The following is a 57,671-nucleotide window of genomic DNA, read 5'->3' on the forward strand; positions in this document are numbered from 1 at the left end:
GACAACTGCAGCCAGCACAGCACTTACAGGTTGTCCGGTAACAATCGTAATCAAGCCGTCCTGGGTTGTGCCGATCGCGTTTCCGCCGACTGCCGCACAAGCCATCGAACTGAAAATGACCAATGTATTGCCGCCAAGCTGGTATGCAACGCCTGCGCCGATGGCCGGTGCCAACAGCGATTTTGTCGCTGCCCCGATCGTCAAAAAGCCGTCCCAGCCGAGGAATTTCCCGAACGTTTCAAACAAAAGGCCCAGACCCAAAGTCACGAGCACAGCGTTTGCTACCCCGGCAGATGCTTTATACGCCCTATCAATGACATAATCTTTAGTTGCTTGCTTCATCTTTTCCACTCCTTGAAATATTCCGAATTAAAAGCTGTTACAATCGCCGTTTCTGTTTTAGTTTCCGTCTTCAATGATTTCCGTCAAATGCCGGCTTATCCATCTAGATTTCCGCTCCTTTTTTTATGATGTTAAAATATTACGTTAGTTTTAATTTTATTTAAAAATATTTTTTTCAAACTTTTATCTTCATTTTTATGGAGGAACTGGCAAAATTACACTATATTAATAAAATGATCATGTTAGATTTCCCTACAAAAATTTTCTTTTCAAAAAATGCCATTTTTCACGTAGCGGAATGTCCTGCGAAAAAGAGGCATGCCTTCGCATGCCCCAGCTCTACAAAAATATGTTTTTGAGGTCTGCCACATTTTCAAAAATATAATCTGCCCCGTGTTCTTCAAATTCGGCTTTTGCTTCTTTTCCGGACAAGCCGGTTAAAATGCCGGCAAATTGGGCGCCTATTTTTTGCGCAGCAAGCAGGTCTGCAAGCGAGTCCCCGACAATCAGGATTTCCTGCCCGTTTTCAAGCGGGAGGCTGCATTCCGTACAGTCGCGGGCGGGCGTGTTTTTCCCCTTTAAAGCAAGCAGGTAGGTAAAAGGGTTCGGCTTTGCAAGCGGCGTATGGCCGCCAAGCTCCTCTTCCGCCTTTAAAACGTCGTCCGCCGTTACAATATGCTCCTCATGAAACAACGGCAGCCAGCCAAGCGCCCGGAACGGCCCGTACGTTTCAAGCTGCGGCCTTCCCGTGCCGACACCAAGTTTCAGCCCTTTCTCTGCTAAAAAGGAAAACAAGGCACCGATTTTTTCCGGTTCAGCAAGCGGAATCTCCTCATCGAGAAACCCTTTTTTTCCCGTTTGCACGCTCGGCTTCCCGGTAGATGCCACAATATTTTGGTCGCCGACATACCATTCCTGAGAAGCATGCTCGCACACCGACCAGAGCGCGCCTTTTTTACCAAGCTGCGTATCTGTAAGCCCGAAGATTTCATAAGCAAGCTGATCCAACACTTTCAATAAATCCTGTTTCGTTTCAGGCCTCTTTGCAAACCAGTTTAAAAAGATGCTATAGTCGGTTTCAACCGGATAATGTGCAAGTACCTCGCGCATTTCATGAAGTGTTACATCACCGATTTCACTTGCCAGCCAGCCGCGGATCCGGCCCGCTTCCTTTTCCTTTATTTGGGAAAGCAAGTGTAAAAGCTGGCAGGTGAACGTTAAATAAATCATATCCCAGTTCGCGTTCATCCCGCGCGATTTTAAAAACCGCAGCACTTCATCATGTTGAAAAACATCAGCCCGGATGCGCCTGATTTCCTCATCTGTTAAGGTTGTTTTAAATTGTTCCGGTGCGAGCCCTAAATAATGGCCACTATGTATCAATTCCCAGACGGTTAAGCCGGATGCGTCAAAATAACGTTCCTCGCTCAGCAATACGCCGTCCACATCAAATAATACCGTTTGAATCATCTCTTCACCTCTTTCCTACATCAGTGTAACAAAGGATGCTGTTTTTTTGTATCGTTTTCTCCCTTTTCGGCCTGCACAAAGAAAAGGCGCCCCGGGGCACAGCCTAGTGACAACGCCCGGCATGCCCCGGTCTGGTGCCCGGTTCTAAAGCGAAACAACCCTATGTTTTTTTTTGCCAGCCGTAGCCAGCCGTTTGAAGTGAGAAATTTTATCCAGATCCGCATTTCCGCCGCTTACAACAATGCCGACGTGCTTTCCTGAAACGCCAGCTTTGCCGCTTAATACAGCCGCGAATGCCGCCGCTCCTGCCCCTTCGACAAACATTTTTTCGCGTTCAAGCATATAAATGATGGCAGTGGCAATGTCTTCATCGCTTACTGTCACGACATCATCCACATACTTGCTGATTAATGGAAATGTCAGCTGGCCGGTCTCTTTTACAAGAATACCGTCCGCAATGCCCGAAACATGTTCGAGCCGGCTGTTGCCCATCCCTTTAAAGCGATTATAGGCGGCAGGCGCCCCCTCGGACTGCACGCCGATGACGCGGATTTTCGGATCATAATTTTTCAGGAGACAGGCCATGCCGGCAATTAAGCCGCCGCCCCCGACCGGAATCACAACCGTATCAAGATCCGCGCATTGCTGGATCATTTCGAGAGCGATCGTTCCCTGGCCGGCCATCACTTCATAATCGTCAAACGGGTGAATAAACGTTGCCCCTGTGATTTGCTGGTCCAATACAGCTGCTTCATACGCTTCCTGAAAAGATTCGCCGGTCAGCACGACTTCCGCACCATACGCCTTTGTTGCCAATACTTTGGCAAGCGGCGTTTTTTCCGGCATATATATTTTTGCCTTCAACCCCTGTTTCGTTGCTGAAAACGCAACACCTTGCGCATGATTGCCCGCAGATGCCGCAATCACGCCGTTTTTTCTCGCATCCCCTGTTAAGTTCGTAATCTTATTCAGCGCGCCCCTGATTTTAAAAGACCCTGTGCGCTGCAGGTTTTCCATTTTAAAGTAAAGCCTTGTCCCTGCCATTTCATTGAATGTCGCCGATTCGTTCAACGGTGTCCGGTGCACGACCGGCAATAAATTTTCAAATGCTGCTACAATGTCTTTCGTTTGTAAGAAATCCCCATTGTTCTCGTCACACTCCTGCGTTTTCAGACGCTTCAAATTTTGAAATTTCATCTTCAAGCAATAATGTCAGCCCGATTTCATCCAGTCCCTTTAACAGCATATTCTTCGGATACGGATCAATGTCAAAGTGGATGGCCTTTTCTCTCGTTAATACCACTTGTTTTTCAAGATCAACCGTTAAAAAGAGCCGTTCTCTCTGTGCCTTGTCAATCAAATCACGCACTTCTTCTTCCGGCAGCTCTACGGTTAAAATCCCGTTTTTCAGACAGTTATTATGGAAAATATCAGCAAAACTTGGTGCGATAACTACTTTAAAGCCGTAATCCTGTAATGCCCAAGGCGCGTGCTCCCGTGAAGAGCCGCATCCGAAGTTGTCGCCTGCCACTAAAATCTGCGCACCATCGTATTTCGGGTCATTTAAAGGAAAATCTTCCCTTTTATTTCCGCTTTCATCGAAGCGCCAGTTGTAAAACAAGCATTCTCCGAACCCTTGGCGCTCAATCCTTTTCAAAAACTGTTTCGGAATGATCTGGTCGGTATCGACATTTTTCCGGTCCAATGGGAATACGAGCCCTGAAAAAGTTTGAAATGGCTCCATTTGCTTTTGCCCCCTCTCTTCGTATAGATGAATGAATTTTCTTCTGCTGCCTGCTGCAAAAGAAGCAGCACGGCATGCCGCCATTTAGCGGACTGGCTCAGGCTGTCCGAGCTTCCGGACATCGACAAATTTGCCGTAAATGGCGGCGGCTGCAGCCATTGCCGGGCTGACAAGATGCGTTCTGGCGCCTGTTCCTTGCCGGCCTTCGAAGTTGCGGTTCGATGTGGAGGCGCATCGTTCTCCGGCCGGGACAATATCATCATTCATGGCAAGGCACATGCTGCAGCCCGACTCGCGCCATTCAAACCCGGCTTGTGTAAATATTTTGTCCAGCCCTTCTTCTTCCGCCTGTGCTTTTACACTTTGCGACCCCGGCACAATGAGGGCCCGGACCCCTTCTCTTACATGCCGGCCCTTTACAACTTCAGCTGCAGCCCGCAAATCGGCAATCCGCGAGTTCGTGCACGAGCCGATAAACACGTGCTGGACAGGGATGTCTGTGATTTTCATCCCCGGTTCAAGGCCCATGTATTGCAACGCTTTTTCAACCGCCTGCCGTTCGCCTGGATCGTTGATTTCAGCCGGATCCGGCAATGTTTCACTGATAGGGAGGCACATGGATGGATTTGTACCCCATGTAACCTGCGGCTCAATTTCTGCTGCGTCCATTTCAAGCGTTTTGTCATAGACGGCGCCTTCGTCTGATGCCAGCGAGAGCCAGTATGCCGCTTTTTCTTCAAAATTTTCCTTCGGCGCATATTTCCTTCCGCGCAAAAAGGAAATGGTCGTTTCATCCGGGCTGATCAACCCCGCCCTGGCCCCTGCTTCAATCGACATATTGCAGACGGTCATCCGCTCTTCCATGGATAAATTGCGGATCGCTTCACCTGTGTATTCGACAATATGGCCGGTGCCGACGCCAATCCCGAATTTTGCAATGATGGCAAGGATTAAATCTTTAGCCGTCACGCCTGGCCCCAGTTTTCCGTTGATTTTGATTTGCATCGTTTTCGGGCGCTTTTGCCATAATGTTTGGGTTGCCAGCACGTGTTCTACTTCACTCGTGCCGATTCCGAAAGCAATGGCGCCGAATGCACCGTGCGTGGACGTGTGGCTGTCGCCGCATACGATCGTTTTCCCGGGCTGGGTGAGTCCCAGTTCCGGCCCGATCACATGAACAATCCCCTGGTCTGGATGGTTGATGCCGGCAAGCGGGATGCCGAATTCCTGGCAATTTTTCTCCAAAGTGGACATTTGTTTTTTCGAGACCGGGTCTTTTGAAACCCTGCCCTTTGTTGTCGCAACATTATGGTCAACGGTGGCGAATGTTAAATCCGGCCTCCGCACTTTGCGGCCATTCATCCGTAACCCCTCAAACGCCTGCGGGGACGTAACCTCATGGACAAGGTGCAGGTCAATATAGAGCAGGTTCGGTTTCCCTTCTTCGCAGTGGACCAAATGGTTTTCCCATATTTTATCGATAATCGTTTTCGGTGCCATCGTATCACTCCCATCTGCCGCTTTTCGTTTTTTTAGATCAATCTCCGTTTCGCCTCTTCCTGTGATTAAAAACTGCACTGTTTTTCCATCCCGGAAAACGTGTGGACCGCCGTAAACAGCTACTTATTTTCTGTTGAAAAATACGCTCATTGCAAAATGCGTGGACGGGCTTCACTGTTATTTAATTTTTCAATCAGTTTGTCTGTGAGCTCATGGGTGCTGACCACTTTTCCGTTTTTCACCTGCAAGTCACCTGTACAATAACCGTCTTGCAGCACATCATCCACCGCTTTTTCAATCGCCGCCGCTTCTTTCTCAAGTCCGAACGAATAACGGAGCATCAAAGCCGCCGACAGCACCATCCCGAGCGGATTGGCTTTTCCCTGCCCGGCGATATCCGGCGCTGAGCCGTGGACCGGTTCATACATGCCGAACCGGTCGGAACGGAGGCTTGCGGATGGAAGCATGCCGAGACTGCCGGTAATCACAGACGCTTCATCGCTTAAAATATCACCGAACATATTCTCAGTTACAATGACATCAAATTGGCCCGGATTTGCAATCAGCTGCATCGAGGTGGAGTCGACAAGCATATGGCTTACTTCCACATCCGGATACTTTTTCGCGGTTTCCTCCGCAATTTCGCGCCACATTCTGCTTGATTCCAGTACATTCGCCTTATCGACGGACGCCAGTTTTTTTCTTCTGATTTGCGCAAGCTGGAATGCTTTTTCAATAATTCTCTCAATCTCTTCCCTTGTATAAGCAAGCGTGTCTATCACTTCATTCCCGTCCGGCCCGCGCCTTTCACTCGGGCGCCCAAAATAGAGGCCACCCGTCAGTTCGCGGACGATAACAAGATCGACGTTTTCCACCCGTTCCCGTTTTAAAGGCGATGCATTTAAAAGCGGGGCATATGCTTTAACCGGGCGCAGGTTCGCAAACAGCCCCATTTCTTTCCGGATTCCAAGCAGGCCTTTTTCCGGGCGGAGGGAAGCCGGGTTATGATCCCATTTCGGCCCCCCTACTGCGCCAAGCAAAATGGCATCGCTCCTGCGGCAAATGTCAAGCGTTTCTTCCGGGAGGGGCGTCCCCGCTTCATCAATAGCGGCGCCCCCGATCAGCGCATTTTCAAAAACGGCTTCATGCCCGTAATTGTCCAATACGGTTTTTAAAACGCGGATCGCTGCATCCATCACTTCCGGCCCGATCCCATCACCGGGCAGTACGGCCAGTTTCATTTTCATTGTCGTTCCTCCCCGAAAATCACACCTGTACTTGTTTTCTCGATTGCTGTTCCATTGCGTGCGCCCTGTTGATTGCATTTAAAAATGATTTTGCGGAAGCTTCCAGTACGTCTTGGGCAGAACCGCGCCCGCCACATTCAAACTCCCCGAATTTCACTTTGACATATGCATCCGCAAGCGCATCCTGGCCGGAACCGACTGACTGCAGTTTATAGTCTTTCAGCTCAATCGGGCCGTCAAACAGCTTGCTGATCGTATGGTAAATCGCCTCAACGCTCCCCGATCCGGTGCTGGCTTCTTCAACAAGCGTTCCTTCCGGTGTTTTGATTCTTACTGTGGCGGTCGGAATATTCAATGTGCCGTACTGCACCTGCACACTTTCCAGTTCATAATGGGCAGCATCTGCCGCATCGGTTTGCTTTTCGGCTAAAATGGCGAACAAATCGTCATCGGTCACTTCTTTTTTCTTATCCGTCAATGCTTTGAAAGCTTTAAACGCTTCGTTCAGTTTTTCCTGCCCAAGATCAAAGCCGAGCGCTGCTGCTCTTTCTTTAAAAGCGTGGCGGCCGGAATGTTTTCCGAGCACAAGCCGGTTGCTTGAGAATCCAACCAGTTCCGGCGTAATGATTTCATATGTCGAAGCCTCTTTTAACACGCCGTCCTGATGAATGCCGGCTTCATGGGCAAAAGCATTGGCGCCGACAACCGCTTTATTGCCTGGTACAACCATCCCGGTCAGTTTGCTGACCAATTGGCTTGTGCGTTTGATTTCATCCAATTTCAAGCGGGTTTTCTTCTTGTAATAATCCTGCCTGATGTGAAGGGCGACCGCCACTTCTTCGAGGGCAACATTGCCTGCCCGTTCGCCGATGCCGTTGATCGTCCCTTCCACTTGCTGGACTCCATGTTCAATGGCTGAAAGCGTATTGGCCGTCGCCATCCCGAGATCATCATGGCAATGGGCGGATAAAATGACTTTATCAATATTCGGGACGTGTTCCTGAATATAGTCATACAGTGCACCGTATTCTTTCGGCGTCGTATAGCCGACAGTATCCGGCAGGTTGATGACATTTGCGCCGGCATGGATCACTTCTGTAATGATCCGGACGAGAAAGTCTTTATCCGACCTCGTCGCATCTTCTGCCGACCATTGCACCAGCGGGAATTTTTGCTTCGCATATTTCACGGCTTCAACAGCGATGGCTGCCACTTCATCCGGCGTTTTTCGCAATTTGTATTGCATATGAATCGGCGATGTGGCCAGAAAAATATGGATCCTTGGCTCGGCGGAATGTTTCAGTGCATCCCAGGCTGCATCAATGTCCTGTTTGTATGCCCTCGCCAGACCGGTAACGGAACTGTTTCGGACCGTTTTTGCGATTTTCTCAACCGCTTCAAAATCCCCTTTTGAAGATGCAGGAAACCCCGCCTCCATAATATCCACGCCAAGCTTTTCCAGCTGTTTGGCAATTTCGACTTTTTCCACGGTGTTGAGATTGACGCCTGCCGATTGTTCCCCGTCCCTTAATGTCGTGTCAAAAACATTAACCTTTTGCATTCACAGCCACTTCCTTTTGTTTAATCGGATTTTTGACAAAAGGCATTAAATCACGCAGTTCTTCTCCGACTTTTTCGAGCGGATGATTTTGCTCGCGTGTATTGATGGCATTGAACATTGGGCGGTTTGTCTGGTTTTCAAGCAGCCATCCTTTGGCAAATGTGCCGTTTTGGATATCTTTTAAAACCTCTTTCATGCGCTTTTTCGTATCTTCGTTCACAACGCGCGGGCCGGAGACGAAATCGCCCCATTGCGCCGTATCGGAGATGGAATAGCGCATATTTTTCAGACCTCCTTCATAGATCAAATCGACGATCAACTTCATCTCATGACACACTTCAAAATAAGCGAGTTCCGGCTGGTACCCTGCTTCCGTTAACGTTTCAAAACCGGCTTTGATTAAAGAGGTCAAACCGCCGCACAGGACAGCCTGCTCACCGAACAAATCCGTTTCGGTTTCTTCCTGGAAAGTTGTTTCCAAAACGCCGGCCCGGGCAGCCCCGATTCCTTTTGCATAAGCAAACGCCAGGTCTTTTGCTTCCCCCGTCACATCCTGGTGAACGGCAATCAGCGCAGGCACCCCGGCTCCTTCTTCAAATGTCCTTCTGACGAGATGTCCCGGGCCTTTTGGCGCTACCATAAAGACATCGACATTTTCCGGTGGGACAATCTGGGTAAAATGGATGTTGAATCCGTGGGCAAATGCGATGGCATTGCCAGGTTCGAGCCCTGCTTCCACTTCTTCTTTGTATACTTTTGTTTGCTGCTCATCCGGCAGAAGCATCATGATAACATCGGCTTCTTTTGCGGCTTCCTTCACAGGCTTAACGGAAAATCCATCCTGTTCCGCGCGGTTAAACGACCGGCCCGGCCTGACGCCGACAACTACGTCAAAACCGTTATCACGGAGGTTTTGGGCATGGGCATGGCCCTGGGAGCCGTAGCCGACAACGGCGATTTTTTTCCCTCTCAATGCTTCTTCTCTGATGTCTTTGTCAAGATAAACTTTTGCCATTTTTCATTCTCTCCTTTTAAGTTCAAGATTTTTATTTTAATAGTGAGTATGAGCTTAAATCGGTTACTTGTTTTTGCGAGCCGCGCAGAAATGCGGTCATCCCGGTACGGACCATTTCTTTAATGCCGTACGGTTTAAGCAGGTCAACGAGTGCCTCCACCTTGTCGCTGTCACCGGTTACCTGGATGGTGACAGATTCCCTGCTGACATCTATGATGGAGGCACGGAACGGTTCGACAAGCCCGCCAATTTCGCTTCTCGTCTGCGGTGTGCTCAATACTTTAATCAAGGCAAGTTCCCGCGAGACGATCGCCTGGCCTGTGATGTCCTGGACCTTGATCACATCGATCAGCTTGTTCAGCTGTTTTGTCAGCTGCTCTGCCTGCCTGTCGTCTTCGACATTGACGACAATGGTCATGCGCGAGATGCCTTCCGTTTCAGTGCGTCCGACCGTAATGCTGTCAATATTAAACTGCCGCTTTGCGAGGACGCCGGTAATTTTATTCAGCACCCCGCTCTGGTTTAAAACAGTGGCTACAACAATCCGCTTCATGGCTTCACCCCCATCATTTCATGCAGCCCCTTGCCCGGTGCGACCATCGGGAACACCGCTTCAAGCCTTTTCACGCGGCAGTCGACAACAACAGGCCCGTCATCCTCGAAAACAGTTTTCAGCACCTTGTCGAGTTCTTCATTGTTCGTTGCGCGGCAGCCTCTGATCCCGTAGCTTTCCGCAAGTTTGACAAAGTCGGGCTGCACCGGGATCGTCGAATAGGAATAGCGTTCTTCGTAGAAAGATTCCTGCCACTGCCGTACCATGCCGAGATACTGGTTATTCACAATAAATATTTTGAGCGGCAGATTTAATTCTTTTACAACGGCAAGTTCTTGTAATGTCATCTGGAAGCCGCCGTCGCCGCTGATCGAAACCACCAGTTGGTCCGGATATGCGATTTGCGCGCCGATCGCCGCCGGAAACCCGAATCCCATCGTGCCGAGCCCGCCGGATGTAATCCACTTGTGCGGCTTTTCAAACCCGTAATACTGTGCCGCCCACATCTGGTGCTGGCCGACATCCGTCGAAATGATCGCATCCCCGTTTGTGTAATGATGGATTCTTTGAATGACATGCTGCGGGGACAATTCTTCACCATCATCTTCGTACCAAAGCGGGAAATTTTCGGCGTATTCTTTTAAATGGCGGACCCATTCATCCGTGCCAGCATTTTGCAAATCTTCCGAACAAATCTTCTGCAAGGCTTCCTTTGCATCTGCCACGATCGGGATATCGGTTTTGACATTTTTGCCGATTTCAGCCGGGTCGATATCAATATGGACAACCATTGCATTCGGGGCAAAGTGGGCTAAGTTGCCTGTCAGACGGTCATCAAACCGGGCCCCGATATTAATGAGCAGATCGCATTCGCAAATGGCCATATTTGCCGCATACGTTCCATGCATGCCGCCCATGCCGAGAAAAAGCGGGTGACGGAACGGAAAACTGCCAAGGCCTAGCAGCGTGTTTACGACCGGGATCTGGCACTTTTCCGCAAACTTGAGCAAAAGATCAGACGCCTTCGCATGGAGGATTCCGGCTCCTGCCAATATGACCGGTTTTTCGGAATAAGAGACAGCTTCCACAAGCTTTTTAATCTGGAGCGGATTCGGGCTTGTATTCGGCTGGTAACCGGGCAGATATACTTCCCGGCTTTCTCCCATTTCCACCGTGCCCTGCTGGATATCTTTCGGGATATCGACCACCACCGGTCCAGGCCGGCCGGATTTTGCAATATGAAAAGCTTCTTTGACGACCCGCGGCAAATCCCGCAAATCCCTTACCTGGTAATTGTGCTTGGTAATCGGGGCCGTCATGCCGATGACATCGGCTTCCTGGAACGCGTCCGAGCCGATGACGGAAGTGCCGACCTGGCCGGTAAAGACGACGAGCGGAAGCGAATCCATCATCGCATCGGCAATCCCGGTGATCAGGTTGGTTGCCCCAGGGCCCGAAGTCGCAATGACGACACCCGGTTTTCCGCTAACGCGCGCATAACCTTCTGCCGCGTGAATGGCCCCCTGCTCATGCCGGGCCAGGATATGCCTGACCGGCTGGTTGTAGAGGGCATCGTAAATCGGTAAAACTGCACCCCCCGGATAGCCGAACATGACATCGACCCCTTCCCGCACCAATAACTGGACAAGCGCCTCAGCACCCGTACATTCTGCTGTTTTCACATTGCCATCCATTCTTGCTTTCGCACACACGATTTAACCTCCTATTCTGATTTGCGCAGGCTCCTTGATTTATCCCAATAAAAAACGCCTTTCTCTCCTTGAAAACGGCAAAAGGAACAATCGTTTTTGCCGGTTTTGCAGGGATGAAAAGGCATCTTTTCATGGTACCACCCAACTTCACGGCGTTCTCACAAACGCCGCCTCATGCAGCATTGTTTAAAAAATGCTGCTTTTGGTAACGGGTCCTCCGCTTCATGCGGCCGACCCGGCAAGTCCTAGTAGGCAGAACCGTTCAGACTTGCACTCAGAGGCGATGTCGTGACCGGGGTATTTACCGGGCTCCCAGCATCCCCGGCTCTCTGAAAAATACCTAATCCGATCACTTTGTCCCCGTCAACGTTTTTTGCGGTAATCCGATTTTCAAAACCCCGCCTGTATTCGCGGAAGTCACGAGTGCGGAATATCTTGCCAGGTAGCCGCTTGTAATTTTCGGCTCCGGCTGCACCCAATTTTGTTTTCTTCTTTGCAATTCCTCATCTGGAACATGGAGCTCAATCCTTCTGTTGATTAAATCAATCGTAATGCGGTCGCCGTTTTCAACAAGTGCGATTGGCCCGCCTTCTGCCGCTTCCGGTGAAATATGGCCGACGCAGATACCGCGGGTTGCGCCGGAAAATCTGCCGTCCGTAATCAAGGCAACGGTTTTGCCAAGCCCCCGGCCCATAATGGAGGATGTTGGCGCGAGCATTTCCGGCATGCCCGGCCCGCCTTTTGGCCCTTCATAACGGATCACAACGACATGCCCTTCACGGACAAGGCCACTGTCAATCCCTTTTTGAGCCTCTTCCTGGGACTCGAATACAATGGCCTCCCCGGTAAAGGTGTGAATATCCGGGTCGACTGCTCCCACTTTGATAACGGCGCCATCCGGGGCAATGTTGCCATACAGAATGGACAAACCGCCGACCGGGCTGTAAGGATTTTCTTTCGGCCTGATCACTTCAGGATTGCGGATCTCCGCATCTTTCACATTTTCATAAATGCTTTTGCCGGTGATCGTCAGCCGGCCAGGGTGAATCGCCCCTTCAATCTTGCAAAGTTCATGGACAATTGCGCTAATTCCGCCTGCAAGATGGACGTCGTGCATCGAGTAATCCGACGCCGGCATAATTTTCGCCAGATATGGGACTCTTTCGGCCACCTTGTTAATCCGTTCCAAATCGTAGTCAATTCCTGCTTCCCGGGCAATGGCCAGCGTATGTAGCACGGTATTGGTTGAACCGCCCATTGCCATATCAAGCGCGAAAGCATCATCAATCGCTTCTTCTGTGACAATATCACGCGGCCGGATATCGTTTTTAATACAGTTCATTAAGTGCCCGACGGCTTCCCGGATAATGCGGTGCCGTTCCTCCGACGTGGCAACGATGGTGGCGTTGCCGGGCGGCGTCAGGCCAAGCATTTCCATTAATGAATTCATCGAGTTTGCCGTAAACATGCCTGAACACGATCCGCATGTCGGGCAGGCGCTCGTTTCCAGCATTTTCAGCTCTTCATAACTGATTTTTCCGGATTTATGGGCGCCGACGCCTTCAAATACCGATGTAAGGGACAATTGTTTTCCATCCGGCGCCATACCGGCTTCCATCGGCCCCCCGGAAACAAAGACTGCCGGCACATTTGTCCTCACGGCTGCCATCAGCATGCCAGGGGTGATCTTGTCACAGTTCGGAATGTAAAAGACCCCGTCGAACCAGTGGGCGTTGATGACCGTTTCGGCACTGTCGGCAATCAGTTCGCGGCTCGGAAGCGAATACCGCATGCCGATATGCCCCATCGCTATGCCGTCATCCACCCCAATCGTATTAAATTCAAACGGGACACCGCCCGCTTCCCTGATCGCCTCTTTTACTACTTCCGCAAACTTATTGAGGTGTCTGTGCCCCGGGATAATATCAATATAGGAATTGCACACCCCGATGAAAGGCTTGTCGAAGTCTTCCGTTTTCAGCCCTGCTGCATATAAAAGGCTTCGGTGCGGGGCACGGTCGATCCCTTTTTTGATCATGTCACTTCGCATTCCATCACTCCCATTCTATTGCCTGCGGGGTATTTCTTATGCCCGGTGAAAATCCGGTTCTTTAAATATCCGCCCGAAAAAATTTTTTATATTCTTTAATTGTTGTCAATCATACGACTTTTGATTGCCGAGGTCAACCCTTTTCTGTCAACTTTTTTGACAATTTTGATTTGAAAATCTATTTGGAAACGCTTTCATTATTGATTTTATTGACTTTTCTTTTTTTCATTTTTTGAATTGCTCAGGATGGACTCCTGATTTTTTAGCTGGTTCTACTTGCTGCTCGGCCGTTCTTATTTTTAGATCACGCTTGTATTGGCCGGGTTTTGACTTATCCAAAAACGGCATCATTTTGCGGCTTCTGTCCATTTTGATCGCGGGCACGGGGTTAAAAATTTTCCGAAAGAGATGTTGACAGATGAAATGTTCAGTGATAATCTTATTTTCAAATAATATGAAAAACAAAAGTCGAGGACGGGAAGAGTAAGTTTGGATCTTGTTCCCCAGAGAGTTGGCATATTGCTGAAAGCCAATGTTCAAGGCCATTCCGAAGATCATCCCCGAGATGCAAAGCTGAAGTTTTTAGTAGGCTTTGACGGTGATTCCCCCGTTAAGAAAGGAACACGTATGTTGGTACGTTGAATGAGGTGCCGCACGTTTTTGTGCGGAATAAGGGTGGTAACGCGAGCAAACTCGTCCCTGTTTCAGGGGCGGGTTTTTTGTTTTTCTCTACATTATTGCACCGAAAGGAAGCGGACATAGGATGAAAAGAAACGAAGTATTGTTTATCGGCTTTATGTTGTTTTCCATGTTTTTCGGAGCCGGGAATTTAATTTTCCCTCCTTTTCTCGGCATTCAGTCAGGATCGTCTTACTGGCCGGCAATGGCAGGGTTTATCGTAACGGGAGTCGGGCTGCCGGTGCTCGTTATCGCCGCAGTTTCGTTTGTAGACGGCGGCATCCAGGCGATCGGGAACCGTGTCCATCCGGTCTTCAGTACGGTATTTACCGTGATTGTCTATTTATGTATCGGGCCGTTTTTGGCGATCCCGAGAAATGCAAACGTTGCTTATGAAATGGGGGTTAAACCGTTTCTTTCCGGGTCCGCCCACAGTTCGCCGGTCTCTTTATTGTTGTTCAGCGTCGTCTTTTTCCTGCTCGTCTATTTGACTAGTTTAAATCCTGACAAAATGTCAAATACGCTCGGGCGCTGGATTACACCGGTATTATTGCTGGCAATGGCCGTCCTTTGCGCAGCCGGTTTCTTCAAACTCTCCGGCCGCCCGTTTACGGCGCCGCTAGCCGGATACCAGACCGGTTCTTTCTATAAAGGTTTTATTGACGGATACTCCACGATGGATGCGCTCGCCTCCCTGGCGTTTGGCATCGTCATTTTAACAGCGGTCAAACATCGCGGCATCGCTAACCGGAAACAAATGACGGCCTATACATTAAAAGCCGGGTTGATTGCCGGCGCGATTTTGGCACTCGTCTATGTCGCACTCGGATTGATCGGCGCAAAAATGGCTTCAAGCGGCACGTTCCAAAATGGCACCGATGTCCTGACGGCAGTGTCTTCCTTGCTATTCGGGCAGGCTGGAAAAATACTGCTTGGTTTTATCTTTATGCTGGCCTGTTTTACAACCGTCGTCGGCTTAACGACAGCGTGCGGACAATATTTTTCCAATCTGGTGCCGAAATTCAGCTACCATGGTGTTGTCATTGCCGTTACCCTTACCGGCTTTACGCTGTCCAATCTCGGGCTCAATACCATTTTAAAATTTTCTGTCCCGTTTTTGGAAATGGCTTATCCGGTTACGATCATGCTCGTTGTCCTGACATTTTTCCACACGGCGTTCTGCGGCTCGAAGAAAGTATACGGCTTTGCATTGTTGTTTACAGGCGTGTTTGCTTTAATCGAAGGGCTGAAAGGATTCGGCGTCCCGCTTGGCTTTATCGGGGCATTCGCCCAAAAACTGCCGCTTGCCTCCGCCGGCCTTGAATGGGTAGTGCCAGCCCTGTGCGGAACCGCCATCGGGCTTTTATTCAGCCGGCTGGAACACCGTACAAAAGAAACACGTACCGTCCAGGCAAGGGAACAAAGCTTGTAGCGGCCCGGAAAAGCTTCGTGGGGCAGCCTGGTCTTTCCTTTCCCGCGGAACGGACCATTAGGCGATGCATTTTCCCCGGGCGGAACTTATGGGAAATTGCGGGCGCCCGGCGCAAAGCCCGTAACCGGATCCTAGACGCTTTAAGTTTTCAGCCGTAAAAAAGGCCCTGCCGCCTGAAAAAGTGCAGGGCCTTTTTGATGGTTTCTATAATATCACTATTAATACAGCTTAATTTCCTTGTTTAAATCATCATACTGAATATATTTTTTCAATGCCTGCTGTAATGTCACTTTTGTCTCTGCTTTATTTTCAAAGGAAAGGCCCCTTGTGACCATCTGCCTTACAATTTCCGGGCGCAAGCCGGTGATGACCACTTTGCATCCCATCATCGAAGTGCCGTCTATCATCTTAAAAATATGGTCGACTACATCCATCTCTACTTCTGCAATGCCGGAGAAATCCATGATCAACGTTTGGATATGCAGCCGCCCCACCTCAAGCAAAACTTTTTCTTCCAAAATATTGGTGCGGAACATGTCAATAGAACCGATTAACGGCAAAATACAGACGCTCGATGTAATTGGAATGATCGGGACGGAGAGGTTTTCCACCAATCTTTTTTGCTGGTCGATCAGCTCATCTTTATAGGTAGAATACCGGATAAAAAAGTGATTTAAAAATTGGTCAATACGGTCATTGATTTTTTTCTCCATGTCAAAAAAGTAGTCCTGGTCTACTTCAATCCCTTTTTCTTCCCCGTACTTTCTAAGGAATACCCATAATGTCCGGCGGATCGCCTGCACCCACTCCAGTTTCAGTCCGAGCGTCAAAGAATGAGTTGCCCAGGCAATCCCTTCCTGGCGGGCAAAGGCGACCAATTCCTCATCCTGCTGCTCGACGACATACGTCACAATTTTAAAAGCATTGTTCAACAAATCAATGTTCCCTATTCTTAAAATTTCATCAATTTTATCCTTAACATTTACAGCTTCATTTAATAACTTCTGTTCGAAGCTGTTTCTATTTTTTTTAAGGTATGCGATAATTTCTTCTTGTTCATTTACAATCGATCTCATTTCTCCACACCTCATCTATTATGATAAAAGGATGGCTGTTGAAGCGGCGGCCGCCCGCGTTTTTTGCGGCCTGTCCGAAGCGCAGCCAGGACAGGGAAAAATGGCCCCGCCTCTAAAAGAATACCATTCTTATACCCCATACACCAATAATTAAACATGATGCTATAAAAATAAACTGAAATTCTTGCATCTTGCCTAGGCATCAATTGGGATAAATTTTTGCAGCAGGCAACAGAGTGACAATCTCATGAATAAGGGACCATTTACCCGGGTCTTTGGACCTGAAAAAAGTGGATGTGTACAACCAACCCTTACCATGTATTTTCATCCACCTTCAAACAAAAGTGCCCGTGGACAAATTAGCACTGGCTGATTCGCATTTGTTGCGGCATGGGCGGCTATGCGCAATAAGGGTTTCCTATGGCGTTCCCCATTCGGCCAAGTTTTCCCTTTCCAACCGGCAAAAAAGCCGCTTAATTCAAAGCGGCTTAAATGGCTGTTTTCCTTTTTTCTCTTGAAACCAGTTGTGCGGTTATTTTTTTCCACGCTGCTTTTGTATCCTGAAAATCACGGTAATGCTGTCTGACGTTGCGGTGGTACTGCTCGAATTCCTCCAGCACATTCATAAAATTGTCCCGTCCGAAGTAGCGACAAACTTTCGGAAGCGTCTCTTTCAGTCGGGCGCGCACTTCCGCCATTTTTTCATCATAGTTTTCCCTGTCAGTGATATACACATAAAGCGGCTTGTACCGGATCCAGCCGACACATGCTTTGTAAAAACGTTCCACGACCTGTTTCGTATCCGCTTTAATATAGCTTAAATTGGTCGGCAGCACCCCGAGCAGCAAATGCTGGTAAGCGCCGAAACCGTCATGGAAAGTATAGGCCGGCACGCGCAACACGGTCCGGTCTGTCAGGCATGTGCCTAAGAAAGTATCCTCGCCCCGTGCATTCGGCGGATTGTAAAACGGCAGTACACGGTCCGGATCTGTTAAATTCAGCGTCAAATTCGATCCTGAAATAAATTTTGCCCTGTTGATCTCCGGCACTTCTTCCGCTTCATCCTTTACAAGCACACCTGTATCGGCATAAGTCACCCCGCCGTTTTTCATCACGCTTTTTATCGTATCCCAATTGACAATATCGTTGCTCAGCGCCTCAATGAGCGTGCGGAAATCTTTTTCTTGCAGGACGTCATTGAAAGAAATGAATGGAATCGGGGAAATGTAGCCGCAATGGTATCCGTTCGTAATATCGGCATTCCGGATATGTTCCAAATGCTTCCGGAGCACTTCCTGGCCGCCCCAGACAGCCGTTTTCCTGCTTTTTGTCACGGCAACCGGATACTCATCATCATCAAGAAAAATGAGATAATCGATGCCTCTTTTTAACGCCTCATAAACGATGATATTGCGTTTGGACGCGTATCCTTCGCCGAACAAAAGGCCTGCTTCTTTTCTGCTCATGCCCATTTGTGATACAAGTTCTTCGATTGCTTTACGCGTCTCCTTCTCCCCGATAAAATAAGCCTGGTCAATATCTTCCATGCATTCCGTTTCAATATGTACAAAGTCTTCAGGCTCTGCATTTTCGTAGTGCAAATCATAGGCAACAAACAAATGCAGCTTGATCCTGTCGCTTTCCGTCAGTTCGGATTCCTTCAGGTTATACATATACGTTTTTAAAACGTTTTTAAAACTTTTTCTTCCTGTTGCAAATCCGATGCCCACATTGATTTCCTTTGCCATCTTTTCCCTCTCCTTTTGCATTTCTATTTCCTTATACCCTGTTTGCATGCGAACCGAAACATGGCATAAATTCCCCGGCTTGCGGGTAAACTTCGATTATGTTGCGTACAATGTTTTAATTTGGATGAAAAAGTGTAAAAAGAAAAAAAGGATGTGTCAAATTTTTTCCGGAAGCAGCAGGCTTTTTCGCAGCGGCCGGGAAAAACGGGCACATGAAAAAAGGAGCAAAACAATGGCTGGGCAAATACCAAATGAAAAAACGATTGATGATACCATTGATTTGATGAAAGAAGGGTATCTCTACATTAAAAACCGGACGGACGATTACCATGCAAATTTGTTTGAAACCCGTCTGCTCGGACAAAAAGCGGTGTGCATCAGCGGCGAGGAAGCGGTCAAAATGTTTTATGACCCGGAAAAATTCAAAAGAAACGGGGCTGTGCCGAAACGGGTGCAAAAAACATTGTTTGGCGAAAATGCGATCCAGACGCTCGATGGAAAAGAACATCTCCACCGGAAAGCGCTGTTTTTATCACTGATGGGGCCGGATGCGCAGCAGCATTTGGCACAAATGGTTCGGGCAGCGTGGGAAGCGCGCATCCCCAAGTGGGAGCAAAAAGACCGTATTGTTTTGTTCGACGAGGCGAAACTGCTGCTTTGCCGCTGTGCATGCAAATGGGCCGGTGTTCCGCTTCCGGAAGAAGAAGCCGAGAAACGGGCGCAGGAATTCATCGATATGGTATACGCATTCGGAGCAGTAGGGCCACGGCACTGGAAAGGAAGGACAGCAAGAAACAGCGCGGAAGACTGGATCCGGTCGGTCATTGAAGATGTACGGGCCGGCAAAATTGAAGCAAAAGACGGTTCTCCTTTAAAAGAGATGGCGTTTTACGAAGATGCGCAAGGCCGCAGGTTCAATGCGCAAATGGCTGCCGTTGAACTGATCAATGTCATCCGTCCGGTTACCGCCATTGCCACCTTCATTACTTTCGCGGCGCTTGCCCTGTTCGAACATCCGCGCGCAAGAGACTGGGTACAGAACGGGGACAAACAACACATCGATTGGTTTACACGCGAAGTCAGGCGTTTTTACCCGTTCGGCCCGTTTTTAGGGGCAAAAGTCCGGAAAAGTTTTACTTGGAACGGCTATCCATTTGACGAAGGCCTGCTCGTCCTGCTCGATATGTACGGAACAAACCGGGATCCTGCCATTTGGGGTGACCCGGACGTTTTCCGCCCTGAACGCTTCCGCGACTGGGACGGCAGCCTGTACAACTTTATTCCGCAGGGCGGGGCAGACCCGGCAAAAGGGCACCGCTGCCCGGGCGAAGGCATCACGCAGGAAATTATCGAAGCTTCCCTTGACTTTCTTGTGAATGCCATCGACTACGATGTGCCGGCCCAGGATTTAAGCGTGCCGCTCAATAAAATGCCGACTTTGCCAGAGAGCGGATTTATTCTCCAACATGTGAAAAAGAAAACGCCTGCCGGTTGATGGCGGGCGTTTTCTTTTTTTTTAATCATCGCTTCCCAAAATGCCGAGAATTTGCAAAATGTAAATAAACAGGTTGATAAAATCAAGGTACAGGCTTAAAGCCAGAAGCGGGACCATTTCCTCGGAAATGCCATGGTGCTTCATTTGGTTAAAGTCAAAAACCACATACAGGGAAAAAACAATCGCGCCAATGAAGGAATACGCGAGCATCCCGGTTGAGGTTAACGGGCTAAAAATGCTGAATATTCCGATGAAGATCAATGCCAGCAATGCGACAAGCAATGCGGTGCTTAAAAAGCCAAGATCCCTTTTGGTAACGGCCCCAATGACACCCATCACGGCAAAAATGCCGAACGTGGAACCAAAAGCGAGCAGCACGACTTCTGCACCAGCCTGGGATGCATAATAAGCCACAATCGGATATGTCGTAATGCCGGAAATAAAGGTGAAGGCATAAACGAACATATACCCGACGCTCTTTTTCCTCCTTAACCAGAAAGCGGCAATGACCATTACAATTTCCGCGACCATCAACGGCATCATGAGCGCAGGCGGAATAAATCTTCCCGTATATAAACCCGCGGTTGCAAACAGCAGTGAAACAGCAAAGACGCCAAGCACTTTCTGGAACACAGGCCTTGATTGTACAGCCTCCATAAAACCCCTCCTTGTTTTTCTTAGTACTATTATATTTTCACATCGCCCCTGATTTCAATCTTTCCGTCCCATTTTAAAAAATAATGCGAGTGCCCTTGACAAAAATGGGCGAAACATTTAAAGTGTATTTAAACCAAATAATATTTAAAATTCTTATCCAGAGAGGTGGAGGGACTGGCCCTTTGAAGCCTCGGCAGCGGTCTTTTTTTAAAGAACTGTGCCAATTCCAGAAAGCAATTGCTTGAAGATAAGAAGAGCGGACGGTTCTATTTTGCAATCCAAACCTCTTCTTATTGCCGAAGAGGTTTTTTTTTGATGGGCCTATGCAGTTAAAAGCAATTTCTTTCTGCGCACAGCAGCTGTTTAAAAAAATATGCAGAAAGAGGGAATCATGATGACAAAAACATTAACAAAAGCGCCGTACAGAGCAGACATTGTCGGAAGTTTTTTGCGCCCGGCCCGGCTGCACGATGCGCGGGAAAAATTTGCAGCGGGCACCATTTCGGCGGAAGACTTGCGTGCAATTGAAAATGAAGAAATCCGCCGGCTTGTCGACAAACAACTTGAAGCCGGCCTTGAAGCAGTAACGGACGGGGAATTCCGGCGAAGATTCTGGCATACGGATTTCATGGAGCATTTGAACGGGGTGGAAGGGTATGTACCGAACCATGGATACCGGTTTGTTGGCATTGAAACAGAAGCTTATGACGTCCGGGTAACCGGAAAAATCTCCTTTAACCCGGACCATCCGCACATAAAAGATTTTATTGCGCTGAAAGAAATCGCCGGGGACAGGGCGATTGCGAAAATGACCATTCCAAGCCCGAATCAGTTTTTCAATGCCGGGATCCGCAATGAAGACATTTACCCGGATCTTGAAGAATACACAAATGATATTATCCAAACTTACCGGGATGCGATCAAAGCTTTTTATGATGCCGGCTGCCGCTACTTACAGCTGGATGATGTCTATCTTGCCGGCCTGTGTGCACCGAAACTGCCGTTTACAGACAGTGACCTCAAGAGGGAAAGATTGATTGATCTCGCTTTACATGTAGCTAACAGCGTACTGGAAGGTAAGCCCGATGACCTGACCATCACAACCCATCTGTGCCGCGGCAACTACCAGTCGAAATGGGCTTTTGAAGGCCCATATGATAAAATTGCCCCGAAAATCTTTGCAAACGAAAAAGTAGACGGGTTTTTCCTTGAATACGACGATGAGCGTTCCGGCGGATTTGAACCGTTAAAATACATTCCGGAAGGCGGACCGAAAGTCGTGCTTGGCATTTTTACATCGAAAAAGGGCGAACTTGAAGATAAGGAACTGATCAAAAAACGAATTCAGGAAGCATCCAGGTATGTACCGCTCGAACAGCTTTGCATCAGCACTCAGTGCGGCTTCTCCTCCACCCACCACGGCAATCTTTTAACAGAAGAACAGCAGTGGGAAAAAGTAAAATATATTGTGGATACCGCAAAGAAAATTTGGGGATAAACCGGAAAAACCCGCTGGGCAGCCAGCGGGTTTTTTATCCGTCAGGACCGTGATTCAAGCACGAATCCCTTTTTCTTTTCATACAAGCTGTTTGTTCATAATTGAAGCGCACAGCCAGCTTTAATGCGAATGCTGGGCACGACCAACACTCCGTCGAACCCCGTGTGTGCGGGCTGCTTCTTCAGCCGGTGATTTAATGAAAAGCGTAATCGCAAAAGAGATCAGGCAGAGAATCGTGATCGCATGGAATGTCGGCATAAAGCCCCCGAGAAGAGAAGCAATGACCGATCCGGATAATGCGCCGATGCCGAACCCTTGGTAAATCACTGAATAATTGGCGCTTTGATTTTTCAGACCGAAGAAGTCTGAAATAATAGCCGGAAATACGGTGACATTTCCGCCGAAACCGAAAGCAATCGCTGCAACACAGATAAAGAACAAGGCGAAATTTAAGTGGGCATAGCTTAAAACGGAAACCGCAATGGCCGTTGCAAGCAGCGTCCCTGATACCACTTTCATTCTTCCAACATGGTCTGATAAACCGCCGAGAATGAGCCGTCCGATTGTGTTAAAAACGGCAATGAGTGCAACTGCATTGCTGGCCGTCGCAACATCCAGCCCGACAAGCCTCGTGCCAATGTCTTTTACAAGGCTGATCAGATACAAACCACTCATACATGCAGTGAAGAATACAATGAATAAAAGGTAAGCTTGTTTCGTTTTGAGCATTTCTTTGATGGTAAAATCTTTTCCGGCCGGTTGTTTGGATACAGTACCGGATGTGGTTACATTTTCTGCTTCTTTCAAGAGGGAAGATCCGCCGGTGATCATGACAATCGCAATCACTCCCCAGCAAAGGAAAGCCTGTGTGACGCCAAACGAACTGAGGACGGCACCGTTTATAAACTTAAATACCAGGCTGCCAGTCCCGTACGCCCCGACGGAGATGCCTGAAACGAGGCCTTTTTTATCCGGAAACCATTTCATTAAATTGGATAAAGTCGTGATGTAAGCTGTCCCGTCAGCATAACCAACGATAAGCCCTGCCAACAGATAGAGCATCCAAAGTGTAGGTGCAAATGCACTCAAGATTAATCCTGCGCCAAGCAAAATGCCGGAAAAAGCAACCAAGCGGCGCAGACCCCATTTTGCCTGTAATTTTGTGGCAAACAACGTCGATACCGCAAGTGCCAGGCTTAAAATGGAAAATGTCGTCGATACGGCACTCAATTGCCATCCAAATTTATCAACAAGCGGCTGGTTAAACAAACTCCAAGTATAAACCGTCCCAAGCCCCATTTGCACAATCATCGTCCCCAATACAATCAGGCTGCGGTTTGCTTTTTGTTCTAACATGTCCGGTTCCTCCCGTTTCTTCTGTCCTTTTCTACAGCTCAAATTATAGTACGAAAATAAGGAGGGAACGCATTTTCGGAACGAGAATGCTTTAAAAAGGAATAAACGGTATACAAAAAGGAATGGACGGCATAGGACCAACCGCTTCCTGAAACTTTCGCGCTATATGTCCATTCAAGATGGCATATGGATAGATGCAGACATGCCAACTTTTATGCGCAAACGGTATGACCGGAAGCAAGCCATAACCGCTTTTTCAGTGCAACCCCTTGGAGGATGGCCTATCGGAAAGCAGGCATTCTAACTTTTCACGTGCGAACGGCCGCAGTGCGCAAAACAGACCATGCTAATTTTGTCACGCCCGTCCTGGAAAAACAGGAAAAGCCGGCATGCACTTTTCGTGTTCATGCCGGCCGCTTTTCACTTTCGTTTAAAAATGCATCAGCGCTTTAAACTGTTTCACATTTCTTCTGCTTACCGGAATTTCCGCATCCATCCCGTTTAAGCGGAGTAAATACGTTTGATTGAACCACGGCACAATTTCCCGGATTTTTGTTAAATTCACTAGATAAGAACGATGGCAGCGAAAGAAAAGATCCTCAGGCAAAAGAGACTGGAACTCTGATATCGCCATGGGCATTTCAAACGTTTCCTGTTGTGTATAAACAAGCGTGATTTTCTCCTGGGCGGCGCAGTAAAAAATATCGTTTGCATCCGCCACAATAATTTTCTCGCCCTTGCGCAAGTTCACCCGCTCTTTCCGGTGCAGCCCGCCGTTTCGCGGCACAGCCCCTTCTTCCCCCAGCAATGAATGCTCTCTTTTATACGCAGCCTCGAGCCTTTTCAACATGGCGGCAATTCTTTTTTCTTCATACGGTTTTAAAATATAATCAAATGCTTCTAGTTCAAAAGCCTGGACGGCGTGTTCCTTATAAGCCGTTGTAAAAATAATATACGGTTTATGCGCAAATTTGCTGATGCTGCCTGCCAGCAGCATGCCATCCAGGGAAGGAATATTAATATCGAGAAAAATCGCATCTGTTTCATGTTCCTGCAAAAATTTCAACACATCCAGCCCATCTTCAAAACAATCGGTAATTTCAATCTCACTGTACGTTTCAATCAAATACGCCAATTCTTCACGTGCCGGTATTTCGTCTTCCACTATAATGGCTTTCATATTCTCCCACCTTCGGAACCTCAAAATAAACTTCTGTTCCGGGATTCAGCCTTCTAATGACCAGACCGTTTCCATAAATCAGTTTGACACGGCGATGGACATTATAAAGGCCAATCTGTGTGACCGGCATATTATCCTGATAAACATGCTCAATCACTTCTTCCGGAATGCCTGCCCCTGTATCCGTCACACTGATGCGTACTTTATCTCCTGCCTCTTTGACGGAGATTTTTACGACTCCTGGCCCTTTTACTTTTAAAATCCCGTGGTTGATCGCATTTTCCACAAGCGGCTGGATAATTAGGCTCGGGATCAGCACGGATACGACGTCAATCTCATATTCAACCTGCAGGCGGCTGCCGAACCTCGCTTTTTCAATCTCAATATAGTCGCGTACTTGCTGCAGTTCTTTATTAATATCAATAAAATCGTCGGTCAATTCAAGATTATAACGCATAAAACCGGATAAGTTCATGATTAATTTTCTTGCTTTATCGGGATTTCTGCGGGTCGTGGAAGCAATTGCATTTAACGCATTAAACAAAAAATGCGGGTTGATTTTTGTCTGGAGCGCCTTCCACTCCGCTTTATTGGCTTCTTCTTTGATTTCTTCGATGCGCGAAATTTCCATGAGCGTCGAAATCATCTGGGCAAGGCCGATTGCCATTGTCTGCAGGGAATAGGTGATTTTGTTCGCTTTTTTATAATAAATTTTCAATGTGCCGGTGACTTCATCCCGCTCTTTTAACGGAATAATCAGCAGGCACTGGATCTGCGGGGTCTGCTGGTCTTGGATATGGTTGCGGATCGTGATTTCCCCGCTTTTGATCGCAGTTTTTGTCAGATCACTGATAATTTCATGACCGATCTGGTACCTTTCCTGCCCGAATCCGACATAAGCCAGGATTTTTTTCGTATCGGTGATGGCAACCGCATCGGCGCGAATCTCGTTTTTAATAATGGCGCAGATTTTTTCTAACGATTCTGCATTGATGGCGCGGAAATAAGGCATCGTTTTATTGGCAATATCAAGCGCCAGTTTCGCCTGTTTTGCCGCCACAAATTCCTTCTCGCCCTCCACGCTTTTAATCAGCAGAACAATCAATCCGATATTGACGTCCCCCGCGATCATCGGGAAGGCAATTTTGGACACAATATCCACACCGGTGCTGAACGGGTGGGCAAAAACAAGAATCAAAAGCATGGTTAATATTTCACAAAACATCCCGGCTGCGATCCCGACGAACCAGCGCCAGGAATTTTTCACTTTCCTGCTGATCAGGCCGGAAATGACGCCGGCTGTAATACTCGTAATCAAGCACGGGATGGATGTCACCCCGCCAATATCTATTAAATAACGGTGCAACCCGGAGACAATGCCTGTGATAATGCCAACCCACGGGCCGAACAGGATGCCGCCTGATACGATAGCAATAATCCGCACGTTGACAAGCGACCCGTCCACCTTAATGCCAGAGTAAGTCGCAAAGATTGCAAAACTGCAAAAGACGGCAGTGATAAAACTCAGTTCAAAAACAGACGGCTGCTCTTGTTGAAAAATTTCTTTAAAACGCGGAATTCGCGTGATAAAAAATAAGCAAGTTAATAAAAGGGCAGCCCTCTCAAATATTTCCAGCAACATTTCAAATGACTTTTCCACTGCGCTCCCCCCCCTCGTGAATGCCGGAAACTGCTTCTCAAGGCCGGATCTGGCGCCTATTTTCAATGTTTCCTAACAATTTGGCCGGTCTGGACCGTGAAGTTCGTGATAAAAGTCTATATAAAATGAACTTAAGTTTTTACATATAGCCCGAGCATCCATTTGTTTGAGCACTACTTTTTGCGGTAGGCAAGAGAGCGGTAATATTTTGTTCATTTTATATAGCATCTATTTTTCAATGTTTCCTAACTCCAGTTTACTAAATTCCCCGCACAGTTGGTATGAAATTTAATGGAATTTATGACGGCGGTTTTTGCAAACGCAGAAAAGGCCTGTGTTTTTGTGAAAAATGAACATAGTGCAGTCCTATGTAAAAAGCGATGATATTTTCATCGAATGTTAACGCGGGACGTTTCTAAGTTCGGGAAGGCACCCAAATTTTTGCTTTTGCTTAATGTAGAGCGCTTCTATGTTAAGGAAGCGGTCCAGTTTTTCGCCTTTCCTTAATGTAGAGCGCCTCTATGTTAAGGAAGCGGTCCAGTTTTTCGCCTTTCCTTAATGTAGAGCGCCTCTATGTTAAGGAAGCGGTCCAGTTTTTCGCCTTTCCTTAATGTAGAGCGCCTCTATGTTAAGGAAGCAGTCCGAATTTTCGCCTTTGCTTAATGTAGAGCGCCTCTATGTTAAGGAAGCTACACGAATTTTCGTCTTTCCTTAACATAGAACGCTTCTATGTTAAGGAAGCGGCACCAATTTTCGGCTTTCCTTAACGTAGAGCGCTTCTATGTTAAGGAAGCTACACGAATTTTCGTCTTTCCTTAACGTAGAGCGACTCTATGTTAAGGAAGCAGTCCGAATTTTCGCCTTTGCTTAACGTAGAGCGACTCTATGTGAAGGAAGCAGCACCAATTTTCGGCTTTCCTTCACATAGAACGCTTCTATGTGAAGCGCAATCTCCATTTTGCCAAAAGTGAGCGTGGAGGGATGATACGTGAAAATCCGCACAAAATTGGGGCCAAAAAAATGCCGGGAAAACGCTGCGAACAAGGGCTTTCCAGCGGGATGCTAAAATGCATTCAACTAAAGACTTCCCCTCCCGCAATCTTTCAACCGTTTTCCCAATCTCGTGCCAAATCCAAGCAAGCGGCGATTGCAATCTTTCAGCCGTTTTCCGGAGCGCTTCCCCCCCAATCCCGTGACAAATCATAAGCAAGCGGCGTTTCGATGATCTTTTTCACTTCAGCGGGATCGTCCGTTTTGCCCAGCGCCCACATCAGTTTCGGCACAATTGCTTCCGTATTCATATCCCCGGAAACAATTACCGGATATTGCGCGACTTTTCTTCCGACTTCATACAAATACAAATCATGCCCTTCTTCCAGGCATTGCGTCGAAATCATAACAGCAATCCCGGCATCGGTCAATTCCTTGATTTTCGGCAGCAAGTTGCGCCCTTCAAACGGCACCCCGCCGTTCCCGAAACTTTCAATGATCACCCCGCGGTAATGTTCCTTTAAAAAATCAAAGATCTCCGGCTTTGTGCCCGGGTACAATTTTAAGAGAAAGACATCCGGTGACAGACTTGTCTCAATATGAAACGGCTGCTCCGAGGGTGACGGCCTCCAATGATAGTGCACCTCGTCCCCTGTTACATAAGCAACATACGGATGATTGATGCTTTCAAACGCATCGTAGCTTTTCGTTCGCATTTTCACCGCCCTTGTGCCAATGATCACGCGCCCGTCAAACACGACAAAAACGCCGCCAATCTCCTCACAAGCAAACCGGAGGGCGTTGAAAAGATTTTTCTTCGCATCCGTCTTTTTAAAACTGATCGGCACCTGTGAACCCGTCAGTACAACCGGCTTATTCAGCCCCTGCAGCATATACGACAAGGCCGCCGATGTGTATCCCAATGTATCCGTTCCATGTGTAATCAAAAAGCCGTCATACTGTTCGTAATGTTCCGCGACTGCTTCAGCAATTTGCACCCAATGTTCCGGCTGCATGTTTGTGCTGTCGCGGTTCATTAATATCTTTGCGGTGACATCGGCAGACAAAGCAGCACGCTGAAAATATTTCAGCAAGTCTTCTCCCGAAAGCCCGGGTTTCAGCCCTTCGTCCCCCTCGACGGAAGCAATGGTCCCGCCTGTTGCCAAGAGCAAAATTTTTTTCATTTGTGCCACCTTCTTTTCTTACTGTCTCGGAAACCAATATAGGTTATTATATGTTTTTTACTGTGAACGTTCAATTTTTTGACGTCTTCAACTCATTGGGTAAAAGCCTTCTGCATCAGAATTTTAACCTGTTCTTCAAATTCAATAAAGACTCTTTGTACCCTTTAATCATCCAGCAATTATTGATATCATATCCATGGGAAGATCTCTCTCTAGATGTTCATCTAGCTGTGTACATTTAGATAATAGAGTGTCTTCCCTTTTTTCCATTCATTTGCTCCTTCGAGTAAAATTTTACACATACCCTCGCATCTCAACCATTTTTCAAACATGCCTATGCTTTTGACACGGCGGCCAAATTCAGGCAAAAACGTTATCTTCGCCTCCGGTACCATTCGCCCTTTCCAAAAGCCTTGATGGCTCATATTCTGTTAGAAATGCACGGCATCAATTGATGAGGGAGTGGGGAGTTTGAGCCCAAATTTAGAAAAGTTTGTTGACCGCCTGCCGCTCGCGGAAAAAATCCGACCGGTGCGGGAAGAGGGCGGGATCGCATATTATGAAGTCACAATGGAAGAATTTTGGCAAAAGCTGCACCGGGATTTAAGGCCGACAAGATTATGGGGGTACAACCGCAGCTTTCCCGGGCCGCTTTTTGACGTACCACACGGGAAAAAGATACGGGTGAAATGGACAAATCATTTGCCGCAAAGACATTTCCTCCCGATGGACACCACCATCTTAGACGAGATGGGAACAGACTTTCCGGAAGTGCGGACTGTTGTGCATCTTCACGGCGGGGAAACTGAACCGGACAGCGACGGCTATCCGGAAGCCTGGTTTACACGCGATTTTAACAAAACCGGGCCGGACTTTAAAAAAGAAGTGTATGAATACACAAACAGCCAGCGTCCCGCCACTTTGTGGTACCATGACCATGCGATCGGCATTACGCGCCTCAATGTGTATGCTGGTCTGGCCGGCATGTATATCATTCGCGACCCAAAAGAAAAGGCTTTCCATCTGCCATCCGGCAAGTACGAAATTCCGCTGCTTCTTACAGACCGGACTTTCAACAATGACGGATCTCTTTTTTATCCGCGCCAGCCGCAAAATCCGGGACCCGAAACACCGGATCCCTCTGTCGTGCCGTTTTTTCTCGGCGACACGATTCTTGTAAATGGTAAAGTCTGGCCCTATTTGGAAGTGGAACCGCGAAAATACCGGTTCCGGATTGTCAATGCCTCTAACACGCGGGCCTATCGGTTATACCTTGATTCCGGCCAGGCTTTTTACCAGATCGGTACGGACGGCGGGCTGCTCAGGCGGCCGGTGCAAGTTGAAAATCTGGCATTGGAACCGGCAGAACGGGCGGATTTGATCCTTGATTTTTCCGAATATGCTGGGCAGACGATTCTTTTAAAAAATGACCTCGGTCCAAATGCCGATCCGGCCGACCAAACCGGCGATGTGATGCAGTTCAGAGTTGTGCTGCCGGTTGCCGGAGAAGACACAAGCCGCATTCCGCGGTCTTTATCTTCCATCCCGGTTCCTTCCAGCCATAACGTAAGCGCCATCCGCCATTTAAAACTAACCGGTGCAACCGATTCATACGGGCGCCCGCTGTTGCTGCTGGACAAAAAAAGATGGATGGATCCGGTCACGGAAACACCAAGGCTCGGCACAACCGAAATCTGGTCGCTTGCCAATACAACGGCTTTTACCCATCCGATCCATATCCATCTTATCCAGTTTCAAATTTTGGACCGCCGCCCATTTGACTTAGATTTATATAACGAAACGGGTCAAATCGTATACACCGGCCCTGCCACCCCGCCGGAACCGAACGAACGCGGCTTTAAAGATACCGTTGCCGCACCGGGCGGGCAGATCACCCGCGTTATGATGCGGTTTTCCCCGTATGCCGGCGACTACGTGTGGCACTGCCATATTCTCGAACACGAAGACTACGATATGATGCGGCCGTTCCAAGTCATCGATCCGGATTTGCCGGCATCAGACGGCCCCCTTTTGGATTAAAGGCTGCTTTCAAACGAATGGAGACCAACACCGGCTTGTAAAACTTTAACCGAGCGGAGATTTCTAAGCTGTTTTTCAAATAAATCACACAACCTCAATCCAGCCGGCGCCGGCAATTTTGACGAAATTAAAAGTTGTTTTTCAAGTAAATCAAGCCCGAAAATCCTGGTTCCCCGGATAAATTGTCATAAAAGGCCATTTATCCGGGAGCCAAAAAAACGGCAATTAAAAAAATTGTCACATGCAAGTTTAGCCACTATCTGGTATACTAAAAACGGAAAGCGGATTCATACCGTTATTTTTTTGCCGTTTATATACTACTTGACCAGATCATTCATTTGGTCAAAAAAGGGAGGGGGTTGCAATGGCAGACAGGAAAAAACTGATTGTGGAAGCAGCTGCGAAATCTTTTTCTGAATTTGGCTACAAGGCGACCACGATGGACCATGTAGCAAGAAGGGCAGGCGTCGGCAAAGGCACGATTTATACTTTTTTCAAAAACAAAGAAGAACTGCTCCAATATATTATGGAAAGCCTGATTGCCGAAATGAAACATTCAGCCGAAGAAGCGATTGATGCGCGTTATTCTTTTCACGAAAACGTCCATCACGTGCTGTACCAATTGCTGGAGTTCCGGTTTAAGCACCAGCTCGCCATCAAATTGTACGAGGAAGTCAATCTTGGCACACCCGAAGTAGTGGATGCCCTCCACCACGTGGAAGAATCCATTCTGAACTATATCAGCCAGTACATTGGGGAGGCGGTGCAAAAGGGCGACATTTATCCATGCGATCCAAAACTAACCGCATTTATTATGTTTAAAATGTATATTGCCCTGATTTTTGACTGGGAGAAAAATCATCCTCCCCTGTCGAAAGAAGAGATTTCAAAACTGTTTGAACTGTATTTTTTTAAAGGTTTATCGGCAGAAAGCCATGTGTGCTCATGAACGCAAAGGGTGCCATCTGATGCGCTGCCCAGCCATGGAAGCAGAACGCTATGACAGCATGTTTTTTCGTTTTCTTCATTATTTTTTTACCCTAAAATGACCGGATGACCAATTTAGTCATCTATTTACGGAGGCATTCAAAATGAATGGCTATACTTTATTTGGAAAAGAACTGAAACAAATTATCCGCCAACCGAAAGTCCTGATTCCGCTCATCGCCGTCATTCTGGCGCCGATCCTGTATGCCGGCATGTTTCTCTGGGCATTTAAAGATCCGTATGCCAAAATGGACCAGCTGCCGGTTGCGGTCGTCAACCAGGACGAAGGGGCGAAAATGGATGGACAGCAGCTCACACTCGGAAAAGATCTGGTTTCGAACTTAAAGAAAAGCGACGGCTTTGATTTCCATTTTGTATCGGAACAGCGGGCAATGGACGGGCTTCGCGGCCGCCAATACTATATGGTGATCAAAATTCCGGAAAACTTCTCCAAAAGCGCCACCACTTTATTGGACAAAAATCCGGAAAAACTTCAACTTCAGTACATGCCAAATGACAGCTACAACTTCCTGTCCAGCCAAATCGGCGAAACGGCCATGCTGAAAGTAAAAGAAAAAATGGCGGACGAAATTTCAAAAACATATGCGGAATCGGTTTTTCAAACGGCCGAAAAAATGGCGGGCGGCTTTAAAACCGCAAGTACCGGGGCCGCAAAACTTAACGAGGGCGCTGTTAAACTTGATAACGGCGTCACGGTGTTAAAACAAGGGACGGGGCGGTTGCTTTCCGGAGCTGCTTCATTGCAAAATGGCAGCACAAAAGTACACAACGGGGCGCTCGCAGTAAATTCAGGCGCAGCCGCTTTAAACAAAGGAATGCCCGTTCTTCAGGCAGGCATCGTAAAAGCCGGGAACGGGGCGCAAAAATTGAATGGCGGGGCAGTCCAGCTTTATGCCGGCGCAGTTTCGTTAAACAACGGGACGGCTCAAGCCAATACCGGTGCAAAAGCTTTGAAAGCAAATCTGGAAAAGCTGGCATCCGGTTCCATTACTTTTACAAAAGGCATTTCTGACGCAGCTTCAGGCGCAGAAAAGCTGGCAGCCGGCACATCCACTTTAAGCACCGGCCTGAACCAGCTTTCGACAACGGCCAGCAATTCTTTATTGTCTGGCGCTACAAAACTGCAAAAAGGCGCAGGCGATCTTGCATCGGGAAGCAGTCAGCTCACATCAAAGATGAAAAAAGCAGAAACAGCCATTCCGGCACAGCTTTTACAAGGCACATCACGCCTCAATGCAGGCGTTACGCAAATGAAAACGGAATTGCCGAGCAAAGTCGCAAAAGGCGTTTCCACCGAGCTCAATAACGGCATCGGGCAAATCAATAGCGGGCTAACATCCGCGCAATCCCAAATCAGCAGCGCAATGGCTGCCCAAATTGCCGATTCAGTGACAGAAGAACAAATTAAACAAACAGACGAACTTGTGGAAACATTGGGGAAACAAGCAAACCTGCCCGATGCGCAAATCGCACAAATGAAGAAGGCGGCTGAAAATCGTATTCAAAGCGGGAAACAAAACGTGCGGGATAAATTGCAAGCCGAAATCAACGCAGGGTTAAGCGAGCCATTTAACCAGATAAAACAAAAAGCCCAAGCTGCGATTCCTTCTGAAGATGCGATTGCTGCAAGCATTTCAAACCAAACGAATCCGGCTTTTGACCAGCTTACAGCGGGCATTTCAGAGCTGAACGCCAATATTGAAAATGACAAGGATCCTTCGAAAGAAACAGTCAAAAGCAGCTTGCACAAACTTTACGCAGGCGCCGTGGACTTAAATAACGGGATTGCGGCTTTAAATGCCGGCGAACAGACCTATACTGCCGGTTTACAGAACCAGTTTATCCCGAATTTGAAAAAAGCAAATGACGGGGCAGTCGGCCTTCAAACAGGCGCAGAAAAACTTGCAAGCGGCCTGAAACAGATCAATAGCGGGGCGGGAACCCTTGCCACAGGCGCCGGAAAGCTGGCAGACGGTTCATCAGCGCTCGCAGAAGGCACAGGCCGGCTGCAATCCGGTTCTTCACAGCTTGTAAACGGCTCTTTTGCATTGAAAAACGGGACCGGTTCTCTCGTTTCCGGCACAAACGAGCTGCAGTCTGGTTCAGCGCGGCTCACAGCAGGCGCAGAAAAACTTGCAAACGGCACCGGACAGCTCGCATCTGGAACTGGACAGCTCACATCCGGATCCGGGCAGCTTGCATCCGGCATAAAAGAGCTGAACAGCGGTTCCGGTCGTTTGTCTGACGGGACAAAACAATTAAAGAGCGGGACGGCGGAACTGAAAAACAAACTGGGTGATGCTGCCAACACAGCAAGCAAGATCCAGGCAAATAACAAAACGTACAACATGATGGCCGATCCGGTCAACCTTCATACAACGCATTACGACAGGGTGCCGAATTACGGTACCGGCTTTACGCCGTACTTCTTATCCCTTGGGCTCTTTATCGGGGCACTGATTTTGACAATCGTCTACCCGCTCGTTGAATCGGCAGGCATCCCGAAAAACGGCATCAGCTGGTTTTTCAGCAAATTGGGCGTACTCCTGATTGTCAGCATCCTGCAATCGGTCATTGCAGATGTGATCATCCTTTCGGGTGTCGGCATTCATGTAAAAAATGTGCCATTGTTTCTATTGTTCTCGGTATTAACAAGCTTTACCTTTATGGCGCTGATTCAATTTTTGGTTACGTTTTTGCAAAACCCTGGCAGATTCCTTGCCATTGTTATCTTAATCCTGCAGCTGACGAGCAGCGCGGGGACTTTTCCATTGGAAGTCATTCCGAAATTCATCCAGTGGTTTAACCCGCTGTTGCCGATGACCTACAGCGTGCGCGGATTTAAAGCGGTGGTTTCCAGCGGAGAGTTCGACGTGATGTGGCAAAACGCCGGCATCCTACTGATTTATATCGCAGCTGCCGAAATCCTCACCCTGTTGTACTTTGTCATCCGTTACCGCCGCCAGTACGGGGCGTTGCATGAACATGCCGTAGCAAAAGAAGTTTAAAGTGACGGCCGAGCTGCGGGGGCAATTTTCCTCTGGCCGGCTCGTACCAAATTGGATGCCGAGCATGACATTTCCTCTGGCCGGCTCATAACAGATTTAACAGGCTGCCCGGTGTAATGGCCGGGCAGCCTTTCTATATAAACTGAACTTAAGTTTTTCGCGTCAAAATCCATTACGATCAGGATAAACATGGATTCTTGTAACACATAAAGAAGCAGTAAAATTGAGTTCAATTTATCTATTTCAGCCCGCACCGGTTCCGGAAGCATTCTATTGATTTTTGTAGATACCGCTGGTTTTTGGGATGCGCTTCCTTTTTTGGATAAAAGTGAAGACAGCTTGCCGTTTTTCAGATTCCTTCACGTAGAGCGCGGGAACAGTACAGGCTGCCGGTAAAGATTCCGCTTTTCATTTTTGTACTTGCCCCTCCCCCCATGCTATGCACCTGGCAGCAGCCATATTTAAGTCCAGGATAAAAAACCACAAAAACATATTTTCCATGCCAAAATTCCTGCGAATCTTATACAATAGAAGTAATACAAGCAAATGTGGTGAAACGAAATGGATCAGATCATGAAGAAAGTTGTCGAAGCGAGTTATCTGACGGCGGATTCGGCCGCCCAATACCGTGTGATTTTGCGCTTCTTTTATCGACAACATGAAAGGATGCGCGACTTTATTGCACCGGAGGAAGTGCTCGAATATCTGCGTTCGCTCCCGGCCTTCCAGGATTATGCGGAAGAACAGCTGCACCAGCAGTTGGCCCAGCTTGTGAAATGGAATAATCTGGTTGCTCGCCAGGATATGACCAATGCCAAAACAATCGAAGAATATAAGAAAAAAAGATTCCGCTACCAGTGCACACCTTACACGGTAGAAATCGAGCGGATGCTGATCCAGCTTGAAAAATTGGGAGACCAGTTCCAAGGATCGCTCGAACGTTCGCAATTTGACCGCCTACTCGCCTCTTTGGAAAAACTGGAAGAGGAACTGGAACAGCCATTGAATAAACCTGCAGCCGATTACATGCATATTTGGGATGACATTTTTCACTTTTTCGGGACCATCCGGACGAATACGGCGGATTACATCGCTTATATCAACAGCGAAAAGACGTCACAACGGATGCAGACGGAAGCCTTTCTCGTATATAAAAACCAATTTACGGCTTATTTGCGTGATTTTATCGTATCGTTGCAAAAAACTTCCCTGCAAATCAGGGGAAGACTGCGTGAACTGGATGGGCAAAGATTGGCACCGTTTTTTGAAAAACTCGTGGAACACAGGCGCCAAATTCCGCGATTGGAAGATACGGCAGCTTCCGAACAAGAATGGCTGGAAGAGTTCCACGAATACTGGGGGTCTTTGCGGCGGTGGTTTCTTGGGGGCAGCTCTTCCCAAAGTGAATTGGAAATGTTGCAGATGCAAACAAATGAGATGATCCGGAGAATGGCCCGTTATGTACAACGGATCAGTGAACGCCAGCAACATTTCCGGAGCCGGAAAAAAGATTATTTGCATCTGGCCAAATGGTTTGCCGAATGCCGCAATCTTGAAGAGGCCCATCAATTGTCATCGATCGTGTTCGGGACGATGACAGTAAGGCATTTGCACCTGGAGGAAGCGACAACGGACAATCTTCATGCCGAGACATGGGAAGAACAGCCGGAGATGCGGCAAATCAAGCCGCGAACGAACCGGTACCGCGAGAAAACAAAGCCGGGCGCTTTCCGATCTAATCATGAACAGAAAGAAAAACAGCGGCTCGCCTATTTAAAAGAGCGCGAACAGGAAAAACAGCTGATTGAAAAATACATGAAAAACGGAGAGATTCGCCTTGCAGAAATTGGAACCGTAGAACCGTTTGTCCGGAAAGTGCTGCTCGGCTGGATTGGAAAATCAATGGCAGCGAAAAACCATGAGGTAAAAACGGATTACGGGATGACCGTAAGAGTTGCGATGAATCCGGATCATCTCATCACACTCGATGCAGAAGACGGGAAACTGATCATGCCGGATGTCGTATTTGAACGATCAGGAGGAGAGCGCTGATGGATCCGTTACAAATTTTTGATGAAAAAGCGGTGCAGGGAATGGACTTGTTATTCCATCATTATTGGATTTTGCGGTCCGAGCACCCGGACTGGTACCAGCTCATCCGCGAACGCGAAAAAGTGCTGCGCCGTTACATCAGCGAGAAATTTGGCCTTAGGCTGATCATCCATCAGCATTTTATCAAACTCGAAAAAATCCCGGTGGAACCGGAAAGCTGGATGGGCATCCTGCATTTTCAGGAGCCGATGGATTATGCAATTTTTTGCTGTGCGCTCTCCTTTTTGGAAGGAAAAGCGGTGGATGAACAGTTTCTCTTGTCGGAAATGTGCCAGGAAATCCAAAACAATTATCCTGTAGAAGATGAGCTGGACTGGACGCTTTATCTTCATCGGAAGTCGCTCATCCGGGCAGTCCAGGCTCTGATGGAATTCAGTCTGATTCGCACAATAGACGGCGATATTTCTAGGTTCGACACTTACGAAGACCAGGAAGTCCTATATGAAGCGACCGTTTACAGCCGCTATTTTCTAAGAAGCTTTCCGGATGATTTTACAAGTTATCCGGACTGGACCGGGCTCCTTGAAGAAGACTGGAAACAAAATCAGGAAGATGAACGGCGTAAGCGGGTGTATCGGAAATTGTTTTTCTCACCTGGCCTGCACCGGAAAGATATGCAGGACCCTGATTTTCTTTATATCCGCAATTTCCGCAACCGGCTTTTGGAGGACATTGAAGAACACAGCCATTATAAACTCCATGTTTTCAAAAACACTGCATTTTTATCTGCCGCAGAACCGCGGAGTTACCATCATGTTTACCCGAATGCAAAAGGTTCCACGGATCTGATGCTGCAGTTGTCTAAGACGCTACACGACCATCCGGAAAAATATGTCCCCAATGAAGCGGGGGAAATTTTGCTTACGGAAGGCGAGTTGGAAGCGGTGATAGACGATATGCGCACCCGCCTTGAACGCGGGTGGTCGAAACATTTTCGAGATGCCGGTACAAAAGCGGTATGTGCGGAATTGCTCGAAATGATGAAAGAATGGATGATGGCGGAAACGGATGAAGCAGCGGGACTGATCCGGATAAAACCGCTGTTGGGCGTGCTTGCAGGCGAGTATCCGGCTGATTTTGAGAAAGGGGATGAGGAACCGTGACAGAAGGAAAATGGGTGATGAACCGCGCCGGCTTGTTAAATTTTTGGTATTATGACGATGAAGTTTTTGAATTTGCAGACGGAAAGCTGTTGTTGCGCGGCACAAACGGTTCAGGGAAATCGGTGACGATGCAAAGCATTTTGCCGGTTTTGCTGGATGGGAAAAAGACGCCTGATCGGCTTGATCCATTCGGCTCAAAAGCAAGGAAAATGGAAGATTATCTGCTTGGGGAAAAAGAAGTGTCCGGCCATGACGAGCGGACCGGCTACTTGTTTCTGGAATATCGAAAGCAAGGGACAAAGCAGTATATCACAACGGGGATCGGCATGCAGGCAAAGCGGCACAAAACTTTAAAATCATGGTATTTTGTCCTGACTGACAACCGCAGGATCGGCTACAATTTTGAATTGACACACACCCGCCAATCGGAACGGATTCCGTTGTCTGCAAAAGAGCTTGAAAACCGAATCGGGTCTGGGGGGCATCTTGTCCATTCGCAGAAAGAATATATGGAACTGGTGAACAAATATATTTTTGGTTTCCAGTCGATGGAAGCTTTTGAAGATTTGATCAAGCTTTTGATTCAGCTCAGAAGCCCGAAATTGTCAAAGGATTTCAAGCCGACGGTCATCTATGAAATTCTCGAGTCTGCGTTACCACCTTTGACAGATGACGAGCTTCGCCATTTGTCCGACACGATTGAAAGCATGGACGAAACGGAGCAGCAGCTTGAACAGCTTGAAAGAGAGCACGAATCGGCAAAAAAACTGGTGCGCCAATACGATCTTTACAATCAATATATTTTGGCAGAACGCGCCCAAAAATGGCAGGAGGCCGAAAGCAGGCTGCAGGAAGCAAAGCAGGAGGCCGGTACGTTAGCAGTTCGCTGTGAATCCCTGCGCGGAGTGATTGAAAACCTGACAGAAGATCAAAAACAGAACGAACAGAAACGCGACGTTTTAAAAGCGGAACAGGAACGGCTGCAGCACCATGAGGTATGGCGCCTTGAAAAAGAAAAAGGAGAGCAACAGGCCAGGGCTGAAAAGCTAAAAAGTGAAGCAGCAGATCTGGAGAAAAAGTGGGAATTAAAGAAAAGCCAGCTTTTAAACATCCGCTTGGAACAGGACCGGTTGGAAACAGAAAACAGCAAGGATGAAGCCAGCATGCAGGAGACGCTGGATGAACTTGCACTGGATGCCGGAGAAGCGGCTTTCCCCCAGCACGAGATCAATGCCGGAGACTTTTCTCGGCATGAAGGGGAAGCTTTTGATTTTTCTGTTTGGAAACAGGAAATCAAACAGCACAGCGGACTTTTGCAAAAGTTGCAGCAACTGGCCGGAGAAGCGGAGCGGCTTCACGAGATGCATATGAAATTGCAGCGCCAGTCATCTGCCAAAAAGCAGGAAATTGACGAACTCCGTAAACAACTTGACCATTTGGAGAACTGGTTTACCGAACAAAAACAAGAACTGGAAGATGCCGTGTTTTTATGGATTGAACAGCATCCGGCCCTCCCCTTTACAGACGAACGACTCCGGCGCATTGCCGTCGCGCTGGACGGGCTCTATGAAGAAAACCGTTATGAAGCGGTCAGGGAAGAAATTGTGAAGGCGGCAAACGATTATATTTTGCAAGTGCAGAAGGAAATTTCCCGCGCGGAGCAGGCGCAAAAGGCAAAAGAACAGGAATTGGCTGAAGCCGAAGAAACACTTATGTATTGGAAAAACTTGAAACTTGCCAATCCGGAGCGCCCTCAGGATACGGAAGCTTTCCGCGCCGGTCTCGATGGAGCAGGGAAACGCTATCTCCCCTTTTATGCCGCGGTGGAATTCCAGGATCATGTGACCGAAGCCCAAAAAGCCAGAATTGAAGCGGCACTCCGGCAGACGGGAATTTTGGACAGCCTGATTACGGAAGAACCGGTTACACCTGTGCACGACCGGGTTATCCGTCCAAATCCGCACATTCTCGGCTACACACTTGCCGATTACTTAAAGCCGGATCCGGATAATGACAGCCCGGTATCAGCCGCACGCATTGACGAAGTGTTGCGCAGCATTCCGCTTGAACCGTCGGACAGCGGCTTTCACATTGATGCGGATGGCTCTTTTTCAGTCGGCTGCCTTGTTGGCCATGCTCCGGATGAAGGACCTTCCAAATTCATCGGCAGAACATCCCGGAAACGGTACCAGCAGGAAAAAATAAAAGAAACAGAGCAAACGATTGCTGAAATCCGCCTAGCCCTTTTGCAAATCGAAAACCGCCTTTCGGAATGGGCTAGGAAAGTACAAGAAGCAGAAGATTGGAAAGCGGGCATTCCAGATGACAAAGATTTACGCGACCTTGAAGAACAGATTGAAAAAACAGCGCGCAGCCTGAAACAGGAACAGGAATTTCTGACAGAAATTGACCGCGATTGGAAACAAGTATACCAGCATTTGCAAAACATCCGGCTACAGCTGCATGAGCAAGGAGCCGGCTTGAACCTTGTCCTTCAAAGCGGTCCGCTCGATGAAGCACTAGCAGCTGCGAAAAGTTATGAAGAACATCTTCACAGCCTGGAGCTCATTTTTCAACGTTTGTTTTCCGGGCGCAAAATGCTTGCGCGTCTTGCTGCGGATATCCTTGAAAAAGAGCAGGAACTCGATGAAATTCGCGGTGAAGAGAACATCCGCCGGTCAGAATGGGAGAAAACGGTGGCAAATATTGAAGCGATTGAGCAGCAGCTGAAATTGCAGGGGATTGATGAGGTTCGCGCCCGGATTCAGGCAGTCCAACACGAATATACCAGTACGGAGGAAAAAATCAGGGAGATCTACGAAGAAAAGCCGAAAAAAGAAGCAGAACTAGAAAAATGCACCACCAATTTGTCTCTTGCCAAAACGCGTACCACGTTTTGGACAAATATGGCGGCGGAATGGGAGAAACTCGTAAAAGCAGAACTTTCCCTCGGCTTCGTGGAGAGCGAGCACACAGAACCGGAAAGCATTTTGACGGCGTTTTCTGGTGTGCTGGAAAAGTATGACCGCGCAAAATTAAATGAAAACTTGACAAAAGTTTTTTTCAACGAACAGTCAAATTTAACAGAATACCGCATGTCTGAGTTTACAAAAGAAGCGGACCCGCCGGATTGGTTCGCTGAAAAACTCGATGACTATTACGAAACGTTCAAAAAGGAATGGGAAGGCTTGCGGGGCCGCCGCCTCATCCAGATGGAATACCGCGGCCGCAGGGTGAGCCCGTATACGGTACTCGAGTCTCTTGAAAAAGAACTTTTAAACTTGCAAAGTTATTTGGATGAGCAGGACAGAAGGCTGTACGAAGATATTATCGTCAATACGGTTGGCGTCATTTTGCGGAACCGGATCCAGCGGGCAGCCAAGTGGGTAAAAGAAATGGATGCGATCATGAGAAACCGGGATAATTCGTCCGGACTTACTTTTTCGATTGCCTGGAAGGAAAAAACGGCGGAGTCCGAGGATGAGCTCGATACAAAAGATCTTGTCGCGTTGCTGCAGCGCAACAGCAAGTTTTTAAACGAGGACGATTTGAACCGGATTACGAAACATTTCCGCTCACGGATTGCGGCTGCCAAAGAACTGATTGAAATCCGCAATGAAGGGTCGACGCTCCATCAAGTTTTAAAAGAAGTGCTCGATTACCGGAAATGGTTCCAATTCGTGCTGTCATACAAACGTGCCGGCGAGCCGAAACGCGAACTGAGCAATACCGCGTTTTTCAAATTCAGTGGCGGAGAAAAGGCAATGGCCATGTACATTCCGCTCTTTACAGCAGCCTATTCGCGCTATTTGGAGGCAGGCAGTATGGCGCCGTACATCATTTCGCTGGACGAAGCGTTTGCCGGGGTAGATGAAAACAATATCCGTGACATGTTCGAAGTCGTCGAGCAGCTTGGATTCAATTACATCATGAATTCGCAGGCGCTCTGGGGTGATTATGACACCATATCCAGTCTTGCCATCTGTGACCTTGTCCGCCCGAAAAACGCCAATTATGTGACAGTGATCCGTTACCGGTGGGATGGGCATAAACGGTCGATTGTAGAGAAGCCGAAAGAATCATTGGCAGGCGCCACCCCGGATCTGCTTTGAAAAGCGTTCATCTACCCGTGCGTAGCCGGGATGCCAGAAGTCATTCCGGTCTCTTTTAATCGGCGTAAAATGGTCCCTGAAAGCGGGCAAAAAGATATCCGGTTAGGGCGTGAGAAAAGGAGTTTGAAATGATGAAGGATGCGATCGATCTGTTAAGGAAGGAACCGGGGATGCTGAAACTGTTCCACCTTTTTAAAGAAAAATACCGTTCGCTCGGCCATATTGGGGGAACAGTCAGCCTTTCCGGTTTTACGCGCACCGAACTGGAGGCGATTGCCGGGCTGGCCGGCACGTCCCCTGATTTGCTCAGAGAGAAAAACAAAATTTCGCTGCGGGCATTTGAAAAAGCGCTGGCACCGACTGTTTTCGGAAAATACACCCTTGTCGAACTGCTTGAAGCGGTTTTGAAGGAAAGAATTTTTTCCAAAGCGGAAGAGGAAGAAATTGAGAAAAAGAAAGAGGAACAATTTTTGGCACGGCTGACGGAAACGATGCCGGACGGAAATGGGTGGTGGCGCCGGATTGCCAGTAAAACGGCTGACACGCGTTTTATCTGGCATGCATACAAGCAGGACCCGGATACGTTGTCCGCACAGCTCAAAATGGTTTGGAAAGCTTTCACGATGCTTCCAGAAGAAGGGAAATACGAACGGATTCCGTTTTATTCCCAGCGTATTACCGGGAACCCGCATTTTTTTGATCAAACCCGTTTCGCGGGCAAGCTCTTTATCCACTGTTTGTTCACCGACCAATGGTTAAAAGGGCTGATCGAAGAAGTGCCGAAAACAACGGAAGAATTGAACGAACTGTACGCAAATGCTGGGCTTATGCGGGATGACTTATGGAGTTTCGTGACATGCCGCGCATTTTTGGCGGAAACCGAAAACGGTCTGCACCCGGTCTGGCGTGAAGCCGCAGCTACTGGGACGGTCATGAACGTCCCAGTGAAAGAATTATTGCAGCTAACGAATATTTGGCCACGAGCGGGAAAAAAGGTTTGGATCATTGAGAATTCCGGTGTCGCTTCGGCTGTGCTTGATGCAGTGTCCGATGCGCCTGTGATTTGCACGCATGGCCAGTTCCGCACTGCTGCCTGGATCATGCTGCAACATCTTGCAAAAAACGGCTGTACTTTTTATTATTCGGGTGATCTCGATCCGGAAGGCGTTGTCATGGCAGAGCGCCTCAGCAGCCGTTTCCCGGGGCAAACGGTATTTTGGCGGATGGATCCGGATGCATACTTTTTGACCCTGTCGGAAGAGGATATATCCACCCGGCTTTCCAAGCTGGATGCGGTTCAATCCCCTGAACTGCTTTTGGTGGCAAATGAAATGCGGTTAAAGAAAAAAGCAGGATACCAGGAAGGCCTTGCCGATTTGTTGATAGAAGATTTGAAGAAAAGATGGTTGAGTGGAAAAGAAGCATGACATTCGTCAGGTTCAGCTATATAAAATGAGTTGAGGTTTTTCCATCCACATGAATCGTTATGCAGAATGTCCCCCGCTTATCTCATGCCGATCCTCAGCCACAAACTTCACTTATAGGGTGCTCAATCAGCGGTCTTACAATCACGGGGGAAGCCCCGTAGACCCAAACAGTACAGGCTGCCGTTAAAGCTTCGGCAGCCTGTTAGGTTACAGACACCCTTTCCCTATTGATTTTCCTCACAAACGCAATGATGAGCCTGCAGATGAAAAATTTGCCCATCATACTGAAAAAAGAATGATACCATGTCCACCCTTTCCTCCAAGTGATCAAGTTCGTTTTTTTCTCAGCGATGGTTTCCATCATGACTTGCGGGAGGGAAATCAGAAGCACTTTAAAAATTTGGCTCAATGGTCTGCTGTTTAACGCCCATTGATTGTAGTAAAGCAATAGCAATGGATAATGCACGAGATCAAAGGGCAAGTGGATCTTAAATTTATCAGGAAATGGCCGGATCTTGTATTGAATAAACCCTTTCTTTACCAGATAGGTGTCAGCAAGCAAATTTCCTGCAGCACTGACAAGATAAACAATGATCCAATCCTTAAAGGAACGTTTTACGATGGCAAATGGCAGTAAAGCAATGCCGATTGCAGTGACTAATGACAATAATGTTACTTGGTGTTTTCGTTTCATTTTTTATCACTCCTGATTTTAATGAAGGCGATATAAAATGAACTTCAGTTTTTACATCAAGTCCGGGCGTTGACTGATGACTCCTTTTTCCATTAGGCAACAAAGATGCGAAATGTTGTTCATTTTATATACAGCAATCATTTGTTATTTTCTTTTCCGATGCCCTTTTCTATAAAAAGCGATGCAGCATGGGCCGCCTGATTCCCTTCCTGATTTCAAACACGGAGAAGGGTCTTTTCTGCAAAAACAGCCCCATTTTTTGAGGCTGTTTTTTGAAGCTATTTCGTGCTCTTATTTGGCGTGTTTTCGCCGGCTGTTTCGAGGCCGGTGCTCGGAGCGTGGCCGGTTTTGAAATGGTTTTGGCTTTTTCGGACCGCTTCCGGTATTTTGTATTGTTGCTCGTTTGTTTGGTTTTCTCCAGTATTTGGCATTTCCAGGCTCCTTTGCTTTCGTCTCATGCATAGGATGCCGGCTTCGAAACGTGTGTAATCAGGAAATTTTTTACAATCCCATCACGGATAACTACGGGGTGCTGAGAGCCTGCGCGGATTTTATGGCTCCAAAAATTTTTATTATGATGCCATGAAACATGTTTATCATCCTGAATTTAGGGAAAAAGAATAAAATTCGCATGTTTATACACAATTATTTCCACAGGTCTGGATAACTTTTCCCAAGTTCTTGTGGCGTTCAGACTTTTGGTGCAGCCTTTTTCGATTTTACTTAAGAAGGAGTTGCCCCTTTGCCGCAGAAAGGTTCCCGTCTTTTATCTTTTAAAGGGGTTCATGGTGCGGTCTGGCATATTATAATTTAAAATGCTGGATGCCATCTTGCAGGTCCTGAGCCAAATGTGCAAGCGCGTTAGAGAGGGACGAGATTTCTTCCATCGTTGCCAGCTGCTCCTCGGTTGCTGCACTGCTTTCCTGGTTGGCTTCAGCGGTCTTGGTGGAAATAACCGCCAGTTCTTCCAGCGTTTTTGTAATTTGGGCGCCTTGGTCATTCAATGACTCAACCGAAGCTGCCACTTCCTGCACTTTTCCCAACACATTTTCCATCGATTCAGAGATTTTGATAAACGCAGCGCCGGCATCCGAAGATTCTTTTAGCCCCGTATTGACCTGATGATGGCCTTCTTCCATCGCTTTGACTGCATGTGTCATTTCCGATTGGATATTGGAAACCATCGTCCGTATTTCATCCGCCGATTTTTTGGACTCCTCTGCCAGCTTTCTGACTTCATTTGCCACCACCGCAAATCCCTGACCATGTTCCCCGGCTCTTGCCGCTTCAATCGTTGCGTTTAAAGCCAGCAAATTCGTCTGCTCTGCAATGGACGTAATAATTCCCATAATCCGGCTGATTTCCTCAGACCTTTTCTCCAGGCTGCGGATAATGTCAGAGGCATTGGCAACTGTTTTTTCGATATGATTCATTTGGTTTTGAACATTTGAAACGGCCTTGTCCCCTTCTTTTGTCAGCGTATTTGCAATTTCAACCGCTTTTTCCATGTCTTCGCTGTTCCCGGCGATTTTGTGCAATTCCAGTGACATTTGTTCAACGGTTGCTGTCACTTGCTGGATTTGGACCATTTCGTGATCCGTCTTTTCAGCTGCCTCTTGGGTGACCTCGGCAATATGCTCAGAAACCTGGCTGCTTTGTTCGGCACTCGCTGCCAGCTCCTGGCTGCTTGCTGAAACCTGTTCAGAAGCTTCGCTGACCTGGCTGATGATATTTCTTAAATCTGAAATCATTTCATTTAATAAGCCGGCCATTTGCCCGAGCTCGTCCTTATTTTTCACATCCACTTTTTCTATATTCAAACGGCCTTCCGCAATGTTTTTTATGGCTTCGGAGACAACCCACACCGGCCTTGAGATTGCCCGGCTCAGCAGCAGGAGCAGCCCGATTCCGATCAAAATGGAAACGGCCGAGATACTGCTGATCAGCAAAATAAGGAAATGCACGGTTTTTTCAGTCTTTTGCTTTTCAACATCCAGCACGTGGTTGATCCCTTTCACAAGCGCATCTGTTTGATTGCCCAGTTCCTTACCTGTTTGCCGCCCGGAAGTGGATACAAGCTGCAATGCCTTTTTCTCCTGTCCATTTTGTTTATAGGCAATTTCTTCATTTAAGATTGCTGTGTACTGATTAAATAATGCTTGCTGCTCTTTTACATTGCTGATGTTTGACGGGTCGGTCAAATGGCGCAGCAATGCTTTGCTTTGGGCTTTATAGTTGTTTGTTGCCTCTTTATAGTCATCTAAATAAGCCGGTTCGCCGGTCAGCAAATACCCCCGTACTGCGGCTGACTGTTCCCTCACACTGATCTTTATATTTTTGGCGGAATCCAAGTTTTTCGTTTGAACACCGATCAGTTTGGCATACGTGCTGTCCAGCTTGTTTAACCCGATATAGGCACCGGCTGAGACAATGATCAATAGTGACAAGATAGATCCAAATACCAAAAATAATTTGCGGGAGACGGTTAATTGCATGTTCTCTTACCTCTTTTCTGCCTTTATTTTACTTTCCATTTTATATCGGCAGAAATGATGGTTTTTGGAGATGGATGTGAATCACAAATTTAACAATTTAGGTAAATGCTTAAAGATGATCCAGCTTACGTTTGTATGTTTTAAGCACAGCCGGTGATCGGGGGCTAAAAAATGTTCCTGAAATCCTTTTGATTGATTTCCGCTTCAATTTCCCCAGCCTTGCTCCGTCTTTTCCCCGCCTGACCTATTTCCTTTCACCTGCTTCAACGTGGCCACAATCAAAAAGCTGACAATGACAAGCAAGAGCCAGGAGCTTACCTTGCCGAAGTGGACAGGGCTCCAGGCGTGGGCCTGATCCGGATATTGCCAGGCGCCAAAAAATGTTGCGATATTTTCAGCGATCCAGATGAAAAAGCCAATCAGTACAAAAGAGAGGGCAACCGGCATGCTGTAGCGGGTGCCGTTTACCGCATATGTAACCCGGGATTTCCAAAAAACAACGAGAACAAGTGCGGAAAGCCACCAGCGAATGTCGATCCAAAAATGATGGGTAAAGAAATTCAAGTAAATGGCAGCAGCAAGCGGAAACACGATTAAAAACGGCGGCCAGTTTACGAGCTTAATTTCAAGCCTCCGCCACGCCTGGCAAATGTAACTTGCGACGCTCGCGTACATGAATCCGCTGTATAACGGCACACCCAAAATTTTCACATACCCTTTTTCCGGATAAGACCAGGAACCCATATGAATTTTAAAAATTTCCAGTGCAAGCCCGATCAGGTGGAACAATGTAATGACCTTTAATTCGTCCACTGTTTCAAGCCGGGAATGCACCATCCACCATTGCGTGAAAAGGCAAATGATAAGCAGCCAGTCATACCGCGGCAAAAAAGGGAGCGGCACAATTTTTGTCAGCGCCAATGACGCAAAAATCACAACAGGAAACAGACAGGACAGGGCCTGCTCCCGGGCAAATAAGAGAAGTTGGACGAGCGCCCGCTTCATTCGCAGCCTTGCCGTTTTTTTCTGAACATGCTTTTGAACGGTTGCCTCCATGGTCACTCCTCCATTGTTTCCCGGTATTCCAAAATATCGCCGGGCTGGCATTCCAACGCTTTGCATATCGCGTCCAAAGTGGATAACCGGATTGCCTTTGCTTTTCCGTTTTTCAATATCGACAGATTGGCCATGGTTATGCCGACCCGCTCCGAAAGTTCCGTCACACTCATTTTCCTTTTTGCCAGCATGACATCAATATTGATGATGATCGCCATATTTTCCACCTCAGACCGTTAAATCATTTTCATTTTTTATTTCAATCGCTTCCTGCAAAAGCCTTTGCAGCACAGCGGCAAAGACGGTAATGACCGCTGATGCAAAAATAATGAAGAAACAAATGACGAGAATTCCCGGGGCATCATCTCTATCCGCCATAAGATAAAAAAGCGGACTGCCTGCCACGTATAAGAAGCCAATCGCTGCGGCACAGTATTTAATTTTTTTCAGAGCCGTTACGGAACTTGCCGAAAAAGCAGTGTTTTTGTCAATCAAACCTAAGAGTATGAAAGCCTGGTACAATGCAAAATAAAAAGGGAGTGTTGCCCCGTAGATCACAAGCAGCACGAGAAATGCCATGAACGCAAAATCCGGAACCAGGTGGGCTGCTAGTTTTCCAATCTCCGGCACCACAAAGATGCACAAAGCAAGAATTGGGATGCCAATCAAAATGACTGCCAGCCGTAAAAAGAGCGTAGATCCCCGTTTCATAAAAAAAACACCTCACTGATGAATTGTCGCTTTGATTTTAGCATAGTATTTATCGTTTTACAATAAATAGTTATTAAATATCAATGTATTTTTATCTTTTTTCAATGTATCTCCCCTTTACCTCCATTCCCGGTAAACAGCCTGCCACTTCCCCTTATTAAAAAAAGAAAGCCGGAAACCATTGGATCCGGCTTAAAAATTCCCGGCTTTAACCGGGGCGTTTCTTTTCATTACTCATCACAATGATCACATTCATCCGGAATACCCGGATCTACCGTAATGTTCTGTTCATATCTTTGATAAACATGGCGCGGAACGTTTACAACATGTTGCCTGTTTACTTGGATGATGGGATGCACATAAGTGACGTTTCTTTCAACGTAAGTGTCCTTATAAACATACTTCGGTTCGCAAAATACCGTGTTGTTGGTACGATTGGATTGATTGCCAGTGTTGTTCATATTGCCAGCGTTATTCATATTGCCAGTATTTTCGTAACGGTATTCCGGCTGTACAGCATTGTTGCTTGTGCTGGTATTGCCCGCTGTTTCCTCACCATAGTGATCGTGCATCCAAGGGACGACTGGTGTCTTTTTTCGCCGTTTTTCCAATCTGTTCACCTCCCATTCTTTTTTCAATATATTAAATGACAGAAAAGAACAGATTGAAACGGACGAGTAACCAATGGGACATAAATTCCGCCGCCAAATACCTCACTTGACATATCGGAATAAGATGATTAAGATGAAAAAGGTTAACAAAAGGAGGGGGAAAATTGAACATTTTATACATTATCATCAATCTGGCCGTCTTTATCATCCTGTTGGCCGGTTTGTATGCGATGCAAAGAAAACATGTTTCGTTTTCAAAACGCGTTTTCTCGGCATTAGGCATTGGTATCGTATTTGGCATTATCCTGCATTTCTTGTACGGCACCACGTCGTATGTGACCAACCATACGATCGACTGGCTGAATATTGTCGGCAGCGGCTATGTTTCGCTGTTGCAGATGGTCGTCATGCCGCTTGTCTCGATTTCCATTTTAGCGGCTTTTACGAAGCTGAAATTAACCAAAAACATAGGAAAAATCAGCTTTCTTGTACTCGCCATTTTACTTGGTACAACTGCGATTGCCGCTGCGCTCGGAATCGGATCCGCGCTTCTGTACGGGCTGGATGGCATCCACTTAACGCAGGGGACCGCTGAAGCCGCGCGAAATGCGGAACTAAAAACAAGCGTCGCCAGCGTAAAAGATATGACCATTCCGCAACAAATCGTTTCATTTCTGCCGAATAACCCGTTTGCGGATTTAACCGGCGCACGCCCGACTTCTACGATCGCGGTTGTGATCTTCTCCGCTATATTGGGGATGGCCTATCTCGGGGTAAAACGCAAACAACCTGAGCAGGCGGAACATTTTGCAAAAATCGTTGATACTTTGTATACGATCGTGATGCGGGTGGTTACCCTTATTTTAAGATTAACACCCTATGGCGTACTTGCATTGATCACCAAAGTCACAGCCTCAAGCGACTATGGCGCCATTGTCAAACTGGCAAAGTTTGTTCTGGCTTCTTACACAGCGATTATCGTCATGTTCCTGGTTCATTTGCTGCTCATCAGCCTGGCAAAATTGAGCCCGGTACGATATGTGCAAAAGGCGCTGCCTGCACTCACTTTTGCCTTTACTTCCCGTTCCAGTGCTGGTACGCTGCCGCTCAACATTGAAACGCAAACGAAACATTTCGGCATTTCGGAAGGGATCGCCAATTTTTCGGCTTCCTTTGGCCTATCCATTGGGCAAAACGGTTGCGCCGGTATTTATCCGGCAATGCTGGCCATCATGGTTGCTCCATCTGCCGGCATCAACCCGGCAAGCCCGTCTTTCATCATTACGCTGATCCTTGTTGTCGTTGTCAGCTCATTCGGCGTAGCGGGTGTCGGCGGGGGTGCCACTTTCGCATCGCTGATTGTATTGTCAGTGCTCAACCTGCCGATCGCGATTGTCGGCCTTCTGATCTCTGTTGAACCATTGATTGACATGGGCCGGACGGCATTAAATGTCAGCGGCGCCATGACTTCCGGTATTTTAACCGGCAAAATTACCGGTGAAATGGATAAAAAAATATATCAACAGGAAGATGCCGATCTTCTTGAAGCATAATAGAAAAAAGCTCCGTTAACGGGGCTTTTTTCTATTATGCAACCGGCTGTCGTGAAAACGGGAAATCCGTTAAAAAGCAACGGCTAAACTAAACCAAACGATCATGACGATCTGTATCAATGCTTTGGCGATGCTGCTGCTCAGAAATCCAATGATCGTGGCAACGCCCACTTTTACAGCCTGGACGGGGTTTTTCGTCATCAAGATCTCCGTTATACATACACAAACAAACGGAACAAGGATAATCCCAAAAGGCGGAATGACAAAAGAGCCAACAATTGTCGCAACCGCAGCAACCCTTTCAGATATTTTGGACCCGCCGTATTTTTTTACAAAATATCCGTTTGCAATGATATCCGCAGCAATCAGAACGATGCTTAGGATGACCATGCTGATCCAAAACCAGACGGACAATGCATGCGGATTAATGAAAAACTGATAGACTGCAAATCCGGCCCACAGCATCACAATAGATGGAATGACAGGATAGATGATGCCTGCAAAACTTAAGATGAATAAAATCACAATGGCCGTCCAAAGGATAATCGTCAATCGGATCCCCCCTCTGCTCCCGGCATGTGCCGGGACTGCATGAAAACCGTGATCATATGAAGGCCAAAACAGTCATTCCACTTTAACTTCCTTTCCCCGCCCCATGTACCATTTGTAAAACATCCAGGCAAATTCGGCAGGAACATCCTTTACCCCGTTAAATTGAATCGGTTTTGCGCGATTGATCGTTTCAATGGAAGCAAGGCCCAGCCATTTTTGAAAAAAGTTCCGGGATACGCGCACTTCAATCACTTTTTCCCGCTTGGAAAGGAACAAAGAAGTCGTAAAAATGCCCGATTGCAACTGAATAAAACGGTCATTCAATACATATTTCGTATGTAAATAACCGATCCATCTTGCGACCAGTATCGATACGAACAGAAAAGCGGACAAAAGCCACCACGGAACACGCAAGCCGAAAATTTCCGGTTTCCAAAAATATAACACGACTGTGGCGATGATCCAAATCCAGCTCGGGGCAAACAGCCGGACCCATAAAGATTTCTTGGGGAGCTGCCTCATCTCCTGTGCCACTTCATAGTCCGGCAATATCTCGTTGATGATTTCGTACGCCCTTTTAACCGGCAAAAAAGGATACAGCGAGTTTAATTCAAGTTTCTCTCCTTCAAAGTCAAGCCTTCCTGCACTCGTCAGCTTGACTTCCGCCAGCCCGAGCAACCGTTTCAACAAAGACTGTTCCACTTCAACAGCCTGCACTTTATGCTTTTCGATAAAAAAAGACGTCTCTTCAATTACCCCTTTGGTAATATAAATCCGCTCTTCATCAGAGGAGATCTCATATTTCCCATACTTCAAAAAGGTCCGTGCCATGCCGAAAACCACCGCAACAATGGCCACAAAAAGGACAATGCCCGATACAATCCACCAGGAACCGATTATATAAGAGAGCATCCCTTTCGCCGTTTTATCAATATCGACAATATCGTCCACATTCGAATAAAAAGAAAAAAATACCGGGATGACGGCAAGCGGACTTAAAGATGTAAAACTTGCTTTTAACGTATCTTTTCTCGTCGGTTTAAAATGGACCACCCGTTCCTTTTCTTCCGCATCCAGTTCAAACGTTTTACGCTTATCATTCTGCACGATGTCAATGATTTTTTCCGCTTCTTTCCGGGTGATCACTTGAAATAACACGGCCGCTTCATCCCCGGAGATACCCGTTTCAAAGCTGACAGAGGTGACATGAAAAATCCGGTGAAAAAAGGATGTATGGCGGTTAATGTTTTGGATTTTCGAAAAAGGAATCGTCCGTTCCGTTTTGTTGAATATGCCTTTATACAGATGAAAGGAGCGTTCATCCAGTGCATATTTATGTGTGTACCATTTCAAAAAATGATATACCATCACGATTGCAAAAAAGAGCAAAAACAAATATCTGCCATATGTAAGCACGGGAGAACGGGAACCGGCATTTACGATAAATAAGATAATGAAAAGGATGAAATAGCTTTTTACAAAATCACCGATACGAAACAAAATCAAAAGGGGATGGTACCGTTTTTTCTTCACGACTCCACCTCCCTGATTTTTGCATAACGCGCAATTCGGTTTCTTAACGCAATGGCCTCCTCTTTAGGCAGAGCCGGAATGGTATGGGACGTCCCCATGGTGTCCACAGTCACGGAACAGAGCCTGTATTTCTTTAAAATGGGGCCTTGTTCGGTTGCCACCGATTGGATTTTGGTCATCGGAACCAAAGAATGTTTCTCGTTCAGCACACCCAATTTCATTTGTAAAAATTCTTCGTTCACATCGTAACGCCAATTTTTATAGCGAAAATACGAACTTATCCATGACCAGATCATACCACCTATATCCAACACGAGTAAACCGTATAATATCCAGCCGATCCATGCCGGCCAGGAAAAGTGGTGGCCGAGATAAAGCAGCACGGCGAGAACCACAACCCCTGCCCCGGCCTCCAGCGTTTCACGTATGATCCAAACCTTTATTGCATCTTTGGATAATGTTTGTCGAGGTTCATTGATATCTGAATACATTCCATCACCTTTAAACACGTTTTCTTCATTTCAATTCCTGGCAAGAGATATGGCTTTTTCGCTTTTCCCATGCACCATATGCCGATATACAAAATCAAAGATCAATTTCCAGTTGATCCGCCATCAGTTTTATGATTTCATCCTGTGACATATCATTTGTTAACATGGTTTCTCCTTTCACCCCAAGTTCGTCTCTCGGATTCCACCAGGCGCGTAAAGCTTCTTCTCCGAATTCCGTTTTTTTCAAACGCATATTATGGCGTTTGACTGTTTCCCAAAACGTTAATCGAAAATAATAAATATACGCCTTTGAATGGTAGAATTTCATTAAACGGGACAACATTTCCCCGTAACGGTTTTTGTTTAAAATTCCTTCGACAATCACAAATCTGCATTTCCCTTTTCCATATTCCGCAATTTGGCGAATGAGCTCAACGGAGAGGTTTCCTTCTTTGTCCGGCACCTTTAACATTTCACGCCGGACAGTATCTTGTGAAACAAGAAGCGTTCCCGGCCCCAAATGGCTTTGAAGCCTTTTAGCGATCGTTGTTTTTCCGCTCCCGGAGTTTCCCCGTATGATAATCAGCTTCGTTTCCAATATAACACCTCCCCGGATTTAGCCCCCGAAGAATAAGTCCAGAATATTAGAGGCGGTGGAAGTTTGTTTATGATAGAACTCCGAATAACCGCAGTTTTTGCAATACACGACAATGAACGTGTTGTTCTGGACATCAAATAATTTTGACAGACCTGTTCCCGTCATTGCCACTTCTTTTTTCCCCGCCTGCTTAGACCCGCACTTCACGCACCCTTTTTCAGACATGGCGCTTTCCCCTCCTCATCATTGTTACTTTTTTATACGGGCGTCAGCAAAAAAAGTTTCAGGCATTTCAACTGCATAAGGGGCAGCGGGGATTTCTGATCCCCTTTTACATCAAGGGGAAATTGGAAAATATGTTATAATAAAATTGAAAAAATATTTGGCTTTATCATGGACGGAATCCGTTATAAGGAGGGGCTGGCATGATACTTGCAATCATCGTATCTGTATTGTTTTTTGCAACCGTCGTATTTGGAATCGTCAAAATCACTCAGCTATTTAGCAGTAAAAAAATTTAATTTGATTGATAAAATAAGGATCCTGCATAATAGGAATCCTTTTTATTTTCCATTACAAAATGACGCTTTTTTCAAATCCAACACCTGCTGGAAGCCGCTATGTAACCCTGTGTGCGGCTAACTCCCATCCGCCCTATTTTTTTCAATGCTGAAATCATGGTGCTGTGAACTCTTCTGTCTTTACATGATGCAAGATGAGTAATCATAAACTTCACACCGGCCATTTAGAACACTTGTTTCTATTATTTTACCGCACGGAAATTGGTTTGTCTACCGCTTATTTTCCATTCTCCCCAAAAATAAAAATACTCAGATATTTTTTAACAGAAAAGGGGGATGCACCCACTTGCAAGCATGCGGATGCATGAACCAAGACGTGGCATTTTACGGCCAGAAACAACTTAAAAGAGGAGGAAGGCCATTCAAGCCGGTTCCGTGGTACGGGCAGCCAAAAAGCGGCCTTATGGACATGGTTAATTTTTGGGATTTTCCAATTCAGACGCTTTTTCCTCAATATTTCCTTTTTCCTCTTTCCACCATAATGCTTCATGGGGGTCTTCGAGAATTTTTGCAATTTCGTGTTTTTCTTCTACTGCCGGTGCCGATCCCCGCAGTGCTTTCCCGGTCGTATCTTTTACGAAAAACATCGTCAAGACACCAATGAGACAGGCTGCCATAATATAATAAGCGGGAACCATCTGGTTATTCGTTGTTTTTATGAGCCACGCCATTACCAAAGGCGTTGTTCCCCCAAATAAAGAAACCGAAATATTAAAAGCGATCGCCAGCGCAACATATCTTACTTCCGTGAAGAATAAAGAAGGCAGCATCGATGGCATCGTTGACTCGAATGTCGCCAGTAAGACGGCCAAGATCATCAAGCCGAAAAAGACCGTTAAATTCGTTCCACTTCCAATCAGCTTAAATGCCGGGATGGACAGAAAAATCAGCCCGACCAGGCCTCCCATAATGATGCGTTTGCTTCCGATCCGGTCGCTGTAATAGCCCATGATGAGCACAATCGGAATCATGATAAACATCACAATGAGAATGAATAAAAGGCCCTTTGACTGCCCGTAACCGAGAACGACACTTAAGTAAGACGGCATATACGACAACAACATATAATCGACAACATTAAAAAATAAAACGAGAACGATCCCTTTCAGCAATTGCGGCCAATGGAAAAGGAAAACTTTCCTGAATAGCCCTTTCTCATTTTCTTTGTGCTTCCCTTCCTTCATCGCTTCAAAAACCGGGGTCTCCTCCAAATGATTCCTCAAGTAAAGGCCAATCAAGCCCATTGGCGCAGCGATAAAGAAAGGAAGGCGCCACCCCCAGTCCAGCATTTTATCTTCGCCAAGCCAAAAACTGAGGATCGTGACAACGCCGGAACCTAAAATATATCCCGACAACGTGCCCACTTCGAGCCCGCTCGATAAAAAGCCTCTTTTTTTATCCGGGGAAGATTCCGCGATGTACGTCATGGCACCTGAATATTCACCGCCAGTGGAAAAGCCCTGGACCAGTCTAGCGACAAGCAGCAGAAACGGGGCTAGATTTCCAATCTTTGCATAACCCGGGATCAAACCCATGCTTAAAGTCGCCAGTGACATTAACACTAAAGTAACGGCCAATATCCGTTTCCGCCCGAACTTATCGCCCAGCATGCCAAAAAACATCCCGCCAATTGGACGGACGAGAAACGCTACAGCAAAAGTAGCAAACGAATAGACCAGTTGCAATGAGCCGGTTATCCCTGAAAAAAACACCTTTCCGATGATGACGGCCAAATAGGAATATATCCCGAAATCAAACCACTCCATCGCATTTCCAAGAGCCGTTGCGACCACTGCTTTTTTTGTCACATCTGTATCCACAATGGTAATATCATCTTTTTTCAATCTTCTGCCGGGTCTTTTTCTGGATCCATACCATTTTTTTGTATTTTCCGCCAACCTTTTCACCTGAATTCTTTTTTAAAAATCAGTTCTTACGGTTATTTTGAACCGGCCTCTCTCTTGCTATTCAAAATACCTGCACGCCTCCTTAATATGGCAATGCCAGGCATTATGACCGCAAAAACAGCGGAGAATGGGGGCACCTTACTGCTTGCGCCCCATACTTGAAAATGCCGATTTCCCCTGCCGTAAAAAGCCGGGCGGATTGGACGGAATTTTTACGGCAAAACCTGGAACTTTCACGGGATTTTCGGGTCTGTGCGCCGCCAAAACGGCAGCAAACCCGGGATGGATGGGATCCTTTTTTTGCGGAAGCCGTATGAAACGATGGAACCATCATATGCCGATGTGAGTGCCGCGGTAGCAGACGACCGATGGAAAGAGCCGGTGTAGTGGTCTCCGGTGTTTTCCTGTCTTTTTGCAGCAGCCTTTTGACAGTTTGGCACAGCCGCGCATCTATTGCGATGAAAGGGATAATAAAAATCCGGGCTGTTTTTGTATCGGGGGTATTCAGGGGGAATGCTATACCGTTTCCCCCTCCATCTGTTTTGTTTCAAAGTGATCAAGCAAGGTGCGCACTTCATCTGTTGAGTCTGTGCCCATCAATTGGTTTCGTAACTCGCTCGCTCCCCGGAAACCTTTGACATAGATCTTAAAAAAGCGGCGAAGCGGTGGAAACGGGCGCGGCTCCAATTCTGTTGAATATTTGTCAAAGAGATCCAGATGCAGTCTTAAAAGATCAAGCAATTCCTTGCTGCTGTGCTCTTTCGGCTCTTTTTCAAAAGCAAACGGATTTTTAAAAATGCCGCGCCCGATCATCACCCCATCAACACCGTACTGGCGTGCAAGCTTCAGGCCGGTTTGACGGTCAGGGACATCCCCATTAATGGTCAAAAGGGTATCCGGTGCCACCTCATCACGCAGTTTTTTGATCTCCGGAATGAGTTCCCAATGGGCGTCCACTTTGCTCATTTCCTTTCTTGTCCGCAAATGGATGGAAAGGTTCACGATGTCCTGTTTCAATATGTGCGTAAGCCAGTCCCACCATTCCTCCACATACGTATAACCAAGCCTCGTCTTTACACTCACAGGTAATCCGCCTGCTTTTGCGGCTTGGATAAGTTCAGCAGCAACATCCGGACGGCGGATCAGACCGCTTCCCTTCCCTTTTGTTGCCACATTCGGCACAGGGCAGCCCATATTGATATCAACACCGCTGAACCCGAGTTTTGCCATACCCATACTCATTTGCCGGAAATATTCGGGCTTGTCCCCCCATATATGGGCCACAATCGGCTGCTCATCCGCCGTAAACGCCAAGCGGCCGCGCACACTTTGGTTCCCCTCGGGGTGGCAATAACTTTCCGTGTTTGTAAACTCTGTAAAAAACACATCCGGCCTGCCCGCTTTACTTACAACATGGCGAAAGACAACATCTGTCACATCTTCCATTGGTGCCAGTATAAAAAATGGCCGTGGTAAATCACGCCAAAAATTTTCTTTCATGATAAAAATCATAACCTCCCCTATCTGGATACCAAGCCAACACAAAATAAATAAGCAAAAAATATTTCAGCCTCTTTTACACTTATAACATGGTTCGGTACTTTTGATCAAACTATACTATTTCTTAACCTTGTCACAGATTTAGCACTGGCAAAAAAAATAAAAATCGCACACGACGTTGAAGTGGGCCTACTGCATCCCCGCGATGCCAAAATGCTGCTGGCCAGGACGATTGTCCGCATGTACCACGGAGAAGCTGTGGCAATCCAGGCAGAAGAAAACTTCAAAAATGTTTTTCAACAAGGAGCATTGCCTGCCCATATCCCGGTCATGCTATGGGACGGAGATAAAACAATAAACATCATTGATCTACTCGTACAATTGAAGCTGCAGCCATCAAAAAGTGAAGCCAGAAAAATGACTCAAAACGG

The 57,671-nt window shown here is 47.2% G+C and carries 44 protein-coding genes, 1 riboswitch and 1 other annotated feature (2 of these 46 only partly in view); of the genes, 12 read left to right on the top strand and 32 right to left on the bottom strand.

Features of this window, described 5'->3' with window-relative positions:
- The 11 genes from OF158_RS13855 to ilvD all read right to left on the bottom strand — a co-directional run.
- Positions 1 to 342, bottom strand: the 5' end (the start) of a protein-coding gene (locus OF158_RS13855; protein WP_014097322.1) for a PTS sugar transporter subunit IIC. The gene continues 687 nt to the left of window position 1, outside the view; only the first 342 of its 1,029 coding nucleotides appear in the window; its start codon is at positions 340 to 342; its stop codon lies off the left edge, out of view.
- A 339-nt stretch (positions 343 to 681) separates the two neighbouring features.
- Complete coding sequence (locus OF158_RS13860) at positions 682 to 1,812, bottom strand: HAD family hydrolase (protein ID WP_014097321.1); 1,131 nt, start codon at positions 1,810 to 1,812, stop codon at positions 682 to 684.
- A 144-nt stretch (positions 1,813 to 1,956) separates the two neighbouring features.
- On the bottom strand, positions 1,957 to 3,009 hold the full coding sequence (ilvA, locus tag OF158_RS13865; protein ID WP_014097320.1) for a threonine ammonia-lyase: 1,053 nt from the start codon (positions 3,007 to 3,009) through the stop codon (positions 1,957 to 1,959).
- Positions 2,966 to 3,556: a 3-isopropylmalate dehydratase small subunit gene (gene leuD, locus OF158_RS13870; protein ID WP_014097319.1), complete on the bottom strand. Its 591-nt coding sequence runs from the start codon at positions 3,554 to 3,556 to the stop codon at positions 2,966 to 2,968. The genes ilvA and leuD overlap by 44 nt, the downstream gene beginning before the upstream one ends.
- A gap of 84 nt (positions 3,557 to 3,640) precedes the next feature.
- Entirely contained in the window at positions 3,641 to 5,056 is a 1,416-nt protein-coding gene (gene leuC / locus OF158_RS13875; RefSeq protein WP_026684365.1) for a 3-isopropylmalate dehydratase large subunit, read from the bottom strand.
- Positions 5,057 to 5,202: 146 nt separating this feature from the next.
- Positions 5,203 to 6,303, bottom strand: a complete 1,101-nt coding sequence (gene leuB, locus OF158_RS13880) for a 3-isopropylmalate dehydrogenase (protein WP_035183825.1) — start codon at positions 6,301 to 6,303, stop codon at positions 5,203 to 5,205.
- A 19-nt stretch (positions 6,304 to 6,322) separates the two neighbouring features.
- A complete protein-coding gene (locus OF158_RS13885) occupies positions 6,323 to 7,864 on the bottom strand; it encodes a 2-isopropylmalate synthase (RefSeq protein ID WP_014097316.1) in 1,542 nt (513 codons plus the stop codon).
- The gene (ilvC, locus tag OF158_RS13890; RefSeq protein WP_035183822.1) at positions 7,851 to 8,879 is read right to left on the bottom strand and encodes a ketol-acid reductoisomerase; all 1,029 of its coding nucleotides are present in this window, start codon (positions 8,877 to 8,879) and stop codon (positions 7,851 to 7,853) included. The genes OF158_RS13885 and ilvC overlap by 14 nt, the downstream gene beginning before the upstream one ends.
- 31 nt (positions 8,880 to 8,910) lie before the next feature.
- A complete protein-coding gene (gene ilvN / locus OF158_RS13895; protein WP_013860312.1) occupies positions 8,911 to 9,432 on the bottom strand; it encodes an acetolactate synthase small subunit in 522 nt (173 codons plus the stop codon).
- Positions 9,429 to 11,144: an acetolactate synthase large subunit gene (gene ilvB / locus OF158_RS13900; protein WP_035183821.1), complete on the bottom strand. Its 1,716-nt coding sequence runs from the start codon at positions 11,142 to 11,144 to the stop codon at positions 9,429 to 9,431. The genes ilvN and ilvB overlap by 4 nt, the downstream gene beginning before the upstream one ends.
- 349 nt (positions 11,145 to 11,493) lie before the next feature.
- Positions 11,494 to 13,194, bottom strand: coding sequence for a dihydroxy-acid dehydratase (gene ilvD, locus OF158_RS13905; protein ID WP_035183817.1), 1,701 nt, complete (start codon positions 13,192 to 13,194; stop codon positions 11,494 to 11,496).
- Positions 13,195 to 13,656: 462 nt separating this feature from the next.
- Positions 13,657 to 13,898 (top strand) — a binding site (T-box leader).
- A 59-nt stretch (positions 13,899 to 13,957) separates the two neighbouring features.
- Between ilvD and brnQ the strand changes: the two genes are divergently transcribed.
- A complete protein-coding gene (gene brnQ / locus OF158_RS13910; RefSeq protein WP_035183812.1) occupies positions 13,958 to 15,304 on the top strand; it encodes a branched-chain amino acid transport system II carrier protein in 1,347 nt (448 codons plus the stop codon).
- A 218-nt stretch (positions 15,305 to 15,522) separates the two neighbouring features.
- On the opposite strand, the gene OF158_RS13915 is transcribed toward brnQ, so the two are convergent.
- Together OF158_RS13915 and OF158_RS13920 are read right to left on the bottom strand one after the other, a co-directional pair.
- Complete coding sequence (locus tag OF158_RS13915) at positions 15,523 to 16,380, bottom strand: STAS domain-containing protein (protein WP_035183809.1); 858 nt, start codon at positions 16,378 to 16,380, stop codon at positions 15,523 to 15,525.
- A gap of 488 nt (positions 16,381 to 16,868) precedes the next feature.
- Positions 16,869 to 18,128 (bottom strand): hypothetical protein, encoded by a 1,260-nt coding sequence (locus OF158_RS13920; RefSeq protein ID WP_035183806.1) that lies wholly within the window; start codon positions 18,126 to 18,128, stop codon positions 16,869 to 16,871.
- 232 nt (positions 18,129 to 18,360) lie between these two features.
- Here OF158_RS13920 and OF158_RS13925 point away from each other — a divergent pair, with 232 nt between their 5' ends.
- Positions 18,361 to 19,623 carry a CYP152 family fatty-acid peroxygenase CypC gene (locus OF158_RS13925; protein ID WP_035183838.1) on the top strand — a complete coding sequence of 421 codons (1,263 nt, stop codon included), beginning with the start codon at positions 18,361 to 18,363 and terminating at the stop codon, positions 19,621 to 19,623.
- Between the two features lie 21 nt (positions 19,624 to 19,644).
- On the opposite strand, the gene OF158_RS13930 is transcribed toward OF158_RS13925, so the two are convergent.
- Positions 19,645 to 20,280, bottom strand: a complete 636-nt coding sequence (locus OF158_RS13930) for a Bax inhibitor-1/YccA family protein (RefSeq protein ID WP_014097308.1) — start codon at positions 20,278 to 20,280, stop codon at positions 19,645 to 19,647.
- Positions 20,281 to 20,430: 150 nt separating this feature from the next.
- A riboswitch (SAM riboswitch) is annotated at positions 20,431 to 20,534 on the top strand.
- A gap of 140 nt (positions 20,535 to 20,674) precedes the next feature.
- Here OF158_RS13930 and OF158_RS13935 point away from each other — a divergent pair.
- On the top strand, positions 20,675 to 21,778 hold the full coding sequence (locus OF158_RS13935) for a 5-methyltetrahydropteroyltriglutamate--homocysteine S-methyltransferase (protein WP_035183803.1): 1,104 nt from the start codon (positions 20,675 to 20,677) through the stop codon (positions 21,776 to 21,778).
- 120 nt (positions 21,779 to 21,898) lie between these two features.
- On the opposite strand, the gene OF158_RS13940 is transcribed toward OF158_RS13935, so the two are convergent.
- The 4 genes from OF158_RS13940 to OF158_RS13955 all read right to left on the bottom strand — a co-directional run bounded on the left by OF158_RS13940 (position 21,899) and on the right by OF158_RS13955 (position 28,148).
- Entirely contained in the window at positions 21,899 to 23,134 is a 1,236-nt protein-coding gene (locus tag OF158_RS13940; RefSeq protein WP_035183800.1) for an L-lactate MFS transporter, read from the bottom strand.
- A gap of 430 nt (positions 23,135 to 23,564) precedes the next feature.
- Complete coding sequence (locus OF158_RS13945) at positions 23,565 to 24,314, bottom strand: LytR/AlgR family response regulator transcription factor (RefSeq protein WP_014097305.1); 750 nt, start codon at positions 24,312 to 24,314, stop codon at positions 23,565 to 23,567.
- On the bottom strand, positions 24,274 to 25,974 hold the full coding sequence (locus OF158_RS13950) for a sensor histidine kinase (RefSeq protein WP_172653407.1): 1,701 nt from the start codon (positions 25,972 to 25,974) through the stop codon (positions 24,274 to 24,276). The genes OF158_RS13945 and OF158_RS13950 overlap by 41 nt, the downstream gene beginning before the upstream one ends.
- A gap of 1,157 nt (positions 25,975 to 27,131) precedes the next feature.
- Positions 27,132 to 28,148, bottom strand: a complete 1,017-nt coding sequence (locus OF158_RS13955; RefSeq protein ID WP_035183786.1) for an asparaginase — start codon at positions 28,146 to 28,148, stop codon at positions 27,132 to 27,134.
- 471 nt (positions 28,149 to 28,619) lie between these two features.
- Here OF158_RS13955 and OF158_RS13960 point away from each other — a divergent pair, with 471 nt between their 5' ends.
- The 7 genes from OF158_RS13960 to OF158_RS13990 all read left to right on the top strand — a co-directional run bounded on the left by OF158_RS13960 (position 28,620) and on the right by OF158_RS13990 (position 42,958).
- A complete protein-coding gene (locus OF158_RS13960; protein WP_014097300.1) occupies positions 28,620 to 30,188 on the top strand; it encodes a multicopper oxidase family protein in 1,569 nt (522 codons plus the stop codon).
- A gap of 364 nt (positions 30,189 to 30,552) precedes the next feature.
- Complete coding sequence (locus OF158_RS13965) at positions 30,553 to 31,137, top strand: TetR/AcrR family transcriptional regulator (protein WP_017550125.1); 585 nt, start codon at positions 30,553 to 30,555, stop codon at positions 31,135 to 31,137.
- 142 nt (positions 31,138 to 31,279) lie between these two features.
- Positions 31,280 to 34,204 carry a YhgE/Pip domain-containing protein gene (locus tag OF158_RS13970; RefSeq protein ID WP_035183783.1) on the top strand — a complete coding sequence of 975 codons (2,925 nt, stop codon included), beginning with the start codon at positions 31,280 to 31,282 and terminating at the stop codon, positions 34,202 to 34,204.
- A gap of 561 nt (positions 34,205 to 34,765) precedes the next feature.
- Complete coding sequence (locus OF158_RS13975; RefSeq protein ID WP_035183778.1) at positions 34,766 to 36,256, top strand: TIGR02677 family protein; 1,491 nt, start codon at positions 34,766 to 34,768, stop codon at positions 36,254 to 36,256.
- The gene (locus tag OF158_RS13980; RefSeq protein WP_014097295.1) at positions 36,256 to 37,419 is read left to right on the top strand and encodes a TIGR02678 family protein; all 1,164 of its coding nucleotides are present in this window, start codon (positions 36,256 to 36,258) and stop codon (positions 37,417 to 37,419) included. The genes OF158_RS13975 and OF158_RS13980 overlap by 1 nt, the downstream gene beginning before the upstream one ends.
- 17 nt (positions 37,420 to 37,436) lie before the next feature.
- Positions 37,437 to 41,531, top strand: coding sequence for a TIGR02680 family protein (locus OF158_RS13985; protein ID WP_035183790.1), 4,095 nt, complete (start codon positions 37,437 to 37,439; stop codon positions 41,529 to 41,531).
- 131 nt (positions 41,532 to 41,662) lie between these two features.
- Positions 41,663 to 42,958 (top strand): TIGR02679 family protein, encoded by a 1,296-nt coding sequence (locus OF158_RS13990; protein ID WP_017550118.1) that lies wholly within the window; start codon positions 41,663 to 41,665, stop codon positions 42,956 to 42,958.
- Between the two features lie 202 nt (positions 42,959 to 43,160).
- Here OF158_RS13990 and OF158_RS13995 read toward each other — a convergent pair whose 3' ends face one another.
- The 7 genes from OF158_RS13995 to OF158_RS14025 all read right to left on the bottom strand — a co-directional run bounded on the left by OF158_RS13995 (position 43,161) and on the right by OF158_RS14025 (position 48,525).
- The gene (locus tag OF158_RS13995; RefSeq protein WP_017550117.1) at positions 43,161 to 43,652 is read right to left on the bottom strand and encodes a CBO0543 family protein; all 492 of its coding nucleotides are present in this window, start codon (positions 43,650 to 43,652) and stop codon (positions 43,161 to 43,163) included.
- A gap of 278 nt (positions 43,653 to 43,930) precedes the next feature.
- Positions 43,931 to 44,083, bottom strand: coding sequence for a hypothetical protein (locus OF158_RS14000; RefSeq protein ID WP_014097291.1), 153 nt, complete (start codon positions 44,081 to 44,083; stop codon positions 43,931 to 43,933).
- 372 nt (positions 44,084 to 44,455) lie between these two features.
- On the bottom strand, positions 44,456 to 46,147 hold the full coding sequence (locus OF158_RS14005) for a methyl-accepting chemotaxis protein (RefSeq protein WP_035183775.1): 1,692 nt from the start codon (positions 46,145 to 46,147) through the stop codon (positions 44,456 to 44,458).
- Positions 46,148 to 46,351: 204 nt separating this feature from the next.
- Positions 46,352 to 47,203 carry a DUF817 domain-containing protein gene (locus OF158_RS14010; protein WP_035183773.1) on the bottom strand — a complete coding sequence of 284 codons (852 nt, stop codon included), beginning with the start codon at positions 47,201 to 47,203 and terminating at the stop codon, positions 46,352 to 46,354.
- Between the two features lie 2 nt (positions 47,204 to 47,205).
- A complete protein-coding gene (locus OF158_RS14015) occupies positions 47,206 to 47,421 on the bottom strand; it encodes a helix-turn-helix domain-containing protein (protein WP_014097288.1) in 216 nt (71 codons plus the stop codon).
- 10 nt (positions 47,422 to 47,431) lie between these two features.
- Positions 47,432 to 47,914, bottom strand: coding sequence for a DUF2975 domain-containing protein (locus tag OF158_RS14020; RefSeq protein ID WP_017550115.1), 483 nt, complete (start codon positions 47,912 to 47,914; stop codon positions 47,432 to 47,434).
- Positions 47,915 to 48,144: 230 nt separating this feature from the next.
- Entirely contained in the window at positions 48,145 to 48,525 is a 381-nt protein-coding gene (locus tag OF158_RS14025) for a hypothetical protein (RefSeq protein ID WP_014097286.1), read from the bottom strand.
- Between the two features lie 164 nt (positions 48,526 to 48,689).
- Between OF158_RS14025 and OF158_RS14030 the strand changes: the two genes are divergently transcribed.
- Entirely contained in the window at positions 48,690 to 50,078 is a 1,389-nt protein-coding gene (locus tag OF158_RS14030) for an L-cystine transporter (RefSeq protein WP_035183771.1), read from the top strand.
- 69 nt (positions 50,079 to 50,147) lie between these two features.
- Here the strand turns inward: OF158_RS14030 and OF158_RS14035 are convergent, their stop codons facing one another.
- The 7 genes from OF158_RS14035 to OF158_RS14065 form a co-directional block, all read right to left on the bottom strand.
- Positions 50,148 to 50,630 carry a DUF456 domain-containing protein gene (locus OF158_RS14035; protein WP_035183769.1) on the bottom strand — a complete coding sequence of 161 codons (483 nt, stop codon included), beginning with the start codon at positions 50,628 to 50,630 and terminating at the stop codon, positions 50,148 to 50,150.
- Positions 50,631 to 50,702: 72 nt separating this feature from the next.
- Positions 50,703 to 52,163, bottom strand: a complete 1,461-nt coding sequence (locus OF158_RS14040; RefSeq protein ID WP_035183767.1) for a PH domain-containing protein — start codon at positions 52,161 to 52,163, stop codon at positions 50,703 to 50,705.
- Positions 52,160 to 52,654: a PH domain-containing protein gene (locus OF158_RS14045; RefSeq protein WP_035183765.1), complete on the bottom strand. Its 495-nt coding sequence runs from the start codon at positions 52,652 to 52,654 to the stop codon at positions 52,160 to 52,162. The genes OF158_RS14040 and OF158_RS14045 overlap by 4 nt, the downstream gene beginning before the upstream one ends.
- A gap of 94 nt (positions 52,655 to 52,748) precedes the next feature.
- Complete coding sequence (locus OF158_RS14050) at positions 52,749 to 53,252, bottom strand: kinase (protein WP_014097280.1); 504 nt, start codon at positions 53,250 to 53,252, stop codon at positions 52,749 to 52,751.
- An 18-nt stretch (positions 53,253 to 53,270) separates the two neighbouring features.
- The gene (locus OF158_RS14055) at positions 53,271 to 53,477 is read right to left on the bottom strand and encodes a zinc ribbon domain-containing protein (protein ID WP_014097279.1); all 207 of its coding nucleotides are present in this window, start codon (positions 53,475 to 53,477) and stop codon (positions 53,271 to 53,273) included.
- 769 nt (positions 53,478 to 54,246) lie between these two features.
- Positions 54,247 to 55,731: a glycine betaine/L-proline transporter ProP gene (proP, locus tag OF158_RS14060; RefSeq protein ID WP_035183764.1), complete on the bottom strand. Its 1,485-nt coding sequence runs from the start codon at positions 55,729 to 55,731 to the stop codon at positions 54,247 to 54,249.
- Between the two features lie 525 nt (positions 55,732 to 56,256).
- Positions 56,257 to 57,252 (bottom strand): tRNA dihydrouridine synthase, encoded by a 996-nt coding sequence (locus tag OF158_RS14065; RefSeq protein ID WP_035183762.1) that lies wholly within the window; start codon positions 57,250 to 57,252, stop codon positions 56,257 to 56,259.
- A 228-nt stretch (positions 57,253 to 57,480) separates the two neighbouring features.
- Between OF158_RS14065 and OF158_RS14070 the strand changes: the two genes are divergently transcribed.
- Positions 57,481 to 57,671, top strand: the 5' portion of a protein-coding gene (locus OF158_RS14070; RefSeq protein WP_225620916.1) for a S4 domain-containing protein. Its footprint extends 121 nt past the window's final position; the window shows 191 of its 312 coding nt (coding positions 1-191); its start codon is at positions 57,481 to 57,483; the stop codon falls past the right edge of the window.

This window comes from Weizmannia sp. WK01, assembly GCF_025905465.1.
Lineage (GTDB): Bacteria > Bacillota > Bacilli > Bacillales > Bacillaceae_C > Weizmannia > Weizmannia faecalis.

Excerpts from the sequence above, each read along its gene's own strand:
- OF158_RS14045 (WP_035183765.1), bottom strand. The coding sequence starts at position 52,654 with ATGTATTCAGATATCAATGAACCTCGACAAACATTATCCAAAGATGCA.
- OF158_RS13970 (WP_035183783.1), top strand. The coding sequence starts at position 31,280 with ATGAATGGCTATACTTTATTTGGAAAAGAACTGAAACAAATTATCCGC.
- OF158_RS13980 (WP_014097295.1), top strand. The coding sequence starts at position 36,256 with ATGGATCCGTTACAAATTTTTGATGAAAAAGCGGTGCAGGGAATGGAC.
- OF158_RS13915 (WP_035183809.1), bottom strand. The coding sequence starts at position 16,380 with ATGAGATCGATTGTAAATGAACAAGAAGAAATTATCGCATACCTTAAA.
- OF158_RS14010 (WP_035183773.1), bottom strand. The coding sequence starts at position 47,203 with ATGGAGGCAACCGTTCAAAAGCATGTTCAGAAAAAAACGGCAAGGCTG.
- ilvC (WP_035183822.1), bottom strand. The coding sequence starts at position 8,879 with ATGGCAAAAGTTTATCTTGACAAAGACATCAGAGAAGAAGCATTGAGA.
- OF158_RS13935 (WP_035183803.1), top strand. The coding sequence starts at position 20,675 with ATGACAAAAACATTAACAAAAGCGCCGTACAGAGCAGACATTGTCGGA.
- OF158_RS14000 (WP_014097291.1), bottom strand. The coding sequence starts at position 44,083 with ATGCCAAATACTGGAGAAAACCAAACAAACGAGCAACAATACAAAATA.
- OF158_RS13860 (WP_014097321.1), bottom strand. The coding sequence starts at position 1,812 with ATGATTCAAACGGTATTATTTGATGTGGACGGCGTATTGCTGAGCGAG.
- ilvA (WP_014097320.1), bottom strand. The coding sequence starts at position 3,009 with ATGAAATTTCAAAATTTGAAGCGTCTGAAAACGCAGGAGTGTGACGAG.
- OF158_RS13925 (WP_035183838.1), top strand. The coding sequence starts at position 18,361 with ATGGCTGGGCAAATACCAAATGAAAAAACGATTGATGATACCATTGAT.
- OF158_RS13940 (WP_035183800.1), bottom strand. The coding sequence starts at position 23,134 with ATGTTAGAACAAAAAGCAAACCGCAGCCTGATTGTATTGGGGACGATG.
- OF158_RS14015 (WP_014097288.1), bottom strand. The coding sequence starts at position 47,421 with ATGGCGATCATCATCAATATTGATGTCATGCTGGCAAAAAGGAAAATG.
- OF158_RS13985 (WP_035183790.1), top strand. The coding sequence starts at position 37,437 with ATGAACCGCGCCGGCTTGTTAAATTTTTGGTATTATGACGATGAAGTT.
- OF158_RS14065 (WP_035183762.1), bottom strand. The coding sequence starts at position 57,252 with ATGATTTTTATCATGAAAGAAAATTTTTGGCGTGATTTACCACGGCCA.
- ilvN (WP_013860312.1), bottom strand. The coding sequence starts at position 9,432 with ATGAAGCGGATTGTTGTAGCCACTGTTTTAAACCAGAGCGGGGTGCTG.
- OF158_RS13930 (WP_014097308.1), bottom strand. The coding sequence starts at position 20,280 with ATGGAGGCTGTACAATCAAGGCCTGTGTTCCAGAAAGTGCTTGGCGTC.
- OF158_RS14005 (WP_035183775.1), bottom strand. The coding sequence starts at position 46,147 with ATGCAATTAACCGTCTCCCGCAAATTATTTTTGGTATTTGGATCTATC.
- OF158_RS14055 (WP_014097279.1), bottom strand. The coding sequence starts at position 53,477 with ATGTCTGAAAAAGGGTGCGTGAAGTGCGGGTCTAAGCAGGCGGGGAAA.
- OF158_RS13945 (WP_014097305.1), bottom strand. The coding sequence starts at position 24,314 with ATGAAAGCCATTATAGTGGAAGACGAAATACCGGCACGTGAAGAATTG.
- OF158_RS13955 (WP_035183786.1), bottom strand. The coding sequence starts at position 28,148 with ATGAAAAAAATTTTGCTCTTGGCAACAGGCGGGACCATTGCTTCCGTC.
- OF158_RS14020 (WP_017550115.1), bottom strand. The coding sequence starts at position 47,914 with ATGAAACGGGGATCTACGCTCTTTTTACGGCTGGCAGTCATTTTGATT.
- OF158_RS13995 (WP_017550117.1), bottom strand. The coding sequence starts at position 43,652 with ATGAAACGAAAACACCAAGTAACATTATTGTCATTAGTCACTGCAATC.
- leuB (WP_035183825.1), bottom strand. The coding sequence starts at position 6,303 with ATGAAAATGAAACTGGCCGTACTGCCCGGTGATGGGATCGGGCCGGAA.
- brnQ (WP_035183812.1), top strand. The coding sequence starts at position 13,958 with ATGAAAAGAAACGAAGTATTGTTTATCGGCTTTATGTTGTTTTCCATG.
- leuC (WP_026684365.1), bottom strand. The coding sequence starts at position 5,056 with ATGGCACCGAAAACGATTATCGATAAAATATGGGAAAACCATTTGGTC.
- OF158_RS13990 (WP_017550118.1), top strand. The coding sequence starts at position 41,663 with ATGAAGGATGCGATCGATCTGTTAAGGAAGGAACCGGGGATGCTGAAA.
- leuD (WP_014097319.1), bottom strand. The coding sequence starts at position 3,556 with ATGGAGCCATTTCAAACTTTTTCAGGGCTCGTATTCCCATTGGACCGG.
- OF158_RS13885 (WP_014097316.1), bottom strand. The coding sequence starts at position 7,864 with ATGCAAAAGGTTAATGTTTTTGACACGACATTAAGGGACGGGGAACAA.
- OF158_RS13965 (WP_017550125.1), top strand. The coding sequence starts at position 30,553 with ATGGCAGACAGGAAAAAACTGATTGTGGAAGCAGCTGCGAAATCTTTT.
- OF158_RS13920 (WP_035183806.1), bottom strand. The coding sequence starts at position 18,128 with ATGGCAAAGGAAATCAATGTGGGCATCGGATTTGCAACAGGAAGAAAA.
- OF158_RS13975 (WP_035183778.1), top strand. The coding sequence starts at position 34,766 with ATGGATCAGATCATGAAGAAAGTTGTCGAAGCGAGTTATCTGACGGCG.
- ilvD (WP_035183817.1), bottom strand. The coding sequence starts at position 13,194 with ATGCGAAGTGACATGATCAAAAAAGGGATCGACCGTGCCCCGCACCGA.